The organism is Methylobacterium sp. Gmos3 (assembly GCF_056430985.1).
Map to the genome: position 1 here is coordinate 114,715 of NZ_JBWJYL010000010.1, position 56,826 is coordinate 171,540.

At 64.5% G+C, this 56,826-nt stretch carries 46 protein-coding genes and 2 pseudogenes (1 of these 48 only partly in view); 32 read left to right on the top strand and 16 right to left on the bottom strand.

All coding sequences use genetic code 11. The features are described 5' to 3' along the window. The 12 genes from ACS5Q7_RS21115 to ACS5Q7_RS21170 form a co-directional block, all read left to right on the top strand. Nucleotides 1–156, top strand: partial view of an ABC transporter ATP-binding protein gene (locus ACS5Q7_RS21115; protein ID WP_478341231.1) — the 3' portion only. The gene continues 1,704 nt to the left of window position 1, outside the view; 156 of the gene's 1,860 nt are visible here — the last part of the coding sequence; the start codon falls outside the window, past its left edge; the stop codon is at nt 154–156. Nucleotides 157–472: 316 nt separating this feature from the next. After that, entirely contained in the window at nt 473–1,642 is a 1,170-nt protein-coding gene (locus ACS5Q7_RS21120) for an alpha/beta hydrolase (RefSeq protein ID WP_478341232.1), read from the top strand. Nucleotides 1,643–1,700: 58 nt separating this feature from the next. Next, the gene (locus ACS5Q7_RS21125; protein WP_478341233.1) at nt 1,701–2,471 is read left to right on the top strand and encodes a slipin family protein; all 771 of its coding nucleotides are present in this window, start codon (nt 1,701–1,703) and stop codon (nt 2,469–2,471) included. Nucleotides 2,472–2,822: 351 nt separating this feature from the next. Further along, nucleotides 2,823–3,173 (top strand): hypothetical protein, encoded by a 351-nt coding sequence (locus tag ACS5Q7_RS21130; protein WP_478341234.1) that lies wholly within the window; start codon nt 2,823–2,825, stop codon nt 3,171–3,173. Between the two features lie 249 nt (nt 3,174–3,422). Continuing rightward, on the top strand, nt 3,423–3,893 hold the full coding sequence (locus ACS5Q7_RS21135; RefSeq protein WP_478341235.1) for a hypothetical protein: 471 nt from the start codon (nt 3,423–3,425) through the stop codon (nt 3,891–3,893). Between the two features lie 313 nt (nt 3,894–4,206). Continuing rightward, entirely contained in the window at nt 4,207–4,575 is a 369-nt protein-coding gene (locus tag ACS5Q7_RS21140) for a hypothetical protein (RefSeq protein WP_478341236.1), read from the top strand. A 138-nt stretch (nt 4,576–4,713) separates the two neighbouring features. After that, the gene (locus ACS5Q7_RS21145; protein ID WP_478341237.1) at nt 4,714–5,778 is read left to right on the top strand and encodes an NAD(P)H-dependent flavin oxidoreductase; all 1,065 of its coding nucleotides are present in this window, start codon (nt 4,714–4,716) and stop codon (nt 5,776–5,778) included. Nucleotides 5,779–6,557: 779 nt separating this feature from the next. Beyond that, the gene (locus ACS5Q7_RS21150) at nt 6,558–7,166 is read left to right on the top strand and encodes a response regulator transcription factor (protein ID WP_478341238.1); all 609 of its coding nucleotides are present in this window, start codon (nt 6,558–6,560) and stop codon (nt 7,164–7,166) included. 174 nt (nt 7,167–7,340) lie between these two features. Next, nucleotides 7,341–8,771, top strand: coding sequence for an efflux RND transporter periplasmic adaptor subunit (locus tag ACS5Q7_RS21155; RefSeq protein WP_478341239.1), 1,431 nt, complete (start codon nt 7,341–7,343; stop codon nt 8,769–8,771). Next, nucleotides 8,768–9,481 carry an ABC transporter ATP-binding protein gene (locus tag ACS5Q7_RS21160; protein WP_478341240.1) on the top strand — a complete coding sequence of 238 codons (714 nt, stop codon included), beginning with the start codon at nt 8,768–8,770 and terminating at the stop codon, nt 9,479–9,481. Before ACS5Q7_RS21155 ends, ACS5Q7_RS21160 begins: the two co-directional genes overlap by 4 nt. Further along, the gene (locus ACS5Q7_RS21165) at nt 9,481–10,698 is read left to right on the top strand and encodes an ABC transporter permease (RefSeq protein WP_478341241.1); all 1,218 of its coding nucleotides are present in this window, start codon (nt 9,481–9,483) and stop codon (nt 10,696–10,698) included. Before ACS5Q7_RS21160 ends, ACS5Q7_RS21165 begins: the two co-directional genes overlap by 1 nt. Continuing rightward, nucleotides 10,695–11,186, top strand: a complete 492-nt coding sequence (locus ACS5Q7_RS21170) for a response regulator transcription factor (protein ID WP_478341242.1) — start codon at nt 10,695–10,697, stop codon at nt 11,184–11,186. The genes ACS5Q7_RS21165 and ACS5Q7_RS21170 overlap by 4 nt, the downstream gene beginning before the upstream one ends. A gap of 291 nt (nt 11,187–11,477) precedes the next feature. Here ACS5Q7_RS21170 and ACS5Q7_RS21175 read toward each other — a convergent pair whose 3' ends face one another. The 3 genes from ACS5Q7_RS21175 to ACS5Q7_RS21185 all read right to left on the bottom strand — a co-directional run bounded on the left by ACS5Q7_RS21175 (nt 11,478) and on the right by ACS5Q7_RS21185 (nt 12,724). Next, nucleotides 11,478–11,768 (bottom strand): hypothetical protein, encoded by a 291-nt coding sequence (locus tag ACS5Q7_RS21175; protein WP_478341243.1) that lies wholly within the window; start codon nt 11,766–11,768, stop codon nt 11,478–11,480. A gap of 45 nt (nt 11,769–11,813) precedes the next feature. Next, nucleotides 11,814–12,179, bottom strand: a complete 366-nt coding sequence (locus ACS5Q7_RS21180; RefSeq protein ID WP_478341244.1) for a curlin — start codon at nt 12,177–12,179, stop codon at nt 11,814–11,816. A gap of 146 nt (nt 12,180–12,325) precedes the next feature. After that, nucleotides 12,326–12,724 (bottom strand): curlin, encoded by a 399-nt coding sequence (locus ACS5Q7_RS21185; RefSeq protein WP_478341245.1) that lies wholly within the window; start codon nt 12,722–12,724, stop codon nt 12,326–12,328. Between the two features lie 510 nt (nt 12,725–13,234). Here ACS5Q7_RS21185 and ACS5Q7_RS21190 point away from each other — a divergent pair. From ACS5Q7_RS21190 to ACS5Q7_RS21200, 3 genes are all read left to right on the top strand, one after another. Continuing rightward, nucleotides 13,235–13,624, top strand: a complete 390-nt coding sequence (locus ACS5Q7_RS21190; protein ID WP_478341246.1) for a curlin subunit CsgB — start codon at nt 13,235–13,237, stop codon at nt 13,622–13,624. A 58-nt stretch (nt 13,625–13,682) separates the two neighbouring features. Next, nucleotides 13,683–14,201: a hypothetical protein gene (locus ACS5Q7_RS21195; protein WP_478341247.1), complete on the top strand. Its 519-nt coding sequence runs from the start codon at nt 13,683–13,685 to the stop codon at nt 14,199–14,201. A 162-nt stretch (nt 14,202–14,363) separates the two neighbouring features. Beyond that, the gene (locus ACS5Q7_RS21200) at nt 14,364–16,274 is read left to right on the top strand and encodes an autotransporter domain-containing protein (protein WP_478341248.1); all 1,911 of its coding nucleotides are present in this window, start codon (nt 14,364–14,366) and stop codon (nt 16,272–16,274) included. On the opposite strand, the gene ACS5Q7_RS21205 is transcribed toward ACS5Q7_RS21200, so the two are convergent. The 4 genes and pseudogenes from ACS5Q7_RS21205 to ACS5Q7_RS21220 form a co-directional block, all read right to left on the bottom strand. After that, complete coding sequence (locus ACS5Q7_RS21205) at nt 16,179–17,432, bottom strand: two-component system sensor histidine kinase NtrB (RefSeq protein WP_478341249.1); 1,254 nt, start codon at nt 17,430–17,432, stop codon at nt 16,179–16,181. The genes ACS5Q7_RS21200 and ACS5Q7_RS21205 overlap by 96 nt on opposite strands. 25 nt (nt 17,433–17,457) lie before the next feature. Further along, entirely contained in the window at nt 17,458–17,895 is a 438-nt protein-coding gene (locus ACS5Q7_RS21210; protein ID WP_478341278.1) for a winged helix-turn-helix domain-containing protein, read from the bottom strand. Continuing rightward, a pseudogene (locus tag ACS5Q7_RS21215) lies at nt 17,871–17,961 on the bottom strand (DNA-binding response regulator); the annotation flags it as partial. The gene ACS5Q7_RS21210 and the pseudogene ACS5Q7_RS21215, both read right to left, overlap by 25 nt. Next, nucleotides 17,950–18,249, bottom strand: a pseudogene (locus ACS5Q7_RS21220) (response regulator transcription factor); the annotation flags it as partial. The pseudogenes ACS5Q7_RS21220 and ACS5Q7_RS21215, both read right to left, overlap by 12 nt. Before the next feature lie 519 nt (nt 18,250–18,768). On the opposite strand from ACS5Q7_RS21220, the gene ACS5Q7_RS21225 reads away from it, so the two are divergent. Together ACS5Q7_RS21225 and ACS5Q7_RS21230 are read left to right on the top strand one after the other, a co-directional pair. Further along, complete coding sequence (locus ACS5Q7_RS21225) at nt 18,769–19,422, top strand: response regulator (protein WP_478341250.1); 654 nt, start codon at nt 18,769–18,771, stop codon at nt 19,420–19,422. 504 nt (nt 19,423–19,926) lie between these two features. Next, nucleotides 19,927–23,721, top strand: a complete 3,795-nt coding sequence (locus ACS5Q7_RS21230; protein ID WP_478341251.1) for a PAS domain S-box protein — start codon at nt 19,927–19,929, stop codon at nt 23,719–23,721. Here ACS5Q7_RS21230 and ACS5Q7_RS21235 read toward each other — a convergent pair. The 3 genes from ACS5Q7_RS21235 to ACS5Q7_RS21245 form a co-directional block, all read right to left on the bottom strand. Beyond that, nucleotides 23,636–24,964, bottom strand: coding sequence for an HlyD family type I secretion periplasmic adaptor subunit (locus ACS5Q7_RS21235; RefSeq protein ID WP_478341252.1), 1,329 nt, complete (start codon nt 24,962–24,964; stop codon nt 23,636–23,638). The two genes, ACS5Q7_RS21230 and ACS5Q7_RS21235, sit on opposite strands and share 86 nt — an antisense overlap. A gap of 10 nt (nt 24,965–24,974) precedes the next feature. After that, entirely contained in the window at nt 24,975–26,708 is a 1,734-nt protein-coding gene (locus ACS5Q7_RS21240) for a type I secretion system permease/ATPase (protein WP_478341253.1), read from the bottom strand. 70 nt (nt 26,709–26,778) lie between these two features. Then, the gene (locus tag ACS5Q7_RS21245; RefSeq protein ID WP_478341254.1) at nt 26,779–28,740 is read right to left on the bottom strand and encodes a hypothetical protein; all 1,962 of its coding nucleotides are present in this window, start codon (nt 28,738–28,740) and stop codon (nt 26,779–26,781) included. Between the two features lie 348 nt (nt 28,741–29,088). Here ACS5Q7_RS21245 and ACS5Q7_RS21250 point away from each other — a divergent pair, with 348 nt between their 5' ends. The 3 genes from ACS5Q7_RS21250 to ACS5Q7_RS21260 all read left to right on the top strand — a co-directional run bounded on the left by ACS5Q7_RS21250 (nt 29,089) and on the right by ACS5Q7_RS21260 (nt 31,901). Continuing rightward, nucleotides 29,089–29,310, top strand: a complete 222-nt coding sequence (locus ACS5Q7_RS21250; protein WP_478341255.1) for a hypothetical protein — start codon at nt 29,089–29,091, stop codon at nt 29,308–29,310. 372 nt (nt 29,311–29,682) lie between these two features. After that, nucleotides 29,683–31,023, top strand: coding sequence for an MFS transporter (locus ACS5Q7_RS21255; RefSeq protein ID WP_478341256.1), 1,341 nt, complete (start codon nt 29,683–29,685; stop codon nt 31,021–31,023). 26 nt (nt 31,024–31,049) lie between these two features. Beyond that, a complete protein-coding gene (locus ACS5Q7_RS21260) occupies nt 31,050–31,901 on the top strand; it encodes an amidohydrolase family protein (RefSeq protein ID WP_478341257.1) in 852 nt (283 codons plus the stop codon). A gap of 54 nt (nt 31,902–31,955) precedes the next feature. On the opposite strand, the gene ACS5Q7_RS21265 is transcribed toward ACS5Q7_RS21260, so the two are convergent. Further along, nucleotides 31,956–32,708: an ABC transporter substrate-binding protein gene (locus tag ACS5Q7_RS21265; protein ID WP_478341258.1), complete on the bottom strand. Its 753-nt coding sequence runs from the start codon at nt 32,706–32,708 to the stop codon at nt 31,956–31,958. 593 nt (nt 32,709–33,301) lie between these two features. Then, nucleotides 33,302–34,681: an HD-GYP domain-containing protein gene (locus ACS5Q7_RS21270; RefSeq protein WP_478341259.1), complete on the bottom strand. Its 1,380-nt coding sequence runs from the start codon at nt 34,679–34,681 to the stop codon at nt 33,302–33,304. 311 nt (nt 34,682–34,992) lie between these two features. On the opposite strand from ACS5Q7_RS21270, the gene ACS5Q7_RS21275 reads away from it, so the two are divergent. After that, complete coding sequence (locus ACS5Q7_RS21275; protein WP_478341260.1) at nt 34,993–37,080, top strand: catalase; 2,088 nt, start codon at nt 34,993–34,995, stop codon at nt 37,078–37,080. 629 nt (nt 37,081–37,709) lie between these two features. Then, on the top strand, nt 37,710–39,197 hold the full coding sequence (locus ACS5Q7_RS21280) for an aminotransferase class I/II-fold pyridoxal phosphate-dependent enzyme (RefSeq protein WP_478341261.1): 1,488 nt from the start codon (nt 37,710–37,712) through the stop codon (nt 39,195–39,197). 325 nt (nt 39,198–39,522) lie between these two features. Here ACS5Q7_RS21280 and ACS5Q7_RS21285 read toward each other — a convergent pair whose 3' ends face one another. Together ACS5Q7_RS21285 and ACS5Q7_RS21290 are read right to left on the bottom strand one after the other, a co-directional pair. Then, nucleotides 39,523–39,906 (bottom strand): VOC family protein, encoded by a 384-nt coding sequence (locus ACS5Q7_RS21285; RefSeq protein WP_478341262.1) that lies wholly within the window; start codon nt 39,904–39,906, stop codon nt 39,523–39,525. Nucleotides 39,907–39,979: 73 nt separating this feature from the next. Continuing rightward, a complete protein-coding gene (locus ACS5Q7_RS21290) occupies nt 39,980–40,255 on the bottom strand; it encodes a hypothetical protein (protein WP_478341279.1) in 276 nt (91 codons plus the stop codon). Between the two features lie 1,157 nt (nt 40,256–41,412). Between ACS5Q7_RS21290 and ACS5Q7_RS21295 the strand changes: the two genes are divergently transcribed. Both ACS5Q7_RS21295 and ACS5Q7_RS21300 read left to right on the top strand, forming a co-directional pair. Beyond that, nucleotides 41,413–42,210 carry an AbiJ-NTD4 domain-containing protein gene (locus tag ACS5Q7_RS21295; protein ID WP_478341263.1) on the top strand — a complete coding sequence of 266 codons (798 nt, stop codon included), beginning with the start codon at nt 41,413–41,415 and terminating at the stop codon, nt 42,208–42,210. 107 nt (nt 42,211–42,317) lie between these two features. Further along, entirely contained in the window at nt 42,318–43,643 is a 1,326-nt protein-coding gene (locus tag ACS5Q7_RS21300; RefSeq protein WP_478341264.1) for a hypothetical protein, read from the top strand. Nucleotides 43,644–43,696: 53 nt separating this feature from the next. On the opposite strand, the gene ACS5Q7_RS21305 is transcribed toward ACS5Q7_RS21300, so the two are convergent. After that, nucleotides 43,697–44,149 carry a hypothetical protein gene (locus ACS5Q7_RS21305; RefSeq protein WP_478341265.1) on the bottom strand — a complete coding sequence of 151 codons (453 nt, stop codon included), beginning with the start codon at nt 44,147–44,149 and terminating at the stop codon, nt 43,697–43,699. Between the two features lie 317 nt (nt 44,150–44,466). On the opposite strand from ACS5Q7_RS21305, the gene ACS5Q7_RS21310 reads away from it, so the two are divergent. The 4 genes from ACS5Q7_RS21310 (at nt 44,467) to ACS5Q7_RS21325 (ending at nt 48,641) form a co-directional block, all read left to right on the top strand. Then, complete coding sequence (locus tag ACS5Q7_RS21310) at nt 44,467–46,122, top strand: HsdM family class I SAM-dependent methyltransferase (RefSeq protein WP_478341266.1); 1,656 nt, start codon at nt 44,467–44,469, stop codon at nt 46,120–46,122. After that, complete coding sequence (locus tag ACS5Q7_RS21315) at nt 46,109–46,843, top strand: hypothetical protein (protein ID WP_478341267.1); 735 nt, start codon at nt 46,109–46,111, stop codon at nt 46,841–46,843. Before ACS5Q7_RS21310 ends, ACS5Q7_RS21315 begins: the two co-directional genes overlap by 14 nt. A 444-nt stretch (nt 46,844–47,287) precedes the next feature. Next, entirely contained in the window at nt 47,288–48,235 is a 948-nt protein-coding gene (locus ACS5Q7_RS21320) for a DUF4238 domain-containing protein (RefSeq protein ID WP_478341268.1), read from the top strand. Nucleotides 48,236–48,410: 175 nt separating this feature from the next. Continuing rightward, a complete protein-coding gene (locus ACS5Q7_RS21325) occupies nt 48,411–48,641 on the top strand; it encodes a hypothetical protein (RefSeq protein WP_478341269.1) in 231 nt (76 codons plus the stop codon). Between the two features lie 6 nt (nt 48,642–48,647). Here the strand turns inward: ACS5Q7_RS21325 and ACS5Q7_RS21330 are convergent, their stop codons facing one another. Next, nucleotides 48,648–49,370, bottom strand: coding sequence for a recombinase family protein (locus ACS5Q7_RS21330; RefSeq protein ID WP_478341270.1), 723 nt, complete (start codon nt 49,368–49,370; stop codon nt 48,648–48,650). A 311-nt stretch (nt 49,371–49,681) separates the two neighbouring features. Between ACS5Q7_RS21330 and ACS5Q7_RS21335 the strand changes: the two genes are divergently transcribed. The 4 genes from ACS5Q7_RS21335 to ACS5Q7_RS21350 all read left to right on the top strand — a co-directional run bounded on the left by ACS5Q7_RS21335 (nt 49,682) and on the right by ACS5Q7_RS21350 (nt 56,588). Then, nucleotides 49,682–52,123, top strand: a complete 2,442-nt coding sequence (locus ACS5Q7_RS21335; protein WP_478341271.1) for an AAA family ATPase — start codon at nt 49,682–49,684, stop codon at nt 52,121–52,123. 7 nt (nt 52,124–52,130) lie between these two features. After that, entirely contained in the window at nt 52,131–53,336 is a 1,206-nt protein-coding gene (locus ACS5Q7_RS21340; protein WP_478341272.1) for an McrC family protein, read from the top strand. Nucleotides 53,337–53,947: 611 nt separating this feature from the next. Beyond that, a complete protein-coding gene (locus ACS5Q7_RS21345; RefSeq protein ID WP_478341273.1) occupies nt 53,948–54,856 on the top strand; it encodes a hypothetical protein in 909 nt (302 codons plus the stop codon). 448 nt (nt 54,857–55,304) lie between these two features. Continuing rightward, nucleotides 55,305–56,588, top strand: a complete 1,284-nt coding sequence (locus tag ACS5Q7_RS21350) for a hypothetical protein (RefSeq protein ID WP_478341274.1) — start codon at nt 55,305–55,307, stop codon at nt 56,586–56,588. Nucleotides 56,589–56,826 lie beyond the last annotated feature (238 nt).

The following is a 56,826-nucleotide window of genomic DNA, read 5'->3' on the forward strand; positions in this document are numbered from 1 at the left end:
CTGATCTCGCATCGCTTCTCAAGCGTGCGCCGCGCCGACCGGATCGTCGTGCTGGAGGACGGCCGGGTACGGGAGGCGGGCACGCACGAGGACCTGGTCCGCGAGGGCGGTCGCTACGCCGAATTGTTCGAACTCCAGGCGGCGGCCTACCGCTAGGGCAGTGACCGATCACGTTGAGGCGGCTCCAACCCTCTCACCTCATCCTGAGGTGCCCGCGTCAGCGGGCCTCGAAGGAGCGCTCCAGCCTGCCGCGCGATCCCTGGAGCCCTCCTTCGAGGCCGCCGCTTTGCGACGGCACCTCAGGATGAGGGGACGATCTGGAGAAGGCTGGCTGAACCAACATGATCGGATGCCGCTCTAGGGCAGTGACGCCCCCACTCCGTACATGCGCCTCTGCACGGGTGTGTGGACGGCGGGCGCTGCGCCGCCGATAGTCTCGGCAGGACGCGCCAGACGTCCCGGGAGGATGACGATGCTCAAGACCGTACTCATGACGGCAGGTGCCCTGCTCGGGCTGATGGGCGCCGCCGCCGCCGACCCGAAGCCTTCGACGCCGGATGTCCCCGCCGTCTTCAAGCCCGCCCAGCGCGAGGGCTATTTCTTCGTCGGAGGCCGGTACGAGACCGTCGGCGGAAAGGACATCGCCCTCGGCCAGATGTTCGTCCAATACCACGCGCCGGAACAGGTCACGCAGCCCTATCCCGTGGTGATGGTGCACGGCACGGCCCAGACCGGCGTCAACTTCCTCGGCACGCCAGACGGGCGGCCGGGCTGGGTCGACCGCTTCGTGGAACGCGGCTTTGCCGTCTACGTCATCGATCAGGTCGGGCGTGGGCGCTCGGGCGACAACCCGGAGGTCTACGGACCCTACGCCCGCCTCACCACCGGTGATCTCGAGAGCATCTTCACCGGGCAGGAGAGGTTCGATCTGTTTCCGCAGGCCAAGCTGCACACCCAATGGCCGGGGGGGCCGGGCGTGAAGGGCAACGCGGCCTTCGACCAGTTCTACCTGTCGCAGGTGCCCTACCTCGCCAGCGCCCTGAAGAGCGAGGAACTCGTCGACCCGGCCCTCATCGCCCTCTTGGAGAAGATCGGCCCCTCGGTCGTCCTCACCCATTCCCAGGCCGGCGTTTTCGGCTGGGCGGTCTCCGACCAGCGACCGGACCTCGTGAAGGCGCACGTCGCCGTCGAGCCGAACGGGCCGACCTTCTTCGACATCAAGTTCAAGGGCGGGGCGGACTGGTACGAGCGGATCGGCGACGCCCGTGCCCGGCCCTACGGCATCACCCGCGTGCCGCTCCATTTCGAGCCGCCGGTGACGTCCCCGACCGATCTGACCGTCGTCCAGGCCGACCGGCCCGCCCGGCCGGACCAGATCCGCTGCTGGCTGCAAGCCGAGCCGGCGCGGCAGCTGCCGCAATTGGCCAAGGTTCCGGCCGTGATCGTGACGGGCGAGGCCTCGTTCCGGGCCACGATGGACGACTGCACCGCCGCCTTCCTCACGCAGGCCGGGGCCAAGCCGGATCGGCTCGCGCTCGCCGACCACGGCATCCGAGGCAACGGTCACATGATGATGCTAGAGACGAACAATCAGCAGGTGGCCGATGCGATCATCGGCTGGATCGTCGCGAAGACGCATTGAACGGCGGCGTCGCGGGTCTTCCCGGTCCGGCCCGACCCGCGACATCGAAGGACGCGACATGGATTACGCGATCATCGCCACGGCGATCATCATCGTGCTGGGTCTCGGCCTCAAGACGCTCGGCATCAACCAGGAATACGAGCGGGCGGTCCTCTTTCGCCTGGGCCGGCTCGGTACGACGAAGGGGCCGGGCTGGTATTGGCTCATCCCGTTCATCGACCGCGTCGTGAAGGTCGATACCCGGACGATCACCGTCCAGCTCGAAACGCAGGAGACGATCACGCGCGACGGCGTCGCTGTCAAAGTGAATGCCGTGCTGTGGTATCGCGCGATCGATCCCGCCCGCGTGGTGACGGCCGTCGAGAACTGGCGCACGGCCGTGATCCAGGCGGCGGAAACCGGGATGCGCGACGCCATCGGCCAGAGCGATCTCGATCAGATGCTGAAGGACCGCATCGCCATCAACAAGCGGCTGCTCGACCTGCTGTCCTCCGCCGCCGAGCGCTGGGGCATCGAGGTCGATGCCGTCGAGATCAAGGACGTCGATATCCCGGAGCAGATGCAGCGCGCCATCGCCCGCGAGGCCGAGGCCATCCGCGAGAAGCGCGCCCGCATCATCAAGGCCGAGGGCGAGAACGAGGCCGCGCAGAAACTCGCCGAAGCCGCGACCATGATCGCCACCGCGCCGGGGGCGCTGGAACTGCGCCGCCTCCAGACGCTCACGGAGATCGGCGTCGAGCACAACAGCACGATCATCGCCATGCTTCCCGTCGAACTCCTGCACGCGGCCGGCAAGATCGCCGGACTGCCCGGCAAGACCGCAGAGTGAGACGGTCGAAGCCCGACGGACGTCCATCGGGCAGAAGGCCCGGCCCCCGACCGACCTCGCGTCAGCGGAAGCCGATACTCCCCTCCCCGGGCCCGATCTTGGGATCGCAGGACACAGGCCGCCCCTTGCCCGCGCCGGCGAAATCTTCGGCAGACCGTATACTGCAGCGCGGCATCCTCGTTGCTCGCGGCACGGGTGACCTGCTTGACCGAATATTTACTTCCCGCTCAACACATCTATGAAGACATGGAGTTCGTTCCAATTTTACCGATTGCAGGTACGCAATCTCAGGTTGGTTATCCCATTCTCGTCTCCATCACCGGCGACAGAGACCGGTCGGGGAGTGCGGACATGAAGACGTTTCTGGCGATGACGACGGCGGCGCTCACTCTCACCCTCGCGGTCGCTCCGGCGGCGGAGGCCGCCGGGTTCCGTGGCGGCGGCGGCGGCCGGGGCTTCGCCGGCGCCCATGGCGGCGGACGCGGGTTCGGCGGCTTCCATGCGGGACGCGGCTTCGGAGGCGGATACCGCCATTTCGGCGGGTATCGCGGCGGCTACCGGCATTACGGCTACCGTGGCTATTACGGGCGTCCTTACGGCTATTACGGCCCCGGCTATTACGCACCCGATGCCGGCGCCCTGGCGGCCGGCGCGGCGCTCGGCCTCTTCGGGGCTGCCCTGGCCGGCGCGGCGGCCTACTGATCCGTTCGGGGCGATCACCGACGTTGCAAGCATCGGCGAAGCAATCCAGGCGGCGCGGCCTTCTTCGGACAGGTCGCGCGCTGGAAAACTTCGGCTCCGCTTGGCAATGACAGCAGGGCGATCCCATCGAACACGGTGGGAGATCGATGACGTCTTCGCCTCCACTTGGGCGCAGCCGCCAGTGTCGGACATTGGCGCACAAGACTTCTGGCGGCTTCGCCGCACCTCCATGACCTGCCGCAACCGCGAGTGTCACACATGAAGAAACGTGTTCTGCTGGGCGCGGCGTTGCTGCTGTCCCTTCCGCAAGCGGCGAGCGCAGCGACGCCTTCCGGTCCCGCCGGAGGCGCCGTCAGAAAGTGGTTCACGACCGATCGATCGCTGAACTGCTACGACCGGCAGGGAAACCCGAGCGGTTGCCGCCTCGACGCGGATTCGCACGTGACCGTCAGCTACGCGCCGTCCGGATCGACGGCCGTCGCCTTCGCGACCTACGTCAACGATCCCACCGGCAATGCCGAGATGTTCGCCGCCGCCGTGTTCCGCAAGGAACAGGATGGCTGGCGGTTCCTTCGGACGCTGCCCAACCTGAGCGGCAAGTCCGCGACCAACGTCTCCTTCACGCCAGGCGGCGTCTCCTTCGAAACGGAAGTCTGGCGGAAAGGCGATGGGCATTGCTGCCCGACCGGCCGGAAGCGCTGGTCCGTGGCGCTGCCCTAGAGCAGCGATCCAGACGAAGGTTTCAGCCGTGTCTGGAAACAACCGATGCAGAAACAATAAGCTAGAGCGGTTTCGGTTTGATCCGGATCACCTGCTTCACCGTCTTTGCGAGCGACAGCGAAGCAATCCAGGGCAGCGGGCCGCTTCAGGATGTTGCGGATCCCTGGATTGCTTCGCTTCGCTCGCAAAGACGGGAGGCGCAGCATGATCCGGTTTTCCCGAAAACGCGCTAGGGCAGAGGCGCATCAACGGAGTGAGTGCGTCACTGCCCTGGAACCGGGCGCCGGCCCGGCAATCGAGCGAGCGGATCGTCATGACGTCTCATGCCCGTCGTCACGCCTGTGTCGCAGCCGCGACCCTGGCCCTGATCCTGTCCCTCACCCCCGCCTGGGCGGGGGGACGGACGATCGTCGGCGACTGGGCGCCGGACCCTCACCAGTGCTGGCCCTCTCAAGGGGCCATCGCCATCGGGCCGCTGAGCGTCGTCGGCGACGACTTCCGGTGCACCTTCGAGGGGGTGTCCCGCCTCGGCGACGTCGTGACATGGCGGGGCGCCTGCGGCTTCCCCGATCCGGCCCGGCCCCCCACCGTCGTGGCGTCCCTGCGGGGCGACACCCTGTCCATGCGCATCAACGGCGGCGAGAACGGGCCTTATCGGCGTTGCCGTGGTTCGCGGCCGTGACGACACGACACCGAAAGCCTCGCGAGGCCGGAGAACACCGGACGAGGGATTGTCCCCTCGCGATCCGAGCGCGCCATTCACCCAGGCCGGACTTCCCGTCATAAGGGGGCCGACGCGCGTCTTCCCGGAGAGTGTGTGATGCCCGAATCGCTGTTGGATCGCCTCGGATTGACCGTCCCCGTGATCCAGGCGCCGATGGCGGGGGTCGCCACGCCTGCCCTCGCGGCGGCCGTGTCGAACGCCGGAGGCCTCGGCTCCATCGGCGTCGGCGCCACGGATGCGGCCGGCGCACGGACGATGATCGAGGCGATCCGCGCGGGCACCAACCGTTTCTTCAACGTCAACCTCTTCGTCCACGCGCCCGCCAAGGCGGACGCCGCGCGCGAGGCGGCATGGCTCGACGGGCTGGCGCCGCTCTTCTCCGAATTCGGGGCCGCGCCGCCCAAGGCGCTGCGGACGATCTATCGAAGCTTCGCCGACGATCCGGACATGTTGGCGATGCTGCTCGACCTTCGCCCGCCGGTCGTCAGCTTTCACTTCGGCCTGCCTCCCGCCGACACGCTCGCCGCCCTGCGCGCGCGGGGCATCCTCATGATGGCCACCGCGACCAGTCCGGCCGAGGCGCGCGCGGTCGAGGCGGCGGGCCTCGACGCGATCGTCGCGCAAGGAATCGAGGCCGGGGGTCATCGCGGCATCTTCGATCCCGAGGCTCCCGACGCCGGCCTCGGGACGATGGCGCTGACCCGCCTTCTGGTCCGCGAGACCCGGCTGCCGGTGATCGCGGCGGGCGGCATCATGGACGGGGCGGGAATCGCCGCTGCCCTCGATCTCGGCGCCGTCGCCGCGCAGATGGGTACCGCGTTCATCGCCTGTCCCGAGAGCGCGGCCGACGACGGCTACCGCCATGCCCTCACCGGGCCGGGCGCCGAGCACACGACGCTGACCCCCCTCATCTCCGGGCGCCCGGCGCGGGCGCTCGCGAACCGCTTCACCGCCCTCGCGGAGCATCTCGCGGGGCGCCTGCCGCCCGCCTATCCGATCGCCTACGATGCCGGAAAGGCGCTGCACGCCGCCGCCAAGGCGCGCGGCGAGCATGGCTTCGGCGCCCATTGGGCGGGCCAGGGCGCGCCACTCGCGAGAGCGATGCCGGCGGCGCTGTTGGTGGACACGCTTCGCGACGAACTCCGTCAGTCCCGTCGCTGAGCGGCCCAATCCCCCGGGTGACTTGGGACACCAGGGCGGTCAGTGTCATCGGGCAGGAACGCGTCGCTTCCACAGGGAAGCCGGGCACTATAAAACTGCAATGTATCATTCTGTGCAATGACGGCAATTCGCATCATCCTGCGGTTGCTTGAACGCACACAAAGCTCACGCGCCGCACTGCCAAGTAAACATCATGCATGACGCAGCGCCAATTAAACGGGCAGGTCGAAAGCCATTCTCGCGAAGTTCGAACTTCAACGCGATTCCAATTGCAGGTTTCATCCTTACATAAACATTACTCAGGCCATCCATCAGCAGATTAGTCCGACGTTTACATGCCGATCGCGCCCATAAGCCAACAATGACTTGATGGCATATTATAGATCATTTTAGTATTCTTCGAAGCATCGGAATACCCGATGAATTTAAAAATTCGAAAAACCGTGTAATGTAGATTAAATTTCTTCCAAAAGCCTTCGATAAAATCACAAAAAATATAAAATAAGTCGGCAGATTGTTTCGTATCCGCGTTGATTTACGATCATTAAGTATTTTATTGTCATTCACGGCGAATCGTATTATTCAAGCCCGGAAAATCGGCCGCCAGGGCAGTCGATCTAAAATGCAGATTTCAAATATCCCAGTAAATTGAAGAAAATTCCGGTAAAGATCCGATCATTTTACTATATATTTACCAGACTCATGTATCGAATATGATGATCGAGAGACTTGGAGAGAATTGACCGAACGGACGAGAAATCCATCAGGGGAGCGGCGACATGGACACAAACCGATTCCTACACTTGGTGGAAGACTGTGCCTCCATGCTCGCCTACACCGCCGCCATCCTGGAGGAGGCGGGCTTCCTGGTTCGGAGGCATCCCGATGCCAGCTCGTTCCTCGCCAACCCGGCGTTGCTGGATGGCAGTTGCGTTCTCACCGACATCCGGATGCCGCAGATCGACGGACTCGAATTGCTCACGCGCCTCCGTGCCGTCGGCGCCACCATCCCGGTCATCGTCATGACCGCGCACGGGGATGTCGCGACGGCGGTCCGCGCGATGAAGCTCGGCGCCTCCGATTTCATTGAGAAGCCGTTCGCACCGGAAGCCTTGCTGCGGGCGGTGCGGGCGGCAAGGCACAGCCGCCGCATCGAGCAATTCTCGCTCGCCCGCGCCGTCACGACGGAACGCCTGGCCCGGTTGACCGGCCGCGAGCGGCAGGTCCTCGAGCGCGTCCTCCGCGGCCGGACACACCGCGAAATCGGCCACGAACTCGCCATCAGCCCCCGCACCGTCGAGGTGTTCAGGTCGCGCCTCATGGCCAAGATGGAATGCGAAACGGTGCAGGATCTCGTGCGCATGGCCATCGAGGCCGGCGAAGCCTGAGAGACAGGCGCCGCCTCGCGGCGTACGGGCAACCCCGTACGGGCGCGGCCCTACGGCCCCCTCCGAATTTCGGGCCCGAGCCAGTTCTGACAAGACTCCCATCGTCGGCAGAGATTCAGAGGCCGTCGACCGCCCGCCCCCGACCGAGAAGGGGCGTGCTTCGGGAGAAACGCTGTGGGACGCTGGTTCATCAGCACCCTGTGCACGTCCATCGCCGCCGGTGGGCTGACCATCCTGGCTGCGGGAACGGACCCTATCGCTGCCCGCGCGATCGTCAACGAACTCACGGTGTGGTCTCGCCAAGCCTACACCGACTTGCAAGCCTACACCGACTTCACGGCGAACCCCGCCGCGACGCCCGACCTCTCGCATTTCATCACGGTGCCGATCCAGCGCGGCAGCCTCGAACAGACCGTGACCGCAACCGGGGCCCTGCAACCGGTCGACACGATCGAGGTCGGCTCCCAGCTGCCCGGCCAGATCGCCCAGCTCTACGTCGATTTCAACGACCGGGTGCACAAGGGCGATCCCCTCGCGCAGATCGATCAGCGCAGTTTCATCGCGAAGGTCGATCAGGCACGGGCATCGCTCGATGTGGCGGTCACCAGCGTCCTCGTGCAGCAGGCCAAGCTGGACCGGGCGTATATCGATCTCGACAATGCGCGCGGCAACAGGTCGGTGTTGTCGGCGCGGCTGGAGAATGCCCAGATCCTGGAAGCCGCCGCGAAGCGCAACGTCGACCGCAAGACCGTCCTGCGCTCTCACGAGGTCGCCACGGCGACCGCGGTCGAGGAGGCGCAAACCGATCTCGCCTCCCGCAAGGCGCTCTCGCGCGAGACCGTCTCGCTGATGGATCTCAACACGTTCGCGGTCAACGCCGCCTCGGCGGAGGTGCGCCGGCTCGAAGCCGAACTCGCGCAGGCGAAGGCGTCCCTTCCCCTGCATCAGGCCACCCTGCGCGCCGCCGAGATCGAACTCGACCGAACCACGATCCGCTCGCCCATCGACGGTGTCGTGGTCGGGCGGTTCGTCAACGAGGGCCAGACCCTCGCGACGGGCCTGGAAGCCCGCACCGCCTTCAATATCGCCAAGAACCTCACCGAGATGGAGATTCACGCCCGTGTCGATGAGACGGATATCGGCCGTATCGTGGGGGGGCAGCACGCGAGCTTTACGGTCGATGCCTATCCGGGCCGGCACTTCGAAGCCGTTGTCCGGCAGGTGCGCAAGGCCTCCCAGATCAACCAGGGCGTGGTCACCTATACGGTCGTCTTGAAGACGGACAACCGCGAGGGACTTCTGTTGCCCGGGATGACGGCGCTCGCCCGCCTGACCATCCACCGCGACGAGAACGTCCTCAAGGTCCCGCTCGCGGCGCTTCGGTTCAAGCCCGCCAAGACCGCCGCGCCCTCGCCGCGGGATCAGGCCGTCTGGATCCAGGACGCGGGCGGCGGGCTCCGGGCGGTGCCGGTCAAGACCGGCGCTTCGAGCATCGATCAGGTCGCGCTTCGCGACGGTGCCCTGTCGGAGGGGGATCGGGTCGTGGTCGGCCAAGCCGACGCCGCCGAGCCGACGCGCTTCTTCGGGATCAAGTTCGGGCTATGAGCGAGCTCGTCGTCAGCCTCTTCGCGGTCAGCCGGACCTTCCGCATGGGCGACATCAGCGTGCCCGTGCTCCACGAGATCACGTTCGACATCCTCCACGGCGAGAGCGTGGCCGTCGTCGGCCCCTCGGGCTCCGGCAAGAGCAGCCTCATGAACCTGATCGGCTTGCTGGACCGGCCGACCTCGGGACAGATCATCATCGACGGCGTCGACGCGGCGCGGCTCTCGGCCGACCGGCGGGCCGTGCTGCGCAACCGCCGCATCGGGTTCGTCTTCCAATCTTACAACCTGCTCGCGCGCCACTCCGCCCTGGACAATGTGCAGGTGCCGCTCCTCTACGCGGGCGTCGGACGGGCGGAGCGGCGCAAGCGGGCCGAGAGCGCCCTGGATTCCGTGGGCATGGGCCATCGGGCCGGGCACCTCCCCTCGCGCCTCTCCGGCGGCGAGCAGCAGCGGGTCGCGATCGCCCGGGCCCTGGTGACGGATCCCAGCATCCTCCTCGCGGACGAGCCGACCGGCGCCCTCGACAGCCGGACGGGTCAGGACATCCTCGCGCTGTTCCGCTCCCTCAACCGCGCGGGGCGAACGGTCCTCATGATCACCCACGATCTCGATGTGGCGGAAAGGTGCGCGCGCATCGTGCGCCTTCACGATGGCCGCATCGTCTCGGACCGGGTCAACGGTCCCGGCTGCCGCACGGGAACCTGGTGATGTTCGGACAAGCCCTTCACATGGCCCTGCGCGACCTGCGGCTGAACCCGCTGCGCAGCTTCCTCACGATGCTGGGCATCGTCATCGGCGTCGCCTCCGTGGTCACGGTCCTGGCGATCGGCAGCGGCGCGCAATCCCAGGTCAACCGTCAGATCCGCGCCATCGGGGCGAACGTCCTGATGATCAATCCCGGCGCCGCCCGGCAGGGCGCCCTCCGGCTCAAGGCCGGTACGCGCCCGACCCTGACCGAGGGCGATGTCGATGCCATCGTGGAACAGATACCGCAGGTGCGCGCCGCCGCCGGCTCCATCGCCGGGAGTGCGCAGGTCGTCCACGAGAACAAGAACTGGAACACGACGATCAACGGCACCACGACGAACCACTTCGTCGTGCGGGACTGGACGCTGGGCGCCGGGCGGACCTTCAACGAGGGCGAGGAGACGTCCGCCGGCAAGGTCGCGATCCTCGGCAGCATCGCCGCCCGCGAACTCTTCGCCGAAGAGGACCCCATCGGCGCCGAAATCCGCATCATGAACGTGCCGTTCCAGGTGATCGGCGTCCTCTCCCCGAAGGGTCCCGATCAGGACGATGTCGCCTTCGTCCCGCTATCGACCGCCAAGCTGCGATTCCTCGGCAGCGCGGGGGGCGTCGGGCGTGACGCCGTGGCCTACATCCTCGTCAAGGCGGTCGGCGACGAGTCAATGGCACGCGCCAGGGAGAGCATCGAGGCGCTGCTGCGGCAGCGCCACCGGATCACGGACGACCGCGAGGACGACTTCAAGGTCCTGGATCCCGCGGCGGCCGCGGAGGCGCAGCGCGGCGCCACGCGCACCGTGGCGATCCTGCTGACCTCGATTGCCGGAATCTCCATGATCGTCGGCGGCATCAGCATCATGAACATCATGATCGTTTCGGTGACGGAGCGGACCCGCGAAATCGGCATCCGCTGCGCCGTCGGTGCCCGGGGGCGGGACATCCGCCTGCAGTTCCTGTGCGAGGCGCTCGTCCTCTGCTTGGTGGGCGGCATCGTGGGGGTGGCTCTGGGGACGCTCGTGTCGCTGACGGTCGCGCGCTCGGCCGGGTGGATCACCGTCATCGATCCCGGCGCGATTGCCTTGGCGGTGGGCTTCTCCGCCGCCACGGGCCTGTTCTTCGGCTACTACCCGGCCCACCGCGCGTCCCGGCTCGACCCCGTCGAGGCTCTGAAGGCCGAATGACCGTGGCGGCCTCATGCCGCGCCGACAGATTGAAGGCGGACGACATGACCTCTGAGAACGTCACATCCGGGAATGGCGGCCGTTCGGACGCATCCGCCCGTGCGATCCCATACGACCGGCCCGCCGAGATGGTTATCGCCAGGAAGGCCTGTCCGCCGACGGCACGGGAGAGCGAGTTGATCGCCTTGATCGCGCGCGGCCTGCCGAACAAGGTCATCGCCTACGAGATGGGGATTTCGCCCTATACGGTGCGCGCGCATATCGGCAACATCATGCGCAAGTACCAGCTTCACAACCGCACTCAGATCGCGATGCTGCTCACCCCGTTGCTGACGATTGCAGCGAACCGGCGGATGCGTGGCCATCGTTCGACCTCGGCGCGCGCTGGCATCGCGGGCGCGGCCGCCGGCGAACCCGGCTCAGGGGTGGAGTTCGGCGACGAGCCGCAGGCGGCCGAGCACCCAATCGAGGGTGCCGGCCGGGACTAGAGCCGCACCCGAACGAGTGAGTTCAGCCAGCCTTCTCCGGATCGTCCCCTCATCCTGAGGTGCGGCGAAGCCGCCTCGAAGGCCTCATCCTGAGGTGCCGTCGCGAAGCGGCGGCCTCGAAGGAGGGCTCCAGGGATCGCGCGGCAGGCTGGAGCCCTCCTTCGAGGCCCGCTGACGCGGGCACCTCAGGATGAGGTGAGAGGGTTGAAGCCGCCTAACCATGATCCGCCATAGGCGGTCGGGTTTCGCAGCCCTGGATGACCGCGCTCATCCTCGCAAAGACGGCTGGCGCTATCGGCCGCCGAACAGGTCACGCCAGTTCGGCGGCAAGCGGTCGAGCGGCAGGTCGGCCGGATCGTCGCTCTGCGTCACGACGGACGAATTGTTGCCCGACCGACTGTAGATCGTGGTCTTTCCGGGCGAGCGCTCGATCCGGATTTCGCCCTCGGCCGGATCACCGCTCTGGGTGATGACCGAGGTTCCGTGCTCGCCCTTCAGGATGATCGTTCGGGACTGCGCCGTGTCATGCACCTGGAAGAGCATGGCCGAACCCACCGTCAAGAAGAGAGATATGGCCTTCATGGCAGACTTCCTCGCTGGCCGGGTCGCACAACATGCGGGCACGGGTCAGGGACGGACCTGGCCGATGAAGGACTGGTTGAGCGCGCCGAACTGGGTCAGCGCGGCGGCGTTCGTCCCGCCGATCTGACCGATGGCCGAGACGTTGAGCGATCCGGTTTGGCCGATGGTCGCGCTCGTGGTCGACCCAGCCTGCCCGATGCCGGCGGCGTTGACCGTCCCGAACTGGGTTACGGTCGCTTTCGGGCTGCCGCCGATCTGGATGATTCCGACGAAGTTGCCGGTGCTGTCCTGGCTCACGCTGATCGGCTGAACGCCGGAGCCGACCTGAACATAGGCCTGGATCGATTGGGCGGTCGCTGGCTGCGCGCCGAGGCTCGCCAACAGCAGGAGGGGGGAAAGGAGGAGCCGCATGGGAATAGCCTTCGTTGCTGGAGGAGCCGGAGGGGATGGGCCTCGTGCATCGATCCAGACGAAGGTGTCAGCCCGGTCTGGAAAAATCGATGCAGAAACAAAAGGCTAGGGCAGAGGCGCAAGAACGGAGCGAGCGCGTCACTGCCCTAGGGTCGGACCTGGAACACGGTCGACGTGTTGCCGATGCCCCATTGCGTGATGGCGGCATTGTTGGTGAGCCCGCCGATCTGCGCGGTGACAGCCGTGTTGGCGAAGCCGGCTTGGCCGATGGACGAGGTGTTGATGGTGGTGGCCGATTGGCCGATGGTCGCCGTGTTGACGGCGTGCGGATTGGTGAGGCTCCCCACCTGCAGCGCGCTCGACACGTTCGCCGTGCCGACCTGAACGGACGTGATCGTGTTGCCCGTCGAACCGGATTGCAGCGATGTCGAGCCGTTGAGGCCGCCGATCTGCACGACAGTCGCGGTATTCTGAGCCAACGCGGTCTGGCTGGCCGCGATCAGTAATCCGGGAGCGAAGATCCAGCCCCATCGATGCTTTGCCATGACTGACTCCTGGGATGGAATTGATCGACCCTTCGGCATTCGATGCCTTCGGGAGCAGTAATGAGGAGTCATCTGTGCGGGATGGACGTAACAAGCGTTTGCCGCACTTGTGACAGATGTCATGCGATTGTGACAGAAATCGATTTCGGCGAGCGAGTGATGGTTCGCTCAATGCTGGCGGCGCGCGATCGGAAGATCTTCGATTGCGGGGTCGGGCGCCCGCTCTCAACACGAATACGCTCTGACTGCATTTCCAGGGGAGAGGCGGCTCATGCCGTGTCCCCCGTCTCTGCGCGCGGAGCGACGCCATCCTCGCAAAGACGGCCGGCAATCTCAGTCACGTCGCGCGCGAGTTCAGTCGCCGAGATCGGACCTATCAAGATTTGTCACAAAATCGTTCACCTTTTGGAATTTGGGTCGAATTCAAACAACAACCTGATTGCACTGATGGAGATGGAAGCGAGGCTTCTGCCACGACTTCTTAGAAGAACAATCTTCGGAGGTATCACCATGATTATTCGTCATGCTCTGCTCGCCGGCGTCGCTTTCTTCGCCGTGTCGACCGCCGCTTCGGCGCAGAACGTCGTCACGACCACGCAGGTCGGCCTGGTCAACAGCTCCACGACGACCCAGAACGGCGCCACCAACAACACCGCCTCGCTCGGTCAGCTGGGCATCATCAACAGCGGTACCGCCCGACAGGGCCTGACGACCCCCGGCCTGAACAACAGCAGCACCATGGTGCAGTTCGGCGTCAACAACGGCGCCACGTCCGCGCAGGTGGGGGGGGTCAACACCAGCGGCATCAGCCAGACCTCGTTCGGCGGCCTGAACAGCGCGTCCGTGGGTCAGCTCGGCCTCGGCAACCTCAGCACCGTGACCCAGACCCACGTTCCGTGATCGGCGGGAGGGGGCGCAAGCCCCCTCCTCTTCCACCCGACAAGGCCGAGGGGGCATCATGCGACGTATCCTGACGACCGGAGCCTTGGCTCTCCTCTGGACCCTGCCGGCTTCGGCCGAGCCGCTCGCCGAGTACCTCGCGATGCAGGCGGCCAGACCCGCACCCGCGGCCATGCCCGCGCAGCCGACGGTCCAGACCGGCCTCGTCCCCTTCCTCCCGCAGAACGCCGCGCGCTGGAGCGCCGATCAGCCGGTGGTCGTGCATCAATCGAGTTCGACGAATCTCGTCGACGTCGTGCAGATCTCCGCAGCGCCCGCCGCCCGCATCACCCAATCCGGGCAGACCAACGCCGCCCTGGTCGTGCAGATCGGGGGTGGAGCCGCCAGCGCGCAGGTGACCCAGCGGGGTGGCTCGAACGCGACCCTCGTCAGCCAGAACGCGGCGCGCAACGCGGCCGACGTGCAGCAGCTGGGCGGCCTGAACGCCGCGCAGATCGTACAGACCGGGCAGGTGAACATGCTGGTCTCGCACCAAATGTCCGCCGGCCGAATGGTCGATACGGTCGGGCTTCGATGACAACATCCGCGGGGATGCGATCCTATTCGGGCAGCGCTGTCGCGGTTCAGCGACAGAAAATCTCAGACGGATAACTTATCATCGGGTGCTGATAGACGAATCGGCACCAGCTCGATGGGACGAACGCGACGTGAAGGCCTGCGCTGCGAGCGGGCCCTCCTCATGGCCTTGAGCGTTCTGCCGGGCTGCGCCACCGGTGTGCGGGCGCAAGTGGCCGCACAAGTGTCGGCGCCGGCACCGGCCGCCGAAGCCGTCGGCGATCCCAGCGTGCAGCCGGGGCCGTTGCGGGTGACGAGCCCTGCGGTGCGGGCGGCGCAGCCCGAGGCGGCCTTCCCGGCCTTCACCCTCCTCACGCTGTTCGACGGCTCCTTCGCCCACAATGTCTTCCCCGGCCGGGAAACCAAGAGCCGGGGCGCGCAGGAGACGGCGCTGTTCAACGTCAACGTCTCGCCCGCACTGACGATCGGCATCGGCCAGACCTTCTCGACGGCCGACGCGCGCCTGCTCTACCTGGGCAACGGGCGGCAGACGACCGCCGGTCCCGGCGCGTTCATGAGCGTGGCCCTCTCGCTGGGCGATGGCTGGCTGGCGGCCAGCTCCTTCGGCTATTCCAGCGTCGATTCGAAGCTCGTCCGGTCCGTCGGCGGGGTGAATTCCGTCGCCGGCTTCCACACGCGCAACCTGTTCGGCTCCCTCGCGGTCAGCCGCTTCGTGCCCCTCACCGAAATCCTCTACGTCCAGCCCTCGGTGCGGCTGCAATTCACGAGCGCCCACAGCGACAGCTACGTCGAATCGGCCGGATTCTTCTCTCCCGAGAAGACCACCCTGCTCGGGCGCGTCTCCACCGGCGCCCAGATCGGAATCCTGCTGCCGGTCGAGGGCTGGACCCTCGTCCCCAACGCGGAGGCCAATTACCTCTACGATTTCAGGAAGCAATATTACCAGAACGACCGCACCGGCGTCGAAGTGAGGGGCGGCGCCTTCGCGGTTCGGGGCGACCTCTCGGTGGGGGTCTCGGTCTCGACCGTGCTCGCCCGGCGCGACTACAAGGCGCTCGATGGCGTCCGCGGGTTCCTCTCCTACCGGTTCGGGACGATCCCGGAGCAACCGCAAAGGTCGGCGGCCTATAGCTGGACCGGCTTCTACGCCGGGGCGGCCATCGGGTACGGAATCACGCGCGACGCCTGCGGGGGATTCGCCGGGGGGGCCGGCTGTTTCGGCGGGACGCTGACCGTTCCCGATTTCCCGAGCGGGACCCCCACCCCCGTGCCGACCGGTGCCGGGGCCTCCCTCCCCGGCACCTATGACAACCGGCGCACACGGGACGGAGGCCTCGCGGGCGGCCAAGCGGGCGCCAACTACCAGTTCACCCCCGGGTCCGGCTGGGTACTGGGTGTCGAGGCCGACCTGCAGGCGGTCGATTTCGGGAATCGCCGCGCGGGCTCCGGCCCGGCGATCTTCGGTTCCCAAGGCCTCTTCGCCGCGCCTGCGGTGCTGCCGGCGGTGTCGGTCTTCCCCGGCCAGGGCTACGGCCTGTCGCCCTCCACCGGTGCGGCGGGCATCGGTTTCAGCAACATCGCGGTGTTTCAGAACGGGGTCAGCCAGACGACGCGCGGTCGCACCGTCCTTTCCACCCTGCGCGGTCGCGCCGGCTACGCGCTGGATAGCACGCTGGTCTATGGGACGATCGGCCTCGCCCTGACCGCTGGACCCGATGGCGGCGCAGCCAGCCCCGGCTATGCCAATGGCGCCAGCGTGCCGGCCTCCTTCTTCGTCGGGCCGGCCTCGCAAGCGAACGGCGCGCTGGTCGCCCCGACCGGCACGCTGTTTCCCAAGCGCGCGACCGTCGGCTACGCCTTCGGGATCGGCGCCGAACACGCGCTGACGGAGGCGCTGAGCGCCAAGATCGAAGGCCTGTGCGTCGGCTTCGGGCGCAATGCGGACGTGCCCGGCGCCCGCATCGTCGGCGTCACCAATTCAGGGGCCCCCGTCACCGCCTGGGGTGTCGTCCGCAGCGGCGACCGGATCGGCCTCGTCAGGGGAGGCCTCAACTACCGCTTCCTGACCCTGTGAACCCCGTGTCGCCTCCGCCGGTACGATCTGCTCCAGATCCGGCTCCGGGGCGAACGGGAGGTCGAGGGTGATCGTCGTGCCGCGCCCCACATGGCTCTCGAGGGCGATCCGCCCGCCCGACTGCTGAACGAACGTGGCGACGCTGAACAGGCCGAGGCCCGTCCCCCTGCCGAGCGGCTTGGTCGTGAAGAACGGCTCGAAGGCGCGGTCGCGGATCTCGGCGGGCATCCCGATGCCGGTGTCGGCGAGCGTGATGCGGACGACGCGCGTCGGCGAACCGGGACCCGGCCCGACCGCCCTCGCCCCGATCAGGAAGCGGCCGCCCACAGGCATGGCGTCCCGCGCATTCAGGGCGAGATTCAACAGGGCCGAGCCGAACTGCGTCACGTCGACGGAGACCGGGAGCCAGGAGGTCCGGGTGGCGACGCTCAGTTCGACCTGCTTGCCGAGGGCACAGCGAATCAACCCGCCGAACTCCGACAGGAACGCGCCGACCTCGATGGTCTTCGGGAGAGACGGCTTTCCATCGACGCGGGTCAGGAGCTGGTCGGTGAACGCCGAGCCGAGCGCCGCAGCCTCGTGGATTTGCGCGAGGAGAACGCGGACATCCTCGTCCGCGCAGCGCTCCTCGAGCATCTCGACGTTCCCGGCGATGATCGTCAGGAGGTTACTGAAATCGTGCGCCACGCCGCTGGTGACGTGACCGATCGCTTCCAGGTTCCGGCGATGACGCTCCCGCGCCGCATCGGCCGCGCGCCCCGAGGCATCCCGGACGGACCAGGCCAGCATGGTGCCCTCGGGCGACCGCGCCAGGATCAGCTCCGCATCGAACCGCGTCCCGTCCGCCCGGAGCCCCGTCCCATGGAAACCGCGCGGCTGGCGGCCCTCCCCGGGGCTGTCCCGCAGGAAGCGGCCGATCGAAAGGTCGGCGTGTTCGATCAGAAGAGACAGGCTGCGCGCCGCGACCTGGTCCGCCCGCTGGGCGAACAGGTGCTCGGCGGCCCGGTTGATCGACGTGATGCGGAGATCCCGATCCGTCGTCACGATGGCGTCGGACGCGACCGCCAGGACGGCCCCCAACTCGTTTTCGCGGAAGGCGAGCTTGGCACCGATGTCCATGGCTTCGGCACCGTTCGACAGACCCGAATGCGCGCCCATCGTCGTTCGTCCCACGCCCCTCGATCTACGCCGCGATCTCGATCTGACGCGCCGGCTGGTTCGCGGCCGAGACCTCCGCGTTGCGCCTTGTCCAGTCGACCTTGCAGGAAAAGACGTAGCCGGTTCCGTGGACGGATCGGATCAATTGCGGCCTGCGGCTGTCGCACTCGATCTTCCGGCGCAGGCGCGACACCTGCGCGTCGATGGTGCGGTCGAACGGGTTGCGATCGCGCGCCCGCGTCAGGTCCATCAACTGGTCGCGGTTCAGGGCTCGGCCGGGGCGCAGGACGAACTGCTGCAGGAGGTTGTACTCGCCCGTCGTCAGCGGCACCTCGTTCCCGTCCGGGTTGACCAGCTGCCGGCAATCCAGGTTGAACGTCCAGCCCGCGAAGGTCGCGACCCGGTCGACCACCCTCTGACCGTCTCCCGCCGTATCGCGCCGGCGCCGGAGAACGGCCTTCACCCGCGCCATCAATTCGCGTGGGCTGAACGGCTTGGTGACATAATCGTCCGCGCCGAGTTCGAGGCCGACGACGCGGTCGAAGATCGTCTTCTGGCCGCTGACGACGATGAAGCCCGGACCACCCGCCGCCCCGAACTCCCTCAAGACGTCGAGCCCATCCTGGCCTTGCAGGCCGATATCCAGAAGCACGATGTCGAACCGGTTCGTCTTGATGGCATTCCTGACCGACGGGACCTCACTGGCGGTCGAGACCGAAAATCCGTGCTTTGAGAAGTATTTCAGCATCATGTCGCGGATCTTCTCGTTGTCTTCGACGATCAGAACCCGACCCTGCTCCACGCTCTCGATGGACATGCGAAGCTCCTGAAGCGTAACGATCTCTTCGCCGAGCCGCAATCCGACATGGCAAGATCAATCAATTTATGGAAAGACATTTCTGCGAATTTTTTAGTCGATGAACTAAAACGATTATTTTTATCGAGCATCTTGAAAGTCGGAGCAAAATAGATCTTATTGTATCATTGCCATATACCGCCTCGTCGGGACAAACTTTGCAACCCGTGCGGAAGTAGGCTGGCGGTTACACAATCGTAAATACAGTTGTCATTTTGTACTAAGGGCAAGCCCGTACACGCCGATCCGCGCCCGCTGAGGTGATGTCGCGCCCGAGAACGCCCCCATCACCCTGCGTCAGGTTGACGCATGACGAGGGGCGGAACCGTGTCGGCGTGGAGGGATCGTCGCCTGCCCTGCCGACACGAGGCGCTCGGCGAGGTCTCGCCCGCAGGGAACGGGCGTCGGATACCGGCGCCAGCCGCGATATGCTAAGGCTCCGAGCGACTTGCCCAGTTGCGGCTGGAGGAACGGGCGGCGATGATGGCTTCGCGGGGGACCGCGCTCGTAGTCGACGACCACGAATTGTTCAGGATTGCCCTGTCTTCGATCCTGACCTCGCAGTTGAACTATGCGCTCGTTCTGGAGGCCGGCAGCGTCGATGAGGCGATGGAAGCCCTGGCCGCCAACCCGGAGATCGAGTTCGTCACGCTGGATCTGATCCTTCCCGGCTTCGAGGATTTCGGCGTGATCGGTGCGATCCGCGAGGCATTTCCGGCGCTGACGCTCGTCGCGGTGTCGGGCTCCGCTTCCTGGAACGATGCGCTCGAGTGCTTGAGAGCCGGCGCGCAGGGCTTCGTCCCGAAGGCGCTCTCGGCGGAGGAGATCGCGACCGCGTTGCGCCGCGTGATCGCGGGAGAGGTCTTCGTCCCGTCGCCGGACAAGGCGGGGTCCCATCTGTTTGCCAAGGTTGCGGCGAATCCCGGAGAGTCGAGGATCGGCACGCCGCCGCCGAGGACGAACCTCACGGCCAGGCAGGGCGAGGTCTACGAGCTTCTCCGCGAAGGACTGTCGAACAAGCAGATCGCGCGGCGGCTTGGCCTGTCCGCGAATACCGTGAAGGTCCATGTGCTCGCCGTCTGCCGCCACCTCGGGGTGAACGACCGCCGCGACGCGGCCCGCATTCCGGCCTGACGCCGAGGCTGCCTCACGAACCGGCCATCGGACGCGACTCGACCTCGCCGAGACTCCGATACACCTTTCCGACGGAGTGTTCGACGCCGGGCCATGTCGACGGAGCTCGCGGCCGCCAAGTGCTGTTATTCCGGTCTTTTGTTCAGAATTCAAAAACATATGTGTTCGAATTCCACGCAATTCACGAAATCGCTACGCTTTATCCTGTGGTTTAGTACCATTTCTAATACGATTTAGCGTCAGGAGTACGCTAGAGCGGATGGCCTCTTGTGCCCGGCCTGTGGCAAGGTCTGCCTCCCGCATCGCCAACGAGATGAGTCGAAGGACCTTTTGACCCTAGAGGCTGCCGGCTGAAGACATCGGCCGGTGGCGTAGAACCCTGGTTACTGAGAGGCGACCCAGCGCCGAGCTTTGCCCGGATGCGGAGGTGTTGCGATGGCCGGGCGCACGATGCTGCATTCCTTGGGGCAGAGTCTGATCTCCCCAAGTTCCCGATGGCATCCGTTGAAGGCGGCGCTGGCCGTCGCCGTCGCCGGGATGATCCTGGCCCTGTGCGCCGCGAAGTTGACGGAAGTCCGCAACGAAGGGATCGCGCGGTCGCGCCACGCCCTGGCCTCCGCCCGGGTCGCTTCACTCGTCGTGGAGCGGATGACCCTCTACGAGAAGGCCTTGAGGGGCATCCGCGGAGCCATCGTGGCCGTCGGGTCCGATGTCGTGACCAGCGAGGAATTCGGCCGGTACGCGGAGACCTGGAATATCGACGCCGAGTTTCCCGGGCTGAGGGGCTACGGCTTCATCCGCCGTGTCGCCCCCACGGACAAGGAAATCTTCGGACACAAGCGGGCGGACGGCGAACCCGACGTCATCCTCAGTCAGTTGTCGCCGGAGAGCAGGGAACGCTACGTCATCGAGTTCGTCGCGCCGTCCGGCCGCAACGCCGAGGCGGTCGGCCTCGACGTGGCATCCGAGGACCATCGGCGTGCGGCCGCGACCGAAGCCATGGAAACCGGCCGGGCGACGCTCACGGCACCGATCACCCTCGTCCAGGCCTCCGGCATGAGGGGGCAAGGTTTCCTGCTGTTCCTGCCGGTCGTGAAGCCCGGCGCCGTGACCGATGCGGTCGAGAGCCGGCGTGCCGCGACCGTCGGGTGGGCCTACGCCCCCCTCGTGATCGACGAGATGTTGTCCGCCGCGAACCTGGACCGCGAGGACGTCTCGGTCTCCATCCGCGACAAGGCATCCGGGAACGTGGAGTTCTTCAGGACGGACGATGCCGCCGACGGCGTGCCCTATCTTTCTCACGTGACGACGATCGCGCTGTTCGGGCGCGAATGGGAGGTGGCGACGCGGGCGAAACCCGCCTTCGTCGCCAACCTGGAGCTTCCGCACCCCATGAACATCGCCCTGATCGGCGTCGTGCTGACAGGGCTCATCGCATGCCTGCTCGCCGTCAGGATCTCCGCCATCCGCCTTCAGGTGCGGGCGGCGGCGGAGAACGCCCGCCTGGCTGCCATCGTCGCGAACGCGCAGGACGCCATCGTCGGCAAGAGCCTCGATGGGGTGATCACCGACTTCAACCCGGCGGCGGAACGCCTCTTCGGCATCCCGGCGGCCGAGGCCCTGGGCCGGGTGGCGGCCGAACTGACGATCCCGGAGGATGGCCGGGCCGAGGAGCGGATGACCCTGGTTCGCGCGGCGCTCGGCGAATCGACGCCCCCCAAGGCGTCCTGGCGGATGAACCGGGACGGCCACATGTTTCCCGTCCAGGTCAGCGCCGCGCCCATCCGCGCTTCGGACGGGACGGTGACGGGCGTCGCGACGGTCATCCGGGACGCCACCGAACAGGTGGCCGCCGAGGAGCGGATCCGGGCCCTCAACGCCACCCTCGAAGGCCAGGTGGCCGAGCGCACCGCCGCCCTCCAGGCCAGCTTCGCCCTGCAGCGCGCGGTGATCGCCAATGCCGGGTACACCGTCATCGCGACGGACCTCGACGGGACGATCACGCTGTTCAATCCGGCGGCGGAGCGGATGCTGGGCTACACGGCCGAGGAGGTCGTGGGGAAGATGACCCCGGCGGCGTTCCACGATCCCGAGGAGGTCGCGCGCCGCGCGGAGAGTCTCTCGGCGGAGATCGGAAGGCCGGTCGAGCCCGGCATCCACGTCTTCATCCCTCCCCCGAAACGGGGCAAGACGGAGACCGCCGAGTGGACCTACCTCACCAAGAGCGGTGAGCGCCTGCCGGTGCTTCTCAACGTCGGCATCCTCCATTCCGACGACGGACGCGATCTCGGCTACCTCGGCATCGCCATCGACCTGAGCGAGCGCTACCGCCACGAGGCCGAGATGCGGGCGGCCGAGGCAGGGACCTGGAGCTACGACGTGGCGACGGGCCGGGTGCTCCTCTCGGCCGAGTGCGCCCGCCAGCACGGCTTGCCCGACAGGGAGGTCGAGATCGACGTCGAGCGCGAGTGGCGCCAGCTCGCGCACGCGGACGATATCCCCCACGTGCTGAGCGGCCTCGCGCACGCCATCGCGCATGGCGGGAGTTACACGACCGAGTTCCGGGTGGTGCTGCCGGACGGTGGCATCCGCTGGATCGATGCGCGCGGACGGGTCGAGACCGACGCCTCCGGCCGGACGGTCCGCATCATCGGCCTGACCCTCGACACCACGGCGCGCAAGGAGGTCGAGATCGCCCTGTCGGAGGCCAAGGCCGAGGCCGAGCGGGCGAACCGGGCCAAGACGGACTTCCTGGCCTCGATGAGCCACGAGATCCGCACGCCGCTCAACGCGATCATCGGCTTCACCGACCTGATGCTGTCTTCGGGGCGGCTCGATTCCGTCTCCCGGCGTCAGGCGAATCTCGTGCGCTCCTCCGGTGCCGCCCTGCTCACCGTCGTGAACGACATCCTCGATTTCTCGAAGGTCGAGGCGGGGGTGGTCGAACTCGTCGAACGACCGTTCGCCCTGCACCACCTCCTCGACAATTGCGTCGCCATCGTGCGCGGGGCGGCCGACGCCAAGGACCTCGCCCTGCGGCTGCGGCTCCACCCCGCGCTGCCGCCATGGGTGCTGGGCGACGAGAGCCGCCTGCGGCAGGTGCTGCTCAACCTCCTCAACAACGCGGTGAAGTTCACGTCCACGGGTTCGGTCACGCTCGACGTCGCGCCGGATGACGACCCCTCGGGCGACCGGGTGAGGTTCCAGGTCGTCGACACCGGGATCGGCATCCCGGCGGACAAGCTCGACCGCCTGTTCCAGCGCTTCAGCCAGGTCGACGGATCGATCCAGCGTGAGTACGGGGGCACGGGGCTCGGCCTCGCCATCTGCCAGCGGTTCGTCGGCCTGATGGGCGGCAGGGTGGAGGTCTCCTCCGAGGCGGGCGTCGGCTCGACCTTCGCCTTCACCGTGCGCATACCGCCGACCGAACCCAAAGAGGCGGGATCGGCCGTTCCGCCGACACAGCTCGGCCGCCGCGGCCGGATTCTCCTGGTCGACGATTCCGGCGTGAACCGGGAACTCGCCGAGGCCCTGTTGACCGGCGCCGGGCATTCCGTCTGCGCCGTCAACGACGGGCAGGCGGCGGTGGATGCGGTCAAGGCCGAACGGTTCGACCTCGTGCTGATGGACGTCCAGATGCCGGGCATGGACGGGATGGCGGCCACGCGCGCGATCCGGGCGCTCGGGGCGGCGGCCGCGACGGTGCCCGTGATCGCGATGACGGCGAACGTCATGCCCGAGCAGGTGGAGGCGTACCGCGCGGCCGGGATGGACGACCACGTGGGCAAGCCATTCGATCGTGCCGATTTGCTGTCGACCATTGCCCGCCTGCTGCCGGCCGCGACCTCCGAGGAGGCGACGCCGCGTTCCGGGCTCGACGAGACCGTCTACCGCGCGACCAAGCGGACCCTCTCGCCGGCACGCCTGCGCGAGGTGCTGGACATCTTCATGGACGAGCTGAGGGCGTGCTTCCAGGGAGATCCTGCGGACGCGGCCTCCCGGGCCGAACTCCGACACCGCGCCCATACGCTCTGCGCGTCCTCGGCGATGATCGGGTTCACCGCCCTGTCGGTCGCCTGCCGCGAGGTCGAGGGCTTCGATGAGGCGAGGGTCGACCGGGAGGGCATCCAGGCTTACGCGGCGAAGCTCGCGGAGGCGCGGGACTTGGCCGAGCGCGCCCAGGAGACGATCGTGGGATTGATGGCCGAGACCGTCATTTCTCGCGGAAGGCGCGCCGGGCCTGATCGACCAAGGGCTTCGTCAGGTATGACAGGACGGTCCGGTCCGCGGTGCGGATGAAGGCTTCCACCGGCATGCCGGGGATCAGCTTCGCCCCGTCCAACCGGCCGAGCTCGTCCTTCGTGACGCCGAGGCGGACGAGGTAGTAGAAGGTCCCCGTGCGCTTGTCCTCGCTCACGTCGGCGGCGACACGGCTCACCCGCCCGTTCAGTTCCGGCGTGGTGCGCTGGTCGAAGCTCGGGAAGCGCAGGCCGGCTTCCTGCCCGGTTTGCAGCCTGTCGATGTCCTGGGGCGCCACGCGGACCTCCACCACCAGGGAGTCGGCGGTCGGCACGATCAGCATGATTGGCTCGCCCGGCGTGATCACGCCGCCGCGCGTATGCACGGACAATTCATGGACGTACCCGGTCTGCGGCGCACGGATATCGATGCGCTGCAACTGATCGAAGGCGGTGATCTTCTGCTCGGTGAGGGTCGCGGCCTTGGCGCGGTTCTCGGCGAGTTCCTTGGCGACCTCGCTACGGAGGTTCTGCTCCAGCTGGATGATCTGGAGTTCGGTCTCGGAGATCTTGCCCTTGGTCTGGGCGATGGTCGCGACGAGCACGCCGCGCTCGCCCTTCAGGCGGGACATATCGCGCTCCAGGCTGGTGAGCCGGTTCAGCTGCACGAGGTTCCGTTTCCAGAGGCCTTCGACACCCTCGTATTCGCGGCCGATGATCGTCGTCTCCTGCTCCTTCGCCGCCGCCTGCTCCTCGAGCCCCTTGATCTCCTCGCGCAACTGCCCGATCCGCTGCTGCAACTGGGCCTTCTGCCCGTCCCGGGCGTCCCGCCGGAACTGGAACAGCTTGCGCTCGCCGTCGATGATCCGGGCGACCTCGGGGCCGGCTCCCGCCAGGTCCGCCGGGAACGCGACCGCGTCGCGGCCGTCGCGCTCGGCTTCGAGACGCGCGTTGCGGGCGGCGATCTCCCACAGGCTCTTGCTCACGCTGTCGAAGGTGGCCCGTGCCGTCGTGGCATCGAGCCGGATCAGGAGGTCGCCGGCCTGCACCCGCGCCCCTTCCTCGACGAGCAGGTCCGCGACGACGCCGCCGGTCGGATGCTGAACCTTCTTGATGTTGCTCTCCACCACCAGGGAGCCCGAGGCGATGATCGCGCCGGAGAGTTCCGTCGCCCCGGTCCACGCCCCCGCAGCGAGGGCGACCGTGACGATGGCGGCCACCCCGGCGATGTGGCGACGGAGGGAGCGACGCGTGCCGGCGGTGGGATCCGCCTCCGGTGCCGCAGGCCTGTCGAGCTTCGTCATGCGATCCTCTTCAAGCGACCCGTGTGGGAACCTGCCGCGTCAGCGCGTTCAGCTTGGCGAGAACGTCGTCGCGCGGGCCGTGCAGCTGCACCCGGCCGTCGGCCAGGACGAGGATGCGGTCCACCGCCGTCAGCGCGCTCGGCCGGTGCGCGACCACGACGGCGATGCCGCCCCGGGCGCGCACCGCCTGGACGGCGGCCGACAGGGCCCGGTCGCCCTCGACGTCGAGGTTGGAGTTCGGCTCGTCGAGCACGACGAGGAACGGGTCGCCGTAGAGCGCCCGCGCCAGGGCGATCCGCTGCCGCTGGCCGCCGGACAGGCCGAGGCCGCCCGGCCCGACGCGGGCATCGTAGCCCCCCGGCAACCGCAGCACGATGTCGTGGACGCCGGCCGCCCGCGAGGCATGGAGAAGGGCCTCGGGGTCGGGCTCGGCGTCGAACCGCGTGATGTTCTGCGCGATCGTGCCGTCGAACATCTCGATGTCCTGCGGCAGGTAGCCCACCGCGCGGCCGAGGGCGTCGGGATCCCATTGGTCGATGGCGGCACCGTCGAAGCGGATCACCCCCCGGTTTGGGCGCGCGAGGCCGACGAGGGCGCGGGCGAACGTCGACTTGCCGGATCCGCTGGGACCGATCACCCCCAGCGCGCTGCCGGGGGCGAGGGCGACGTTGACGTCGTGGAGAACCAGCGTGTCCGTGCCGGGCGCGGCGATGGAGAGGGCGGTGATCCGCACGCTCTCCCGGGGCGCGGGAAGGGGCGTGAGGGCGGCCGGTTCCCGCCGGGGCAGGAAGGCGACGAGCCGTGTCCAGGCTTGGCGGGCCGCCGCGAAGGCTTTCCAATTGGCGATGGCGAGGTCGACCGGCGCCAGGGCGCGCGCCGAGAGGACCGTCGCGGCCAGCATCACGCCCGCCGTCGCTTCCTCTCGCACCACCAGATAGGCGCCGAGGCCGAGGATGCCCGATTGCAACACGGTGCGCGTCAGGCGCGCGGCGGCGCCGAAGCCGATGGCGAGGTCGTTGCCGGTGATCGCCGTGTCGAGAGTCCGCTTCGCCCGGTCCTGCCAGAGCGCCGTCATCCGCGCCCGCATCCCCAGCGCCGACAGGAGAGGCGCCGTCCGGTGCGCCATGTCGACGAAGGCGCGGCGCTCGCCGGTCACGCGCACGCCCTCCCGGGTCGAGGCGGCGGTGGCCCAATCGGTCACCATGGTGAGAAGGCACAAGAGCACCGCGCCGACGGCGATGGCGGTGCCGAGCCACGGGTGGAACAGGAAGCAGACGGCGATGTAGAGCGGCACCCAGGGCAGGTCGAAGAACGCCGTGAAGGCGAGGCTCGCGAGGAAGCCCCGCACGGTGTCGAGGTCGCGCAGGGCCTGCGGGCCGTCGTCGGTGCGGGGCATCTCGGCGCCGCGCGCCAGCAGGGTGCGGAAGATGCGTCCGCCGAGCCGCTCCTCCACGAGGCGGCCGAAGCGGGCTAGGATCCGGGCGCGGAAGATCTCCAGAAGGCTCTGGATCAGGAACAGGAGCAGGGCGATGCCGGCGAGGCCCACCAGCGTCGCGATGCTCCGGCTCGGCAGCACGCGGTCGTAGACCTGGAGCATGAAGATCGGCGCCGTCAGCATCAGCGCGTTGACGAGGCCGCTGACGATCATGACCGTGGCGAGGGATCCGCGACCGGCCCAGGCCGCCGCCCAGAATTCCCGCCGTGTCGCGGCTCGCACTTCACGCTCGTCGCTCACGGGACGCATCTCCGGCTTCTCGATGGGGGCGTGTCGCTGGGGCGGCCCCCGCCACGGAGGGTGGCGGGGGCGCTTCGGCTCAGAGGCCGAGCAGGTGGATGCCGGTCGTCACGCCATGCGCCGTCGGATCGGCCTGCGCCGCATGGGCATGACCGCCGAGGTCGAGGGAGGCGAGGCCGAGATCGGTCATCACGTCGTGCGAGGCTCCCGCCTCGGTCGGAGCGGCCGCCGCCACCGGGACGATGGCGTGGAGCTGACCGATGAGGGAATCGGCTCCGCCCCCGGTCTGCGGGAAGGCGATGTGGTCTCCCGTCAGGAGGTTGGCGCTCAGGGCGCTCGGCTCGCCGGCCGGCGCGGAGAGCGCGCTGGCCTGAACGGTGTGGGAGACATCCGTGCCCGGCGACAGGACGGCGACGTCGGCGGCGGGCGTCGCCGTCGCGGGGCCGGCCGAGGCGACGACGAGCGGATGGCTTCCGGACGCGTCGCCGGTCAGCCCGCCGAGAAGGCCGCCGAGCGGGTTGCCCGCTCCGCCCGATCCGGCATTGGCGAGCAGGCCCGTCACGGAGCCCACCACGCCGCTCGCGGCCTCGACCCCATGCCCGGCATCCGCGACCGCTTGGCCGATGGCCGCCGTCCCGTTGCCGCTCACGAGGGCACCGGGCAGGTTCGCGGCATCGGTCAGGAGATTGCTGGTCTCGCCCAGTTCGCCCAGGCCGAGGGTGTTGCCGAGACCGATCACCGAATGGATGGGATCGTTGATGACGGGCACGGCGTGGCCCGCCTGCTCGAGACCCGCGTGCACGCCGTCGATCACCTGATTGGCCAGACCGGCCACCGGCTGGGCCGGGGCGCCCTGGCCCAGCACGTTGCCCACGCCGCTCAGCGGCGTCCCCACGCCGCCGAGCCCGCTCGCGAGACCGGTCACGCCGCCGAGAAGGCCACCCGCCGCGCTCGCCACCGCACCGGTATCGCTCAGGATCGGCGACAGGGCGGCGAGACCTTCGCCCTGGACGAGGCCGCCCGGCAGAGCCGCGACATCGGTCAGGAGGTTGCCGCCCTCGCCGAGATGGCCGAGCCCGACCGTCTCGCCGAGATGGGTCAGGCCATGGATGGCATCGTTGAGCGGAAGGATTTGATGCCCGACATCCTCCAGGGTCGTGTGAAGATCCAGGATCCCCGTATTGGCGAGGTTCGTGACCGGCGCCAGCGGACCGTTCCCGGCGAGAAGACCGCCTTGGCCCAGCGTGCCGGTCAGCGAGCCGACCAGCGTGTCGGCCGCACCGAGGACATGGCCGAGATCGGTCAGCACCGGGCTCGCCGAGGCGAGGCCGCCGCCGCCCAGGAGCGAGCCGGGAAGCGTGGACAGGTCGGTCAGCAGCGTTCCGCCCTCACCGAGATGGCCGAGCCCGACGGTTTCGCCGAGACCCGTCACCGCGTGGATCGGAGCGTTGAGCACGGGGATCTGATGGCCGGCATCCTCCAGGGTCGCATGGGTGTCGAGGACGGCTTGGTTGAGGGTCAACTCGACCGGCGCGAGGACGCTGCCGCTCCCGACAAGCCCATTGCCTTCGGCGGGCACCGCCGTAACCGCGTTCGCCAGCCCGTTGGCCGCCAGCGCGATGCTCCCGGCATCGTTCAGGATCGGAGCGACGGCGGCGGGGTCGGTCGGATTGGCCGCGATGCCGCCGAGATCGGTCAGGATGTTGCCACTCTGGCCGAGATGGCCGAGCCCGATCGTCTCGCCGAGATTGGTCACGCCGTGGATGGGCCCGTTCGCGGGCGCGACCTCGTGGCCGGCCGTCTCGAGCTGAGCATGCGTGCCGAGGACGATCTGGTTGGCGGTCGCCGCGATGGCGTCCGGAAGTTGCGACGAATCCGTATCGCCGGCGCCGGTCGCGCTTTCGACGATGGAGGCGATGGGGCCGAGGCTGCCGAGCTGCCCCGTCGAGAGGGCGGTCGAGGACAAGAATGCGCCCGGCCCGCCGAGCCATTCGAGGGAGCGGGACGACGAACCGAGAAGGGACAAGGGAGATGCGGACATGGAAACCTCCAGTTTCGCCGTCCAACATCGATGTACAATCCAGAGTTGCCGCTTCGAGGTTCTGGTATCGTCGGCATTATTAACCGATCACGACCAAACTGCACCAAGTTTAAGTCTCTCGCGCGGATCGATGCGCGAAGAAGCGTCTTTTACCCGCCAACTCGACGCGGTCCCGAAGGAAATTTCGTATTCAAAACACAGAGGCGCGAAAAACAACCCGGTTGAGCCTGCCGGAAATTCGCTCAACACTCATTCCATTATATAACTATTAACCGTGTGCTTTCTGCCGCGTGAACTCGCTTATAGGTTGTAAGTTGACCGGCCACTCGTGGTAAGCCGGTGATCGACATGCCGCACTCGATCTTCATCAAAGAACGAAAAGGTGCCGTGGGGCGTCCGCCAGAACTCATTGCCTACGACATCGACAGCGTGGCACTGGCCAATCGGCTGGTCCGATCCATCGCCAAGTCGAGCCGCGTGAATGGATTCGATCGGGCTACACGTCAGCGCTGGTTCAAAGTGAAGGACTCGCTCTTTTATGTGTATCGAATGAGGATTGACGGTCATTGAACGTCGTTCACTCAGATACCTGACAGCATCGGGTCGAAAAGCGCGCTCGGAATTTGACCTGGCCAGGCGGCGCGAGCGTCAAAGCCTATCGGCCGCCCTTCACGTCTGCCTGATTCACGTATAGCGCCGCCTCTCGCCGGGGCCGAAACTCATTCGCGCCAACGGCGAACTGGCGTCGATCTGTGGTGCGTGCGCGTGGGCGATGAATATCGCGAACAAAGCGCGGAACGAACTCCGTCTACGGTCGGTGATACTGGAGAAGCCGTCAAACGCTCCGTCCCGGTGCATTCGTATGGCTGATAGGGCTCGATACTGCTAGAACCGTCCGCGCCTGCGAAGTCGAAGAAAACGACGCGGCTGGGGAGAACGGATATGGCACCGACGAGCGTTCCCTCCGCGCTGCCGGAGATCGAACGGCGCACCATGCGCAAGGTTGGTTGGCGCATCGTTCCGTTTCTCGTGCTCTGTTACTTCATCGCCTACGTCGACCGGGTGAATGCCGGTTTCGCCGCCCTGACCATGAACAAGGATGTCGGCCTCACCCAGGCGATGTTCGGCATCGGGGGAGGTTTGTTCTTCGTTGCTTATGTTCTTTGCGAAGTGCCAAGCAACATCGCGATGGAAAAGTTCGGGGCGCGTCTCTGGATCGCGCGGATCATGATCACCTGGGGCATCGTCGGCGCGGCGATGGCCTTCGTGGTCGGTCCTTACAGTTTCTATCTCGGCCGCTTCCTGTTGGGCGCGGCCGAAGCCGGCTTCTTCCCCGGCGTGATCCTGTACCTGACCTATTGGTTCCCGAAGGCCTACCGGGCCCGGATCGTGGCCATGTTCATGGTGGCGATCCCGATCTCGTCCTTTCTCGGCTCGCCGCTATCGGCCGGACTGCTTCAGCTCGACGGTGCCGCGGGGCTGCATGGCTGGCAATGGCTGTTCATCGCCGAGGCGATTCCCGCGATTCTGCTGGGGCTGGCCGCTCTTTTCATGCTGCCGAGCCGACCGGCGGAGGCGACATGGCTGGCGCCGGAAGAGCGCGCCTGGCTGGAAGATCGGCTGGAGGCGGACAAGGCCGGGGCCGCGCCGGTCGCCCATCACCTGCCGCTCATGAAGGTGCTCGCGAACAAATACATATGGGCGCTGGCGCTGATTTACTCGGGCTCTTCAGCGACCAGTAACGCATTGTCGTTGTGGCAGCCGCAGATCATCAAGTCATTCGGTCTATCGAATCTGGAGACCGGGCTGCTCAACATGATCCCCTTCGGCATCGCCTCGGCGTTCATGATCTTCTGGGGTCTTCGCGCCGACAAGTCCGGCGAACGGGTCTGGAGCACGGCGCTGCCGCTGGCGCTGACCTGCATCTGCATGTTGGCCACGAACCTGACGAGTTCGCTGACTGTCACGATGATCCTGCTGAGCTTCACCCTGCTCGGTAACTACGCGATCAAGGGACCGTTCTGGGCGATGGCGACCGAGTGGCTCTCGGCGGGCACGGCTGCGGCCGGGATCGCGGCGATCAACACGCTCTCCCACCTCGGCACCGGCATCGCCTCCTGGCTGCTCGGCGTGATCAAGGATGCCACCGGCAGCTTCCCGATGGGCCTGCTGCCGCTGGTCTTCCTCACGGGCGCCGGCAGCATCATGACGTTGATCCTCGGCCGCGGCAGCCGCGCGCGGGCGGCCGCCCCTCCTCCGGCCGCCACGGGGTCGCGGGTATGATGTCGCGACGGCAATTCCAGGGTGGCATGGCCGCTGCCGCCTTGATGCCGCGCTCCGCGATGGCCGGGCCGATCACGGCGATCGACAGCCACGCGCATGTCTTCAAGCGCGGCCTGAAGCTCGCGCCATCCATCCGCTACGCGCCGGATTACGACGCGACGCCCGAGGACTACATCAAGGTTCTCGAGACCAACGGTATTTCGAACGCGGTCCTCATCCAGCCGAGCTTCCTCGGCACCGACAACAGCTACATGCTGGACGCGCGACAAAACCATCCGGCGCGCTTCCGCTGCGTCGCGGTCGTCGACCCCGATATCTCCGGCGATGACCTGAAGGCCCTGGATGCCGCCGGTGTGGTCGGCGTGCGCCTCAACCTGATAGGCCAGCCGGACCCGCCGCTGGCGAACCCGGTATGGCGCACGCATCTCGCGCGTCTCGCCGCCCTTAACTGGCATGTCGAGATCCAGGCCGAGGGGCGGCGCTGGCCCGACCTGCTCCCGCCCCTCCTCGATGCGGGGGTGACCATCGTGGCCGACCATTTCGGCAAGCCCGACCCCAAGGCCGGCGTCGACGATCCCGGCTTCCGCCGCATCCTGGAGGCCGGGCGCACAGGCCGCATCTACCTCAAGCTGTCGGGTCCCTACCGAAACGGACCCGAGGGCGATGCCATTGCGAAGGCGGCGATTCCGCTGCTCCGCGCGCATCTCGGCCTCGATCATCTCGTCTGGGGCAGCGATTGGCCGAACACGGGGTTCGAAGGCAAGGCGCCTTACGCCGCGATGCTGGCCAACCTGACGATGTGGCTGCCCGACCCCGCAGACCGCAAAGTCGTGCTGGTGGACACGCCGAGGACGCTCTTTCGGTTCCCAGCCGCCTGATCCTGCGGCGATTCCCGGCCCCGTCGCGGCGCGGGGAGCGCCTGTCCGGGCCGGCTATCGCGGCAGCCCCTCCGCCTTGGGGGCGACCGTCGCATCGTGTTGACCGCTGCGCGCGAGCGCGGCGGCCACGAAGCCCGATGCCTTCATCTCCTCGATGAAACGACTGAGGTAGGCCAGCGCCGCGTCGCGTCCTTTCGGCACCGCCATCGCTTGCTCGATGGCCATGAAGCGCCCGGGGAGCACCCGCACATCCGCATGATCGCGTGCGTAGAGTTCGAGCGGTTGCCTGACCGAGGCGACCACGTCGAGCCGATCCCGTTGAAACAGCTCCAGCGCCGCTTGCGAGGTCGGCGCGAACACGCGTTCCGCCGAGGTCAGGGCACGGCTCAGATAGAGGTCGTAGGCCGTATTCCGCCCGACAGCGATCTTCACGCCGGGCTGGTCGACCTGCTCGTTCGCCGTGAGGGGTGAACCCTTGGCCACCATGTACGCCCCCTCGATGATCACGTAGGGCGGAGTGAAGGCGATGGTCTCGGCCCGTTGCGGGTCGATGGCGAGGAAGGCGACGTCCCACGTGTGCGGGCCGTTCAGCGCCGCGACGACCTTGCCGGCCGTGTCGAAGGTCTCGAACGACACCGGAACCTTCAGCCGGCGGCCGAGCTCACGGGCGAGGTCGGCCGAGATCCCGGCGGGCTCTCCGTCCGGCCCCTTCTGGGCGAGGACGATGTTGCCGTAATTGATGGCGGCCCGCAGTGTCCCCGTCGGCGCGATGCCATGGGCGATTTCGCCATCGTCCGCTTTCGCCATGCTGCATTCTCCGATCATCAGCGAGACAAGTAGCACACCGATTGCGGCCGGCATTCGCATGAGGGCGATACGCGTCATCGTGGGCTCATCCTCCTGGCGCGACCCGGACTCGTTCCATCGCCTCGGCCTCGGCGCCGAATTCGGATCACAGGATAGACACTGGCCTATTCGCCGAGACCGATCCACCGGCGCCGCACGGCGTGGCGCCAGCCGATGTCGGTTCCGCGGACGATCCAAAGCAAACCGAAACCGCTCTCGTCGTGATCCGTCGAAAAAAGTGCGGCCAAGCCGCCAGTTGCATCAAATGCGACCCAAATTCTTTTGGTTCTTGACTGGGATAGCCCTCATTCTACAGCAGCCGGGCAGGTCGATTGTCGAAGCGTCAATCCTTCTCCGCTAAACAGAAAGTCTTGCAGAGTTGGGGTGTCTGTCCATGCTGAGGAGCGTCGTCACCTTCCTGTGCCTTGGCTTCGTGGGATCGCGGGCCTGCGGGAACGCGGTGCGCGCGATGACCCTTCTGGCCGCTCCCGCGTCCCTCTCTGTTCGCGGCGTTCGCGGTCCCTCGGGCGCGATCCGTTAAGCGCCGGGGCCGCTCAGGCCGCCCGAGCGAGATCGCCCTCGATCGCGGTGAGCGCCCGCTCCAGCGCACCGAAGCACAGGGGATCGAACGCGGTGCCGAGGTCCGCGCGCATGATGCCGAGTGCCTTGTCCAATGGCATCGCCGCCCGGTAGGGCCGGTTGGCCGTCAAGGCATCGAACACGTCGGCCACCGACACGATGCGCGTCTCGAAAGCGATCTCGTCGCCGTTCAGCCCACGCGGATAGCCCTTGCCGTCCAGTCGCTCATGATGGCCGCCGCCGATGCAGGCCATCTCATGAAAAACCGGGACGCGACTGAGGATGGTCTCGGACAAGGCCGCATGATTGCGCATGTCCCGCCACTCGGCCTCGTCCAGCTTGCCGTTCTTGTCGAGGATGGCGTTCGAGACCCCGAGCTTGCCGACATCGTGCAGGAGCGCGGCCCGTTTGAGCCAGCGTCGGCGTTCCAAGGTGAAGCCGAGTTCGGCCGCGATCATATCGGCGTAGACCGCCACGCGCTCCGAATGGCCGGAGGTGAAAGGGCTCTTGGCATCGATGATCTGGGCGAAGGCGCGCGCGATGTCGTCGAGGTAATCCTCATCGACCGTGATCGGGCTGACCGGTGCCAGTGCGAGAACCGCAGATTCGACCCTGTCCGAAGCCAGGGTCTCCCAGAAGCCCGGTTCGGTGGCGACCCTCTCGAAGCAGGCGACGATGTGAGGATCAAACCATGTGCCGGAGCGCGCCCGCACCTCGGCCAGCGCGGCGGCGGGGCCGGCCGCCGTGTGGAACACGTCCACCACCTGCGCCAGCAGCGCAACGCGGGCGTAGAGCGGGATCGCGGGACCCGCGAGACGGTCCGGCCGGCCGGTGCCGTTCCAGTGTTCGTCCAGGGCGTGGATGGCGTCGCAGACGCTCGCCGGAAAGCGGAGTTGCTTGGCGATCTGCGCCCCACGCTGGCAGCGGGTCTGGATGAGGTCGTCGACGATGGCGCCGCCGTTCTGCAGGATGTTGAGCACGGCGCGGAACCGGTCGGCCAAGCCCGCCTTCAGCCCCGTATGGGAGAACACGAAGCCCAGCACCTTCGGCAGGCTGTCGCTGACAGTCTTGAAGTCGCGCTTGAAAGTAAGGTCGTCGGACAGATACAGCTCACAAATGCGCGCAGCATTGCTGGAGCAGCCCAGATCCTTCAGCATGACGGTGTGATAGAGTTCCCACAGCTGAAGGTCCGGCAGGCCCATCGTCCGCCCGATGTGGAAGCCGATCCAGGTCGCGCGCACGCAATGCCCGACCGGCTGGCCCTCCGTCAGATCGAGGGCGTGACTGAGGGCACCGAGAACGTCAGCGAGCTGAACAATCCTCATCTCCGGATCATCACCCGATACCGTCCGCATGACGAACGCCCAGCCTTCCCGCTCACTGACGCAGAATGCCTGCAAAAGTTGAGTAAAGCGTTGCGCGCAGGCGCGACCAGTAAGGCGACAAGACTCTCGCGGCGTTGGGTTGTCCTGTCATACCCCTGATCGTCGGGCGCTTGCCGCCCCTGCCACTGATTCAGATCATATCCAGATCATATCGGTGGCCACGTTCATCCACCGCGGCGGCATCCGCTTCACGCATTCCGGGATCGCCCTGTCACCGCTCCCGCACAATGGGGAAACTTACTGCCCCGCTTCCGGTTGGCCTTCCACCCAGGAGGGATGCCATGACCAAACTCAGTTCACTCAATGCCGGCCACGGCGGTGAGACCCATCAGACTGCCGATGCCGATCACCCCGTGCTGACCACGAACCACGGCACGCCGGTTTCCGACAACCAGAACCAGCTCAAGGCCGGGGCGCGCGGTCCCGTTCTCCTCGAGGATGAGGTCTACCGCGAGAAGATCAATCACTTCGACCACGAGCGCATCCCGGAGCGGATCGTCCACGCGCGCGGCTCCGCGGCGCATGGCTACTTCGAGTGCACCGAGAGCCTCGCGGACATCACCGTCGCGGACCTGTTCCAGAAGAAGGGCCAGCGCACCGAGGTGTTCACCCGCTTCTCCACCGTGGCGGGCGGCGCGGGCTCGATCGACACGCCCCGCGACGTGCGCGGCTTCGCGGTCAAGTTCTACACCCGCGAGGGCAACTGGGACCTCGTGGGCAACAACATCCCGGTGTTCTTCATCCAGGATGCGATCAAGTTCCCGGACCTGATCCACGCCGCCAAGATGGAGGCCGACCGGGGCTATCCGCAGGCGGCCACCGCCCACGACACCTTCTGGGACTTCATCAGTCTCATGCCGGAATCGACCCACATGATCATGTGGGCCATGTCGGACCGGACGCTGCCGCGCACCTTCGCCAACATGGAGGGCTTCGGCGTCCACACCTTCCGGTTCATCAACAAGGAGGGGAAGAGCACCTTCGTCAAGTTCCACTGGAAGCCGAAGGCCGGCCTCGCCTCGACCATCTGGGACGAGACCGTGAAGATCGCCGGAGCCGACCCGGACTTCCAGCGCCGCGACCTGTTCGAGCGCATCGGCCGGGGCGACTTCCCGACCTGGGAACTCGGCGTCCAGCTGTTCGACGAGGAATTCGCCAACAGCCAGCCCTACGACGTCCTCGACGCCACCAAGATCATCCCCGAGGAGGTGCTGCCCGTCCGCATCGTCGGCAAGATGGTCCTCGACCGCTACCCGGACAACTACTTCGCGGAGACCGAGCAGGCGGCCTTCGTGCCGAGCCATGTCGTGCCGGGTATCGGCTTCACGAACGATCCGCTGCTCCAGGGCCGGCTGTTCAGCTACACCGACACGCAGCTCTCGCGGCTGGGCTCGGTGAACTTCCACCAGTTGCCGATCAATTCTGCGAAGGGGCGAGCCTCGGCGGCCGGCTGTCCGTTCATGAACCAGCAGCGGGACGGCCACATGCAGATGGCCGTGCCGAAGGGACGCGCCAACTACGAACCCAACAGCCTCGCCAAGGTCGGCGAGCCGGGCGGTGCTCGCGAGGACGCCACGAAGGGCTACATCACCTTCCCCTCGGAGGAGGAAGGGCAGAAGCTGCGCGTCCGGCCCGAAAGCTTCGCCGACCACTACAGCCAGGCGCGGCTGTTCTTCCGCTCGATGGACCCGGCCGAACAGGCGCACATCGCCTCCGCGCTGGTCTTCGAACTCTCGAAGGTGAGCCTGGAGCACATCCGGCTGGCGATGGTCGCCAACCTGCGCAACGTCGATGAGGATCTGGCGACCCGTGTCGCCGACGGGCTGGCGATGGACCTGCCCCCCGCCTCGCCGACCGCTGCGCCGGTGCTGGACATGGCGCCGTCACCGGCCCTGCGCATCATCCGTGGTCCCCTCGAACGGCACACGCTGGAAGGCCGCACCATCGGCATCCTGATCGCCGATGGGACGGATGCGGACGAGCTGCAATCGCTGAAGAAGGCGGTCAAGGCGGCGGGCGGGCACGCGATGACCGTCGCCCCGAAGGTCGGCAAGGTTCCGCTCTCGGACGGATCGGTCATCGCCGCCGACGCGCAACTGTTCGGCCAGCCGTCGGTGACGGTCGATGGCTGCGCGGTGATCCTGTCCAAGAAGGCCGCAGGCCAGCTCGTGAAGGAGGCCGCTGCGGTGCAGTGGGTGATGGATGCCTTCGGGCACCTCAAGGCGATCGGCCACAACGCTGCCGCCAAGCCCCTGCTCGATAAGGCTGGGGTCGAGGCGGACGAGGGCGTGACCGACCTCAAGGGCTTCGTCGAGGCGGCGAAGAAGCGTTACTGGGACCGCGAGCCGAAGGTCCGCACGCTGGCCTAACCTAACGGACGCGGCCGTTCGGTGGGCCCGTTGCCACCGGACGGCCTCCGCACTGCGGCGGGGCGATCTCGATGCCTCGGCCGTGGACCGAGCCCTCCCCCGCCACGGCTTCGGGGAAATTCGGCTCACGCCGCGTCGTCCACCTTCGCGAGCGACAGCGTCGATCGCATCACGAAATGCCGCAGCACGGACGGTTCGAAATCAGGAACGCCACTCTCGGAGTGAGGTTGCCCAATCCGCGGTCATCGACGGCCGCCGCTCAGCGCAGGTCTGCGCGTGTCTCGGGCTTCCAGCGTCATGCCATTGCCGTCCGACGAACGCACGCACCCGCGCGCCGGGGCCTCGCGAGCCTTCCTTCGCCATGCGTCGTTCCCCTGCCCAGGGGCGAACTCCGCTCGTCCGCGCGGGCGGTCGAGGATCGTCGCCCGCGACATCCGTTCGGGCTGCGACGACAGGCGGATCCACCCCGCCCTCCTGGCCATCATCGCCAGCGACCGGGCGCAGCCGGCTCGTGTCCGGAGCCTCGCCGTCGTCTTCGAAGGCCCGGCTGACGCAGACGAGGAGCGCCGCTGGCGACGCGTCCCATTCGGCGGGTGCTGGCGTTCGGCGCAGGCGGGGGAGTGCAAGGCATGATGGACCAGTCCAAGGCACCGATCCTCGACGCCCTCGCCGCCGTCGAGCGCGGCAGTATCGCGGGCTTCGGCGGCCCCGGACACGACGAGGGGCGGGCAGCCTCGTCCGACGTGGTCGCCCTCCTCGGCGAACGGGCCTTCCAGGCCGACGTTCTGACGCCGAAGGGGCTCGACGACCGGACGGAGTCGTTCGGGGTGATGCAGCAGGCCTACCGCCTCGCGGCCGAGGCGTGGGGCGCCGACCTGTGCCGATTCTCGACCGGCGGCTCGACGCAGAGCATCCAAACCGCCGTAGCGGCGGTTGCCGGCCCCGGTGACACGGTGCTGATCGCCGGCAACGAGCACAAGGCGGCCTTCAGCACGGCCGTCTACGCCGGCGTGAAGCTCGTGGCGATCCCGCCGGTGATCGACCGGGAAAGGGACATCGAGCACGGCACCGATCCCGAGACCCTCGCCCGGCTCCTCGACCTGCACCCCGGCGCCAAGGCCGCGCTCGTAATCAGCCCGACCTTCTTCGGTGTCACGAGCAATATCCGCGCGCTTGCGGAGGTCTGCCATGCCCGCGGCGTCCCGCTGATCGTCGACGCCGCCTGGGGGGCGGCCTACCCCTTCTGCGACCGCCTGCCGGACAACCCGATGGCCCTCGGCGCGGATGTGATGGTGGTGAGCGTGCACAAGACCATGGGCGCGTTGGCGCAGGGCTCGTTCATGCTGGTGGCCGGCGACCTGATCGACCGTGAGCGGTTCGTCTGGGCGTTCGAGATGCTTCAGTGCACGAGCCCGTCGGTGCCGATCCTCGCGTCGTTGGACGCCACGCGCCGCGCCCACGTCGCCGAGGGGCAGCGACTCTGGCAGCGCGTCGTGGATCTCGCCGCTTCGGTGCGGGATCGTCTCGCGTCCGTCGACGGTCTCGCGATCCTTGGCCGAGAGGTGATCGGCGGCCCCGGCGCGCACGACCTCGACCCGACCTTCCTGGTTCTCGATGTGCGCAGGCTCGGGCTGTCGGGCTACGAGGCCGACGAGTGGCTCCAGGCCGAACGCAAAGTGAGCGCGGTGCTGGGCGACCTGCGCCATATCGGTTTCAGCTTCTCGCTCGGCACGACCGATGCGGACGCCGAGCGTCTCGTCCAGGGCGTCCGCGACCTCGCCGCCGCGGCGAAGACGGGCGATGCCCGGTTCCATGAGGTCCCTGACGAGGCGCCGGACTACGCTTCGCTCATGCCGGCGCTCCCGGCGGCTCCGGCGCTGCCACCTCCGCTGGCGGCCGCAGCGCCATTCGACCGCGTGCCCTATGATCAGGCGGCTGGGCGGATCGCCGGCCAGTCGGTCGCCATCGTGCCCCCGGCCATCCCCCGCCTGCTTCCGGGCCAGATGATCACCGCCGCGCATGTCGCCTTTCTCCGCGCGAACCTGGACGCCGGAGCGTTCATCCTCGATCCGGACGAGCATGGCGACGGATTGATCCGCGTCGTCCGCGAGACCTAGAGCGGTTTCGGTTTGATCCGGATCACCTGCTTCACCGTCTTTGCGAGCGAAGCGAAGCAATCCAGGGCAGCGGGACCTGAACGGATGTGGCGGATCCCTGGATTGCTTCGCTTCGCTCGCAAAGACGGGAGGCGCAGCATGATCCGGGTTTTCCCGAAAACGCGCCAGCGGCCTTTACAGGCATTTCCGGAGCAGACATTTGCGCCGGTTAGGTCGAAGGCGGCGAACTGTATCGTGATTCAGAACAACAACAGCAAAAACTTCGAATTCCTATGAATTCTTATTTGCGCACAACATTGATACTGCATCTCGATCCGATGAAGCCCTAAAGCGCGGTCAGGCCGACGATGCAGAACCCGTGCCCGAAAGGATCACTACAGAAGGCAACCGGGGGAAAGCCCGCCACACGATGCACCTGCTCGGCTTTTGCGCCATTCGCCAAGGCCCGTGCGAGCGTCGCCTCGAAGTCCTCGACCCGAAAATCGATATGAACCGGCGTCCAATGGCGCTCATACCGGCGAAGGTCGTTGCTTCCCGGTGCGGGTGAGGATCCAGCCGGTTTCGCGAGAAGCCCGATCGTCGCCTCACCCGACGTCAGCGTCGCGTAACCGGGGTGGGGTCGGGACGTCTCGACGAAGCCGAAGACGGCGCCAAAAAACTTCAGTCCCTCATCGATCGACGGGACATCGATAGAAATCGTTACCTTCATCCCAGTCAGTCCTTCGGGTGTCTGTCGGAAGATCGCATCCGGCCGCCCGCGGGTCTCGGCGCCCCCGGCGCGATCAGGCGATCAGGCGAACTGCCATCCCGATCAGCACGGCGGCCCCCAGGCAGCGCCGCCACGGGTTGACCCCGCGGAGCACCTCATCGCCCGCCCAGACGGCGAGGGCGATCCAGGATGCGACGTCCGCCCATCGCCCGATGGCGCTCCCCTCTCCCGCGATCCAGGCGATGGCCTGCGCGAGGCCGAAAAGCCACAGCGGCAGGTTCGGCCACTGGCCGATCACGATGCGTCCGCTGGTGCGGTCGCGGAAGAACCAGTCGAGGGCCGCGCGCAGCATCGGAGAAACGGGGATGGGGCCTGTGGAGACCGGGGGCAGAAGGCCGGTGATCCGGCCCGGGAGATGCGGCCGAGACACGACCGCCGCGCGACGTCTGAGCTAAGCGCCTGACCTGTCGGGAATTTCGACGACCACCAGGATCACGCGATGTGCGCGAGACCCCCTGGTGGAGCTGAGGGGACACGAACCCTTCCAGGCATTAGTTATATAAATCAATCACTTGTCTGATTGTCAATGTGCCGCGGTGTACCGCCCTGGTGTACCAATCCGAGTTTGAACCCGGGTGCAAATTCACGTTCAGCACCTCTCGCAGGCATCAGCCGCTCTGCTCCCCAATCTCGCGTACGAACCATCAAAAGAGTGGTACGCCTTTGAGCTCCAAAAAGGGGAAAGTCGCCCCTTTAGGCCCTAGACGGATCGGCAACCGTTACCGGAGTGACGCCCACCACCAAAGCGGGCATGAGCATCTCCGCCACGTCGGCGCGGAGCCCGGACGCGATAGCGGCCGATACCGCGTGGTTTAACGCAGGTTCGATCGGCACGTCGCTGGACACCTCAGGCCAGCGAGCCAGGAAAGCCTGCACGGCTAAGCGCGCGTCGTCATGGTGGCTTGCTCCTTTGCCTATGCCGGATACGAACGCTTCCCACACGAACAGGGATGCGGCTCCCGAACGGAACCGCGCAAGGTCGACCGTGACGGAGATCGTACCTGCGGCCTCTCGGAGCCGGGCAAACGACCATGGCATCAACGCCAGAGCTGCTGCGAGAGCGCCGGTGCCAGCGCCTGCGGACCAAGCCCGGTTATAGGTTGTCTCGATACCGCCGCGGCGGCTGGTAATCCTCGCGAGCTCCGGCCTACGGGGTGTCCAGATCGGGGCCTCGAACCCAAGAGCCACAGGCTGTCCTTGGCGCAGCAGAGCGGATATGCGGTCTAACGCGACGCCTAGCTCTAGGCCCGAGCCGGCCGCGCCGGTATTGTCGGCCCACCCGATCTTTGCGGGGCCGCCGACGTCGATACAAAGAACGTGTGGAACGGTCATCACTGGAGCTTAGGGTCCGGATCAGGAATGGTTGGCCTCGGGCCGACGACCAACCAACAGGCTATGATCCGCGGGAGCATCGGCAGTGGCGGCACCAGCGTAACACGAGGCCTGATGAACCTGAACGAGCCATTCTCCAGGCGCCACGGCTATGCTGCACCCGAGGCCGAGATCACGGTCCGAGAGGATGCGCCTGATATAGTCCGCTCCGCTGTTCTCGCACTTGCCAATGCTCACGGGCTCTCGCCCGACACAGTGCGCGCTACGATCTGCGCCGTCCTTCTCCGCACGCCAGATCGCAACAACTGGAGCTCTGGCAACGTGGCGAGGGAGGCGGAGAGCCTCGTTTATGAGGCGCCTTGGTTCCGCGTCTATGATTTCGCCGAGGGCATCTACGACGTCGTGGAAGGGCAATCCTGGGGCCGCGGCGAGACATTCGCGGCGCGGCTGAACGAGGTCTTTCGTGAGCACGGCATCGGCTATGAAATGAAAGAAGGCAGGATTGTCGGCCGTGGCTCTCTGGCATTTCGCGAGGCTACCGAGGAAGCCGTTCGGCTGATGACGATGGCCCACAAGCCGACAGCTGCTACCGAGATGCGGCAAGCTCTTGCCGATATCATGCGACGGCCTCCGGATGTCACTGGAGCGGTGCAGCATGGCATGGCGGCGCTGGAGTGTGCCGCCCGCGACCTGACGGGACAGCCGCGGGCCAACCTGGGGCAGCTTCTGCCCGATCTAGAGCTACCGAAGCCGCTGGACGAGGCTGTGCTCAAGCTATGGGGCTTTGCAAGTCAACGTGGACGGCACATCGCAGAAGGGCAAGATCCGAAGTTCGAGGAGGCAGAGCTGGTCGTCACCACCGCTTCAGCTGTGAGCGTCTACCTGCTTCGACGGAGTTATCCCGAAGCGTAGCCCCACAGATTGACAGCCTTGTTGCGATAGGCCGCGAGGGTAAGCGGACGTCAACGCGCCTACTATAGACCTTCCCAGCATCATAAAAACAGCCATAGCACCTATCAGTGACGCAGCCTCCAGCACCGCGTGTCCGTAAGCGAACCTGGCTCTACGACTTTGCGCAGGGATGCAAGAATGGCATCAGTCCGCAGCAAGGGTGGGTAGATCGCCTCAAGTTCGGCCTGCCTGGCATCAACATCTCCTGTGCCTGCGCACATGAGGACCTGAAGGGTTACCTCGGCCGACGAAGCCGCGAGTACGATGACCCCTTCGAAGTCGAGCAGCTGCCCAATCGCAACTTACGAGTGACGTTCCCCGCCAAGCGTTGGCTGTTCAACCTCCAGATCACAATCAGTTTGCGAGACGGGCTGTGGTCGGGCGCGGGAGCCCTCGAACTCAACACGACGCGCTTGTTCGCCTCGGCTGGGGAGACGGGAGACCTAGCCACATCGCCGGCAGTGAACCGCATAGAACTCATGCGTCCGGTTGGATTGAACCCGAACCGCGCCCGCACACTCGATGGCAACGATAACTTCGTGCCGGACCATCTGGTCCCGATGGCCATCCAAACGGATTGGGCACGCCTGACCCAGAACTACGCTGCCGCTGTGCTCAATGTCGTGAGAGAGACGGTCGGCACAGTGCACGATCTCGATCTAGACAGCCGATCGCATGAGCCACTTCTGCGCCTGCCGCCGTTCGACCGGTGGACACTGAAGCACGCAGAGGTCTACGCCGAGTTCAAGGAGGCCGAAGCGCCTTTACGCGTCGCCGAGATCGCGGAGCACGGCCCAAGTCTGGCCGCTTTCTTTGCCGTGGAGAACCATGGGAAGGAGCCCATCTCTGGAAAGAGCCGGACCGGCAACATGCCTGCGATGAAGATCGGCCTCGGTGCGGACGGGGTCGATCTCTCCATCTATGCCAAGGCCCATGACCGCCTCCGGGTCGAGGTCCGATACAAGGATGCGCCCCTCAGAACGTGCCGTCTTACCAAAGGGCACTACTCTGGGTCCGATGCCTTTGTAAAAGACGTGCTGGTTGGCATTAGAGGCAATGCGGCAGCGCGCATTATTCGCTTCCTCAAGGCATATGAGACCAGCCGTGGCTCGGCTCCTCCTCGGCTTCCGGCCCTTGTCAGCTTGCTAGGCACCGTCTCTCAGGCTTGTAACAACGATCTGGGGCTGATGAACCGCGTCCTCTCGCTGCTGATCCTGCATAACGGTTTAAGCCGTACGAGCGATGAGCGCATCCAGCGGATCGCAGACACCCTCATTCAGTCTGGTGTCTTGCGGCAGGGCCGAGCAACGCTTCGCTCCCGCCGGACCGAATACCACCTCGCCCCCTACTACGGCTCGGCCCTCACAGCCTTGCGAGCTCTACCAAACCAGTAGGCCAGTGTCGGGAAAGAAGGCCGCGCAGGCTCTTTTGCACCTGGGTGCACGCTCTATTGCGAGAACAGCGACATCTGCGCGTGCGCAGACGGCTTGTAGGCAGATGGACGCCGGAACTCGGCGGGAAGCATCGGGTGAGAGCCGGCGAACCCGCCCGTCGTGTCGTGAAGCTCGGGCACCACGAGGCCGAGGTGGAGGCATACCCAGGCTGAAAAATACGCCCTGTGGCACCAGTCGCCGGAGCCAAGCCGTTCGTAACAGCAGAGCACTGGGATCTGGCCCTGCGCCTTCGCGTCGATCTCAGCCACGATCTCAGCAGGATCGAGGCTGGAGAGGATCCCGGCGTAGAGTGCCCGGTACTCCTCGGTGCCGGCAGTCCGGTACCATGCGCCCGGGGCTAAGGCAGCGATCTTCGGCGTGCTCGCCATTCCCCGAGGTGTGCCGCGAGAGATACCAATCTTGATGTAGCCGGGCGGCATACGATCGAACCAAGACGCCGTGAACACTGAAGCCGCTCCTTGCGAGATCTACAAGGAACGCTGCCACCTAAACGGCGGACTGGCACTTCAGAAATTCTTCACGAGGTAACGGAAATCTGAATTCTGGGCTCAACAGCGCCAAGGGGTTAGGCAAATATCATGGGGGGCGTAAGAAACCGATCTCGTGCCCAATAATGACACCTACGGCGATGATGATGAGCCGGAAGAGTGAACCCAGGTGCAAACAGCCGATCGGTGTTGAGAACAAAGAAGAAGCGTTTACCGGGTGGCACCTAGTGTGAGAGCGTGACGGCCCGCCTCAACGGAACGCGATCAAGGAACCTGTGAGCCATCTCGTGCAAGGCCAGAAGGCACGCGGAGCGTTCTTCACCCCGCTCGAAATCAGCCGCTTCATCGCTGAGTGGGCGATCCGGTCAAAGGGCGACAGGGTTCTGGAACCCTCGTGTGGTGATGCTGCCTTCCTCCTCCCCAGCGCAGCCCGGCTGAAGGCTCTCGGCGTTCCAGGTCGCAGCCTAAGCAAGCACCTCAATGGCGTTGAGATACACGGCCAATCCGTGATGGACGCGCAGGAACGCCTTGCAGCGGAGGGGTTTCGGGCTGGCATTACGGAGGGTGACTTCTTCGATCAGGACCCTCAGCCGCTCTATGACGCCGTGATCGGCAACCCGCCGTATGTGCGCTACCAGCAGTTCTCAGGTGCGGCTCGCGCAAAGAGCCTCCGGGTTGCCCTTGCTCACGGTGTTCGGCTGACGTCGCTCGCTAGCTCGTGGGCCGCCTTCACGATCCATGCCTCAGAGTTCCTGAAGGACGATGGCCGTCTCGGTCTCGTCCTCCCAGCCGAACTGATGTCGGTGAACTATGCGGGCGAGGTGCGGCGCTTCCTGCTGAACCGCTTCGCCAAGGTGCGGCTCATCCTCTTCGAGCAACTGCTATTCCCCGGCGTCCTCGAAGAGGTGGTGCTGCTCCTGGCCGAGGGCCGGGGCACCGCGCAGAGCTTCGAGGTCTATCAGGCCCGTGATGCGGATAGCCTCGCGAACCTCGACACGACCTCCTGGCGGGGCTTCGTGCCTGCGGCCGGAGAGAAGTGGACCCCCGCCCTCATCCAGAACGGTGCCCTGGAGACCTATCGTGAACTCACTCTCGGCAAGCACTTCACGAAGCTGATTGAGTGGGGGGATACCTACCTGGGCTCCGTCACCGGCAACAACAACTACTTCACTCTGACGGCAGCCGATGCCGCACGGCTTGGGCTCAGCACAGCCGAACTGCTCAGGATCTCCCCCCCTGGCGCTAGGCACCTTCGAGGGCTCACCTTCAGCGAGAGGGCGTGGACCGAACTCGCGAAGGAGGGCGGTCGCTGTTACCTGTTTGCTCCCCAGGCCAACAACCCATCGAAGGCCGCACGAGCCTACATCGAGGCAGGCGAGCGCCAGGGTGTTCACGAAGCCTACAAGTGCAAGGTCCGCACTCCCTGGTGGCGCGTGCCGCTGGTGGCCCAGCCCGATCTGCTCTTCACCTACATGAACCACGACCGCCCACGCCTCACGACCAACGAGGCTGGTGCTCTCGTCCTCAACTCCCTGTACGGCGTCAAACTCAAACCGGAGCTACGGGAGGTCGGGAAGGCGACCCTACCGATCGCATGTCTGAACACTGTCACCCTGCTCGGCTCCGAGGTTGTGGGCCGCGCTTATGGTGGCGGTCTCCTGAAGCATGAGCCGAAGGAGGCAGACCTGTTGCCGGTCCCTACCCTGGCCGTGCTCGAAGCCGCTCGGAGTGAGTTGGAGTTGATCAGCCCGCAACTCGCCGTCGCCTTGCGGCAGAACAACCTCTTGAAAGCCGTCGAGATGGTGGATGCGGTCATCCTCGAACGGCATATGAAGCTCGATGCTGAGCAGCTTGCTCAACTGCGGCAGGCCCGTGAGGCCCTGTTTCAGCGACGTGTGATGCGAGGACGAGGTAGCCGTGGCGAGGGTTGATGACTTCCTCGATGCGGCTCTCAAAAGCCTTCCTGCGAAGCCCCCTGATACGGCCCTACAGGGCGAGAAGAAGCGCTATAGCGAGCGCGTCTCAGAGGTGGTCGCGCAGGCTCTCGCAGCGGAGTTGCGCGAACGTGGTCTGAAGGAAGCCCGGCCTGCACCTCCCGGTGTGCTGGGTAGCTCAGGTGCCGAGAGACGGATGGCGGGCGGCCTTGGCGCGAAGAAGGTCGATGTGACCTGGGCCACCGAGGAAGCTGGGCTGCTGCTGGCCATCTCGGTCAAGAGCATCAACTTCAAGGACACCCGAACTAGCAACTATCAGAAGAACCTCGTGAACCGGCGAGGCGACATGCTGATGGAGGCGGTCACGCTCCATCGGCGCTTCCCCTACAGCGTGCTCGCCGGCTTCTTCTTCCTCGATAAGGGCGCGGAGGCGGACAACACGATCCGCCGCAAGTCCACCTTTCTGAACGCCCACGCACGGCTCCGGCTATTCACAGGCCGCAATGACCCAGCAGGGCGCGATGAGCAGTTCGAGAGGTTCTATCTGATCCTCCTGGAGGCATCACCAACCGCCGTGGATATCCGAGCCTTCGAGGTTGGGAAGCCCACCGTCTCCGTCCCCCTTGACGACGTGATCAGCGATTTGTTGGGCTTGGTCGCTGAGCGGAACCCTGACTTCTACGAGCTTGAGAGCGGCAACCTGCGTTCGGCCACCTGAGATTTGAACCTGGGTTCAGCGACGTGCCTCAATCCAGCATGGGAGACGTCCCACTCCGGCTGGTCCTGCAAATCGCATCGTTGCGCTTGCCGCTTTCAACCTCGGTCACCTCCACGATGAGTTCCCAGGAGCCGCCATTGAGGTGACGACGGACGGCCTCTCGCTGCGCTTCGGGACCAAGGCCCGAGCGCCTGGATACCTTTCCAGGCATGTCCTTGGAAGAAGCGAAAGAGCTCGGCATTTCCCCCGGCCCTTACCCGTTTAGGATTTCCGTCGCCGAGGTTGGTGCCGATTTTCGGGGCGTCATTCGTTCGGATTTGTTGAGGAAGTGTTGATGGAGATCGACCCGAACGGTAGACCAGTGGCGGCCCGCCACCCCTACTGATCGGACCGCCGGCACCCTACTTCGAGGTGCTTTTTCTAACCTCTTTATCCCATAAACCCATGTCAACCCTGACCAAGAACCAGCATTACGTCTGGCGGAACCATCTGAAAGAGTGGGTGGATCATAAAGGAAATCTCTTCTGTTTCTTACAGGATGAGCGAAGAGTTTTCGCGACCCGGCCCACCAATGTCGCCGTTGAGCGATATTTTTATAAGATAGAGGAGCTGAGCCCTCTCGATCTTGATTGGATCAACTCCATCATCGACCGGGCTTCCGTCCCGAAAGCACGCGAGTTTCATCGCGGGACGGTTGCAATCTTCCAGCACGTCTTCAAGCTACGCGCCCGTCTTGCTGCGCAGGAAAAACTGGCGGATAAGGTCCGGAGCGCAATTACCCTGGAACTGGATACTCTGGAAAAGACGCTCGGAGAACGATGGCACACAGGCATCGAGAACGATGCGCAAGAGATGCTAGCCAGCCTAAAGCAGCGCGACCCTAGTTTTTATGATGACGAAAATAGGCGCACCCACTTCATCCATTTCATCGCGCAGCAGTTCTTCCGAACACCTAAGATCCGAAACCTTCAGCTCCGGAAACACCATCCATTCTTTGATCGTGGGCTCGATTTAGAGCGAACATGGTTTATCGAAAGCCAGATCTACGCGATGAATATCAGCACTGGCATCTTTCTCGAAAAAGATCAGTACAAATTCAAATTTCTTGAAAATACCACCGGCAGTGGTTTCATAACCGGCGATCAGCCGATCATTAGCTTAGGACCAGACGGCGCTGGAATGCATTTTTTCTATCCACTCAGGCCAAATCTGGCCTTGATCTTTGAAAAAAATGACAACCTCCCTCTTAAAAGCGAGCGGAATGTCGGCACGTTGGAGGTCGAGTTCTACAACAACAAAATGTATCAGCAGTCCTATAATCAGCTCTATGGCGACGACAAAAGCTATCTGGAGGTGATAAGCGCCATGCCCAAGGACGTGCTGGAGAGCTAATAGGCAAAGTTCGACGCTTCATCCCAACGTTCGTAGCCGGTTAGGCTGCCCCTGTCCGAGTGAACGCTGTGCGTCCCCGCTGGGCGCCTCGATTGTTTCAGTGGCTGGCGCCGCGCGTCTCCCGGCCACGATCTGAGACCTATGAGCGTCGCCCTGCGTGTGGCATGGTCAGGAGATGGATAGCGCGTTTCAGATCGTGGTGATGACGGACCGGCCTGCCGATCAGGGTGGCTCACAGCGGCGCGTCTATGCTGCCACCACTGACACGGCCGAAGCGGCGCTCGCCTTAGCGAAAGCCGAGTTGCCGTCGACATGGCGGATCGAGGTCTTGAACGACTTCAAGTTCGGCCTCGCGGTCGTGAGGGATCACGCCCTTGGGCCGAACCAATTGGCATGGATCTCGTGATCGCGCCTAAGCACCCCCGCGATCCCGGCCAGCTCGCCCCGCGGGTTCCGGAGAGCGGGCCAGGACGTTCACGACCTGCTGACTAGCCCAGGTGCTCTTTCCGGTCGAGGTAGAGATCCCTCGACGCGTCAGCTCGCGGGCGCAGCCATTTATGGTGAAGCCGGCCGCCTGAAGCTCCCGGATGATTGGAGCGAGGTCTGCAGCGCGGCGATCGGCGATCCGGCTGCGCTGGGCCCGGCCGGCGGCGCGGCCCGCATCCTTGTTCGTCAGGTTGGCCGGGGTGCCGAGCTTCTTCCCGCGGGTCTTGGCAGCAGCCAAGGCTTTGCGGGTGCGCTCCCCGATCAGTCCGGCCTCCAGCTCTGCAACCGCTACCATCTGGGTCAGGAGGAAGCGGCCGGTCGGGCCTTCGATCTGCGGTAAGTCGCAGAACCGCACCTCCACGCCGGCATCGAGCAGCTTGCTGAGGAAGGACACGGATCGTGTCAGGCGGGAGACGTTCGCGACGATCAGGGTGGCCCCGGTGACGCGGCAGTGGGCCAGAGCGCGGGCCAGCTCGGGCCGGTCGGCCGCTTTCCCGCTCTCCACCTCCACGAACTCGGCCACCACCTTCCATGGCCCGCCGTTGAGGAAGTCGGAGACCGTCTTGCGCTGCGCCTCCAGGCCCAGACCACTGATGCCCTGCCTTGTGGTGGAGACGCGCAGGTACGAGACGAATTTGCCAGCCGCCATCACTGCTGCTCCCCAGGGGTGCTGCGCTTCAAGGTGGTGTGAATGAGGGTTTAAAGGAACTTGCTGGTTTGAACCTGGGTGCAATTCGCCGGGCTGGAAAGCCCAGTAATCGCTTAAGCCCCAGCAGAACCGGTGATGGCTGTATACGGCCCCCTGCGCGCCGACCGTTGAGCGCGGCCTGCGCCCAGTAACTCAGATATACGCCCGGGCAACGGTTGCGCCGTTTACCACGGCAAATTGACCTGGCCTCCTCACCGCTCCGTGTTAGGCTCGATCGCTCATACACTGAGCCTCTGGAGAGCAACGCGCCTATGGCCATACCCGATGTAAGTGCGGCAAAGCTCGAAGAAGCGTTCGACCACTTTGATCAAACCCAACGGGGGCTGCCAGCTTTTCAGAACTGGGAAAGCAATCAAAACTACCGCTATGCAGTAATTCGCAACGGTCTGCGCTACCCAACTAAGGATATCATCGCTTTTGCGACAGGCCTGTCGAAAGACAGCTTCAGCGGCGGTGTCGAAGGCGCCAACGCGTATCTGCAAAGGCATGGCTACGCTATCGAGGCGCTTCGGTTTCCTGCCGACGGCGTATTGCAGGCCGCCTTAAATGATCTTTTGCTAATGCGTGCACCAGAGCCGATCAATCCGAGTGAAGCATACGAAGTTCTGGCCGATCAATTCGGCCTCTCTGCGGAGCTTCGTGATAAAAATATGGAAAATCAAAACGAGAACCATTGGAAAAATCGCGTTCGCAGCGTTCGCCGGAAGCTGGTGGCGCAAGGCATCATCGATCCGAGTGAGCAAGGGAGCTGGAAGCTACAACGTCGCGATGAACCACGGGTATGGTTAGAGAAAACGCTCGTCAAAGGCCGACCGGATCGAATGAGCGGAGAACATGCTCTTGGGAGAGCTCTCTGGTCACCCACTCGCGCCAAAGACGGTGCTGATATCTACAGATGGATGCGCCTCGTTCAGCCTGGCGATCGTATTCTCCACCTGACAGACAATACGGCGATTACGGGCACGTCCGTTGCTGCAGCTTACGCGCGGCCTGACTTTGTTGGAGTTGCTGGTACGGCATGGGGTGATCAGCCGAGCTATCGGATAGCTTTAAAAAATTTCGAGATCCTTGAACCGCCGCTTACACGTGAGCAGTTTCTCGACGAGCCGAAGTACCGCCAGGAACTCATTGAAATTCGAAAAAATCATGCGAATATCTTCTATGACCGCGATCTTAATCTCAATCAGGGCAGCTATCTCACTGAAGTCCCATCGCGGCTCGTAGCTATCTTGAATGATTGCAGGACCAACCTAAGAGGCAGCCCCTTGCTGAGCGTAGATAGCGGCGGCCTTTCAGCCTGGCAGCACAGTCAGCCGGTTGCCAACGTCAAGGAAGAAGCTCCACCTCACATCTGGGTCTACTCTCCCGGTGAGCGTGCTACGTACTGGGATGAGTTTCGCGAAATCCAGATTGCGGCGATTGGCTGGGACGAGCTCGGCGACTTGTCAATGTTCAAGACATCTGACGAGATATTTGCCGCCATGGAAAAAATTTGGGATGAGCCCTCAAAGATAAACGCGACCCAGTGCTTCGAATTCTCACATCGGATCCAGGCGGGCGACTGGATTTTTGCGAAACGCGGGCGCCGCGAGATCATTGGCTTCGGTGTTGTTACCTCTAATTACCGGTTTGACGACGGCCGCTCACACAGTCGCAACGTGGTTGACGTCGACTGGCAGAAGTCTGGAGCTTGGCCGACGCAAAGTCATCGGACGCTGCCGATGAAGACGATTACCGACATAACAGGCGACGAGACGCTGATCGATGAGCTCGAACAGATGCTGGCGCTGACCGACGTCTCGGGGCCTACCGCCCCAAGTGACGAGCCGCTGCCGCTCTATTCGATCGACGACTTCATCGCCGAGACACGGATCACTTCTGAGACGGCTCAGCGTTGGCGTCAGCGCCTGGAACGCAAGAAACAGCTAATTTTGCAAGGACCTCCCGGCACCGGCAAGACCTTCGTTGCCGAACGTCTCGCGCGACTGCTGGCCAGTGGAACACCTGGTCTAATTGAGACGATCCAGTTTCACCCTTCCTACGGCTACGAGGACTTCATGCACGGCATCCGGCCCGTGATCCAGCCCAGTGGGCAAATGGCCTTCGAACGGCTGCCGGGCCACTTCCTGCGCTTTTGTAAGGATGCCCGTGCAGTACGGGATGGCGCGCCCTGTATCCTAATCATTGACGAGATCAACCGCGGCAATCTTGCCCGTATCTTTGGAGAATTGATGTACCTGCTGGAGTACCGCGAGAAACAAATCCCGCTTGCCGGCGAAGCCGCTCCTTTCGGCATTCCAAACAACGTGTTCATTATCGGGACTATGAACACCGCCGATCGCTCAATTGCAGTGGTCGATCACGCTCTGCGCCGGCGGTTCAGCTTTATCCACTTGGCGCCGGACTATGATGTCCTCCACCGCCACATCACGGATTATGGTCTGCCGGCTGATGCGCTGATTGCCGCTCTTCGCGCTGTGAACACCGCCATCGATGATCGCAACTATGAAGTGGGTATCTCCTTTTTTCTAAAAGACAACAGCAACCTCAGTACTCGGCTGAAGGATGTGTGGGAAGGCGAGATCGAGCCTTATCTCGAAGAGTATTTCTACGATCAGCCCGGCCGCATAGAAGCTCTTCGGTGGCATGTCCTCGCTAACAATGTGCTCGCCCCTTGGGTGAGCGCGGATTAGTCCACTCATGCGTACAATCACATTGCAGGAGGAGGTCGAGACGCGATTTGCGTCGACAACCTTCACCGATGCTGAATGCGAGCTAATGCTGCGCTCGACGCGTTTTGAATTCGAACCTGCCGGCCAGTACAACGGCGCTACGCATGGACTGCGCTCTCGTGGCTGGATCGGGCACATACCAGTTGGCAAAGATCTATTAATCGCTGTCACGCCAAAAATCCCAGTCTCGAACCTCTTTGGTATGCTGGAAGTTGCATACGATCTTCGATCGTTCAGGCTATTTGAAGGCGTCGCGCCGGTCCAAACATTCGATGACATCTACGAACGCATCGTTTTCGTTCTTTGCCAGCAGGTTCTTGGTCGCGCGCGGCGTGGCTTGTACCGCAGCTATGTCGACGTTCAGGACGAGCTATCTTATGTCCGGGGCACGCTTGATCCCTTCCGTGCTATTATCAATTGCGAGCGTGGCCGCCCCTTCGTGCCCTGTGCCTTTGAGGAGCACACGGCGGACCTTGAAGACAACCAACTTCTATTATTCACGTTGAGGCGCGTCTCGCGTCAGGCTTTGAAGCGGAACGAGGTGCAAAATCACCTTGACCGTGCGCGCAAAGCGCTCGCAGGAACCATCTCGTATCGCGAGTTTTCGGCAGCTGATTGTCAGAGGCGATTTTACCACCGTCTCAATCATGATTACGCGCCAATGCATGGGTTGTGCCGGTTCATCCTGGAGCAGACCGGGCCGAGTGTCGAGGTGGGCTCCTACGACTTCATGCCCTTCGAGCTTAACATGCCAAGGCTCTTCGAGAGCTTCGTCGCAAATTGGTTACGAGACAAAGCATCGCCCCGCTTCGCGGTTTCAGTGCGGTACTCCTCCCAAGTCAAGGCGAGCTTCGTGCTGAAGGTCGAAATGGACATCGTCATTCGAGACCGATCTTCCCACAAACCAGTTATGGTTCTCGATACAAAGTACAAGCTGCATGAGCGGCCGGCGGAGGATGACCTCTATCAGCTTGCCTTCTATGCGCGCGAACTAGAAGCGCCCGTAGCCGCGTTGGTCTACCCGACTACGGCTGCTGACCACACTTGGGTACACGCCAAGAGCGTTGCGTTATACGGGCTTAGCTTTGACCTCAGTCGTAATCTTGAGGAGGCAGGCTCCGACTTCCTGAGGACCATCGGTGCGCTTTGCGACGGGACGAGCTCAACGTCGTAGCGGACGCCGCTGCCCTGTTCTTCCAGTGGCTGTTGCGGGCCTAGGATGGGCTGGTGCTCAGATAGGCGGGGATAGGCATAGACCTAAGCCGTACTGGAGTTTCGCAGGTACCCAATTCCTGGCCTCATGGCTGCTGCCAGCCTTTTACAAAGGGTGGAGGGTGGTGTGGGGTTTGTAGAAACCCACCGTGAGCTGTGATCGGCAAGCTGGGAAGCCCAGAAGCGTAAAGATTGGACGGTTTTGAACCGGGGTGCAATCGGGAGTGAGCTGTCCTGCAGTGTTAGATGCGGGCGTTGAGACTTAGTTATCTCGAAACGAACAGCCTGGATCCGACCACTGCCAGCCGTTTCGACAGCCATCGGCGCTTACCAGAAGCAGTCATTTGTTGGCCGTCCAACAAATTCGGTTCGGGATAGCTTTGCGCGTGTCTTTCTAACTGCCCAGCTCTAGTTTTGTGTCGTTTAAGATTGTTGTGCATAGCTGCCGTCCGTAACGGAATGTACCCATCGGCGTTCGGTTTGGCCGCGGTCGGAAGCGAGCTTGATGCTCTTCCACATGTTGTCCAGTCCTGTAGGATAGGCAGCTGTCGCAGCGGGCGCAGAAGTGAGCTTATGACCCTTGGAATTATCTGGGCGCGCTCGGTCGGAGGGGTCCGTGAATTAATAGTTGCATCAGACAGTCGCCTGAGCGGAGGTCAGCACTGGGACGCTAATCCAAAAATTATGCTGCTTCCCCGTACCGACGCAGTACTCTCTTTTGGCGGAGACACCGATGATGCTTATCCGTTGATGCTACAGGCCTGGAACGCAATTGAAATGTATGGTCCGGCAAAAAACCGGTCTATGGACCTTGCAGATCTCAAAGGCCATCTCATTCGCGTCTTCACACACTCAAGAGCCTTCATTAGTGGTCTGCCGCGCGGACAAAAAACTCCCAGCGAGCCAGGCGCCATCTTCGCTCTAAGCGGGTATTCGTGGCGCACAGGGAATTTTCATATATGGAAATTACATTTCGATGCGTCGATCGGTAGATTTACATTCAGGCCGTCGGTTGAATGGGGCGGCCAAGATGAAAATTCTTACAAACTAGTCGCATACCTGGGAGACGATGACGCGATTGTTGAGGCGAAAGGGCGCCTAGTCTCAATTTTGCGAGATCGCGGAAAGATTTCAAGGGGGTCTTTCGATATGGAGCCTTTCGAAGTGCTTCGCGATATTATTCGTTCGAAGTCTTTTCCCAGTGTCGGCGGCCCAATTCAGCTAGTAAAAGTATACGAGCATGCGAATACCGCCCCTATTGGTGTGTTATGGCCCGACAAGGCGGGGACCGTGTCGCTTCTCGGGCGACCTCTCATGGCTTACGAAACTATGCCATGGGGTGTGATTGATCCTGATAATCCGGACCGTGCACGACCGCTATCGTCCCTCCAGCCCTATCCTGCCGAAAATGATCCTGCTGAACCTTTGAGGAAAGGCACTGACCCTCACATTCAAAATGTTCAGATCGCTACTTCGGATTAGCCAAGGAAGCTGCGTTCGCTTCAAAAAAGGCCGGGTTTTCTAGGCCATCACGGCCAGAGCGGTAGGCTCGGCGCAAACTCTGACCAGCATTGCGAGCGACAGCATGGCATCGTTTGCTTTTTCGCTGCGCCACTTCAAGGCGGATCAGCTGAATACCATCCGAAGCCGCCGTTCGGCTTGCGACCCAACCCGGCCATGCAGGGCCGTGTCGACGCTACCCAAAAGCGGCCATTCGTTGGGCCTGAAGCGGCTTTCGCTCAAGGTGGGAAGCGCGCATCTGGCTGAGCCTCAAAACCGAACGTTTTGTTGTAGCTCGCATCTTGTACATGGACCAGCAAAATTCGATCATCGCGGTCGACGTCGCAGACCTGCTAAGCGATCCTCTTGAACCAGTTGAGGGACCGGTTTCCAGGTCGATTGGTATCAACGCTGATCTGCGGATGAGGCTATGATTGAGCGCCGACGAGATTTAACGGCCTGGGTTATGCACTTTGTGCACAAGCGAAATACGCTCAATGACCCAGCTTACGAGCTGAACGAAGGATCAGATACGCCTTTGTTCCCGTTCACTGCTGATCGCGATAAGAACAACCGCTTCGATTTTTGGAATATTGTCGAAGATAGTCATGCGCTTGCTGCGGACGAGGATGCATTTTTTGTGCTCCGCAAAATCATTGAGGACGGACATATAAGATCTGGCTGGTCATTTCGTGGATCCAAGCCGACGATCTACGGACCACGTTCCGCGACTTGCTTAACCGAGATGCCGCTGTATGCCCTGCTGGAGTACGCCAAAACTCGCAGTCCGGACGACGTTGGGACTTATGCAATCTGTCTTTTACGAGATGAGGTATTCGCCGCTGGCGGCCGTCCCGTGATTTACGGGTTGAGCGGGAACCACTCAGAGCTGCCGCGAGTAAGGCGCGGCATTCCGATGATGGATGATTGGCCTAGGACTTTAGATCCGTCATGCGGGATTTCGGAGTTGGAGCAGTACCGATATGTTGCGATGAGCCTTGGGGAAAAAAGACGGATAGACTGGGGCCATGAGCGGGAGTGGCGTTGGGCGGACGTTTCTGATGCCTGCTCTTGTCCTGGTCTACCGATCTGGCTTGCCGATAGCCCAATCCAATTTTCCCGAGTGGCGATAATTGTATCGACCGAGGAAGAGGCTCAATCCGTCCTCAACAAACTCAAAGAGCTACATGATGCCGGTGAGCACAATTTTGGATATGAATATAATCGCGATACTCTGGCCGCTACAGAAGTCATATCTCTCGAGGGTGCACTTTCCAAGCTCAGCAAAAATGAGCTGACATACGTACGAATTGATGATGTTCCATCATCTACGATCTTGAAGTTTGATGCCCCAAAAGTCTCAAAAGAATACATGGATCTAGTAGAGGACGCTCTGTCAGAAGCGCATGCTGCGGCTTATGCGGCTTCTACTGAATACCAGAAGAAAGAGAAGGCAGGCCTGCCCGGTTACCAATATGATGGTTTTGGATTTGCCCATCTTGTTCTTAGGAGTTCTCAATCATCCCTTGTATCTGCTCTTTTAGAGTTGGGCGAGACGACGGTGATCGGCGGCGTGGGATATTGGATTTCTAATTTCACTAAGGATGATACGGGACAGCTATCTGTAGCGGAAGCCGCAGCAACGGCTGCGATGAAGGTTTTGGAGGAACATTTCCCAAACGAAAGCTTTGAAGTCCAGACCCGATGGGATTGACAAACGCACTGTCCGTTTTCGTGTTCTGCCGATGCTGGGCGGATTGCCGGTTTCTGGATACGTGGGGCGAACTCGGGCTAAGGCCTCTGAGGTTCCGAAATTCGGGATAGTGCATTAGAGCGGAGCTCGTCCGATCGGAAGCTGTGCTGGGCGGCTAGGGGTTGATGGGGCAAGGAGGAGCCCATGCCGACAACCTTATCCGTCGATCTTCGCCAGCGCGTGGCATCCGCTGTCTCAG

Coding starts and splice junctions, on each gene's coding strand:
- ACS5Q7_RS21320 (WP_478341268.1), top strand. CDS start 47,288: ATGTCAACCCTGACCAAGAACCAGCATTACGTCTGGCGGAACCATCTG.
- ACS5Q7_RS21195 (WP_478341247.1), top strand. CDS start 13,683: ATGCGACGTATCCTGACGACCGGAGCCTTGGCTCTCCTCTGGACCCTG.
- ACS5Q7_RS21285 (WP_478341262.1), bottom strand. CDS start 39,906: ATGAAGGTAACGATTTCTATCGATGTCCCGTCGATCGATGAGGGACTG.
- ACS5Q7_RS21350 (WP_478341274.1), top strand. CDS start 55,305: ATGATTGAGCGCCGACGAGATTTAACGGCCTGGGTTATGCACTTTGTG.
- ACS5Q7_RS21280 (WP_478341261.1), top strand. CDS start 37,710: ATGATGGACCAGTCCAAGGCACCGATCCTCGACGCCCTCGCCGCCGTC.
- ACS5Q7_RS21185 (WP_478341245.1), bottom strand. CDS start 12,724: ATGGCAAAGCATCGATGGGGCTGGATCTTCGCTCCCGGATTACTGATC.
- ACS5Q7_RS21125 (WP_478341233.1), top strand. CDS start 1,701: ATGGATTACGCGATCATCGCCACGGCGATCATCATCGTGCTGGGTCTC.
- ACS5Q7_RS21325 (WP_478341269.1), top strand. CDS start 48,411: ATGGATAGCGCGTTTCAGATCGTGGTGATGACGGACCGGCCTGCCGAT.
- ACS5Q7_RS21260 (WP_478341257.1), top strand. CDS start 31,050: ATGGCCGCTGCCGCCTTGATGCCGCGCTCCGCGATGGCCGGGCCGATC.
- ACS5Q7_RS21130 (WP_478341234.1), top strand. CDS start 2,823: ATGAAGACGTTTCTGGCGATGACGACGGCGGCGCTCACTCTCACCCTC.
- ACS5Q7_RS21205 (WP_478341249.1), bottom strand. CDS start 17,432: ATGGGCGCGCATTCGGGTCTGTCGAACGGTGCCGAAGCCATGGACATC.
- ACS5Q7_RS21330 (WP_478341270.1), bottom strand. CDS start 49,370: ATGGCGGCTGGCAAATTCGTCTCGTACCTGCGCGTCTCCACCACAAGG.
- ACS5Q7_RS21120 (WP_478341232.1), top strand. CDS start 473: ATGCTCAAGACCGTACTCATGACGGCAGGTGCCCTGCTCGGGCTGATG.
- ACS5Q7_RS21240 (WP_478341253.1), bottom strand. CDS start 26,708: ATGCGTCCCGTGAGCGACGAGCGTGAAGTGCGAGCCGCGACACGGCGG.
- ACS5Q7_RS21180 (WP_478341244.1), bottom strand. CDS start 12,179: ATGCGGCTCCTCCTTTCCCCCCTCCTGCTGTTGGCGAGCCTCGGCGCG.
- ACS5Q7_RS21165 (WP_478341241.1), top strand. CDS start 9,481: ATGTTCGGACAAGCCCTTCACATGGCCCTGCGCGACCTGCGGCTGAAC.
- ACS5Q7_RS21275 (WP_478341260.1), top strand. CDS start 34,993: ATGACCAAACTCAGTTCACTCAATGCCGGCCACGGCGGTGAGACCCAT.
- ACS5Q7_RS21235 (WP_478341252.1), bottom strand. CDS start 24,964: ATGACGAAGCTCGACAGGCCTGCGGCACCGGAGGCGGATCCCACCGCC.
- ACS5Q7_RS21225 (WP_478341250.1), top strand. CDS start 18,769: ATGATGGCTTCGCGGGGGACCGCGCTCGTAGTCGACGACCACGAATTG.
- ACS5Q7_RS21295 (WP_478341263.1), top strand. CDS start 41,413: ATGAACCTGAACGAGCCATTCTCCAGGCGCCACGGCTATGCTGCACCC.
- ACS5Q7_RS21140 (WP_478341236.1), top strand. CDS start 4,207: ATGACGTCTCATGCCCGTCGTCACGCCTGTGTCGCAGCCGCGACCCTG.
- ACS5Q7_RS21145 (WP_478341237.1), top strand. CDS start 4,714: ATGCCCGAATCGCTGTTGGATCGCCTCGGATTGACCGTCCCCGTGATC.
- ACS5Q7_RS21190 (WP_478341246.1), top strand. CDS start 13,235: ATGATTATTCGTCATGCTCTGCTCGCCGGCGTCGCTTTCTTCGCCGTG.
- ACS5Q7_RS21200 (WP_478341248.1), top strand. CDS start 14,364: ATGGCCTTGAGCGTTCTGCCGGGCTGCGCCACCGGTGTGCGGGCGCAA.
- ACS5Q7_RS21170 (WP_478341242.1), top strand. CDS start 10,695: ATGACCGTGGCGGCCTCATGCCGCGCCGACAGATTGAAGGCGGACGAC.
- ACS5Q7_RS21250 (WP_478341255.1), top strand. CDS start 29,089: ATGCCGCACTCGATCTTCATCAAAGAACGAAAAGGTGCCGTGGGGCGT.
- ACS5Q7_RS21270 (WP_478341259.1), bottom strand. CDS start 34,681: ATGCGGACGGTATCGGGTGATGATCCGGAGATGAGGATTGTTCAGCTC.
- ACS5Q7_RS21150 (WP_478341238.1), top strand. CDS start 6,558: ATGGACACAAACCGATTCCTACACTTGGTGGAAGACTGTGCCTCCATG.
- ACS5Q7_RS21345 (WP_478341273.1), top strand. CDS start 53,948: ATGACCCTTGGAATTATCTGGGCGCGCTCGGTCGGAGGGGTCCGTGAA.
- ACS5Q7_RS21175 (WP_478341243.1), bottom strand. CDS start 11,768: ATGAAGGCCATATCTCTCTTCTTGACGGTGGGTTCGGCCATGCTCTTC.
- ACS5Q7_RS21245 (WP_478341254.1), bottom strand. CDS start 28,740: ATGTCCGCATCTCCCTTGTCCCTTCTCGGTTCGTCGTCCCGCTCCCTC.
- ACS5Q7_RS21265 (WP_478341258.1), bottom strand. CDS start 32,708: ATGGCGAAAGCGGACGATGGCGAAATCGCCCATGGCATCGCGCCGACG.
- ACS5Q7_RS21160 (WP_478341240.1), top strand. CDS start 8,768: ATGAGCGAGCTCGTCGTCAGCCTCTTCGCGGTCAGCCGGACCTTCCGC.
- ACS5Q7_RS21255 (WP_478341256.1), top strand. CDS start 29,683: ATGGCACCGACGAGCGTTCCCTCCGCGCTGCCGGAGATCGAACGGCGC.
- ACS5Q7_RS21335 (WP_478341271.1), top strand. CDS start 49,682: ATGGCCATACCCGATGTAAGTGCGGCAAAGCTCGAAGAAGCGTTCGAC.
- ACS5Q7_RS21340 (WP_478341272.1), top strand. CDS start 52,131: ATGCGTACAATCACATTGCAGGAGGAGGTCGAGACGCGATTTGCGTCG.